General features: G+C 71.0%; 55 protein-coding genes (1 of these 55 cut by a window edge). 16 read left to right on the top strand and 39 right to left on the bottom strand.

Features of this window, described 5'->3' with window-relative positions:
• The 14 genes in view from VGR06_RS36255 to VGR06_RS36190 are tightly spaced (at most 28 nt apart) and all read right to left on the bottom strand, a layout consistent with a single transcriptional unit that may run on beyond the window.
• Positions 1-878, bottom strand: partial view of a hypothetical protein gene (locus VGR06_RS36255; RefSeq protein WP_327563734.1) — the 5' end (the start) only. Its footprint begins 1,756 nt before the window's first position; 878 of the gene's 2,634 nt are visible here — the first part of the coding sequence; the start codon lies at positions 876-878; its stop codon lies off the left edge, out of view.
• An 11-nt stretch (positions 879-889) separates the two neighbouring features.
• Positions 890-1,870, bottom strand: a complete 981-nt coding sequence (locus VGR06_RS36250) for a zinc ribbon domain-containing protein (protein ID WP_327563733.1) — start codon at positions 1,868-1,870, stop codon at positions 890-892.
• A complete protein-coding gene (locus VGR06_RS36245; RefSeq protein WP_327563732.1) occupies positions 1,867-2,415 on the bottom strand; it encodes a phage tail protein in 549 nt (182 codons plus the stop codon). The genes VGR06_RS36250 and VGR06_RS36245 overlap by 4 nt, the downstream gene beginning before the upstream one ends.
• A 4-nt stretch (positions 2,416-2,419) precedes the next feature.
• Positions 2,420-4,360 carry a putative baseplate assembly protein gene (locus VGR06_RS36240; RefSeq protein WP_327563731.1) on the bottom strand — a complete coding sequence of 647 codons (1,941 nt, stop codon included), beginning with the start codon at positions 4,358-4,360 and terminating at the stop codon, positions 2,420-2,422.
• Positions 4,360-4,788: a GPW/gp25 family protein gene (locus VGR06_RS36235; RefSeq protein WP_327563730.1), complete on the bottom strand. Its 429-nt coding sequence runs from the start codon at positions 4,786-4,788 to the stop codon at positions 4,360-4,362. The genes VGR06_RS36240 and VGR06_RS36235 overlap by 1 nt, the downstream gene beginning before the upstream one ends.
• A gap of 2 nt (positions 4,789-4,790) precedes the next feature.
• Positions 4,791-5,072 (bottom strand): PAAR domain-containing protein, encoded by a 282-nt coding sequence (locus tag VGR06_RS36230; protein ID WP_327563729.1) that lies wholly within the window; start codon positions 5,070-5,072, stop codon positions 4,791-4,793.
• 13 nt (positions 5,073-5,085) lie between these two features.
• On the bottom strand, positions 5,086-6,909 hold the full coding sequence (locus VGR06_RS36225) for a VgrG-related protein (RefSeq protein WP_327563728.1): 1,824 nt from the start codon (positions 6,907-6,909) through the stop codon (positions 5,086-5,088).
• The gene (locus VGR06_RS36220) at positions 6,899-7,669 is read right to left on the bottom strand and encodes a LysM peptidoglycan-binding domain-containing protein (RefSeq protein WP_327563727.1); all 771 of its coding nucleotides are present in this window, start codon (positions 7,667-7,669) and stop codon (positions 6,899-6,901) included. The genes VGR06_RS36225 and VGR06_RS36220 overlap by 11 nt, the downstream gene beginning before the upstream one ends.
• Before the next feature lie 12 nt (positions 7,670-7,681).
• On the bottom strand, positions 7,682-8,107 hold the full coding sequence (locus tag VGR06_RS36215) for a phage tail protein (protein WP_327563726.1): 426 nt from the start codon (positions 8,105-8,107) through the stop codon (positions 7,682-7,684).
• Positions 8,108-8,116: 9 nt separating this feature from the next.
• Positions 8,117-10,978, bottom strand: coding sequence for a hypothetical protein (locus tag VGR06_RS36210; protein ID WP_327563725.1), 2,862 nt, complete (start codon positions 10,976-10,978; stop codon positions 8,117-8,119).
• A gap of 7 nt (positions 10,979-10,985) precedes the next feature.
• Positions 10,986-11,144: a DUF6760 family protein gene (locus VGR06_RS36205; protein WP_327563724.1), complete on the bottom strand. Its 159-nt coding sequence runs from the start codon at positions 11,142-11,144 to the stop codon at positions 10,986-10,988.
• A complete protein-coding gene (locus VGR06_RS36200; RefSeq protein ID WP_327563723.1) occupies positions 11,141-11,590 on the bottom strand; it encodes a hypothetical protein in 450 nt (149 codons plus the stop codon). Before VGR06_RS36200 ends, VGR06_RS36205 begins: the two co-directional genes overlap by 4 nt.
• A 2-nt stretch (positions 11,591-11,592) precedes the next feature.
• Positions 11,593-12,036, bottom strand: coding sequence for a phage tail protein (locus VGR06_RS36195; protein ID WP_327563722.1), 444 nt, complete (start codon positions 12,034-12,036; stop codon positions 11,593-11,595).
• A 28-nt stretch (positions 12,037-12,064) separates the two neighbouring features.
• Entirely contained in the window at positions 12,065-13,600 is a 1,536-nt protein-coding gene (locus VGR06_RS36190) for a phage tail sheath family protein (protein ID WP_327563721.1), read from the bottom strand.
• Positions 13,601-13,897: 297 nt separating this feature from the next.
• On the opposite strand from VGR06_RS36190, the gene VGR06_RS36185 reads away from it, so the two are divergent.
• Entirely contained in the window at positions 13,898-15,775 is a 1,878-nt protein-coding gene (locus VGR06_RS36185) for a hypothetical protein (RefSeq protein ID WP_327563720.1), read from the top strand.
• Positions 15,772-17,280 (top strand): hypothetical protein, encoded by a 1,509-nt coding sequence (locus VGR06_RS36180; RefSeq protein ID WP_327563719.1) that lies wholly within the window; start codon positions 15,772-15,774, stop codon positions 17,278-17,280. The genes VGR06_RS36185 and VGR06_RS36180 overlap by 4 nt, the downstream gene beginning before the upstream one ends.
• 4 nt (positions 17,281-17,284) lie before the next feature.
• On the opposite strand, the gene VGR06_RS36175 is transcribed toward VGR06_RS36180, so the two are convergent.
• Positions 17,285-19,285: an ATP-binding protein gene (locus VGR06_RS36175; protein WP_327563718.1), complete on the bottom strand. Its 2,001-nt coding sequence runs from the start codon at positions 19,283-19,285 to the stop codon at positions 17,285-17,287.
• Positions 19,282-19,944, bottom strand: a complete 663-nt coding sequence (locus tag VGR06_RS36170) for a DUF4255 domain-containing protein (RefSeq protein WP_327563717.1) — start codon at positions 19,942-19,944, stop codon at positions 19,282-19,284. The genes VGR06_RS36175 and VGR06_RS36170 overlap by 4 nt, the downstream gene beginning before the upstream one ends.
• 385 nt (positions 19,945-20,329) lie before the next feature.
• Here VGR06_RS36170 and VGR06_RS36165 point away from each other — a divergent pair, with 385 nt between their 5' ends.
• Positions 20,330-20,722: a VOC family protein gene (locus tag VGR06_RS36165; RefSeq protein WP_327563716.1), complete on the top strand. Its 393-nt coding sequence runs from the start codon at positions 20,330-20,332 to the stop codon at positions 20,720-20,722.
• Here the strand turns inward: VGR06_RS36165 and VGR06_RS36160 are convergent.
• Complete coding sequence (locus VGR06_RS36160; protein ID WP_327563715.1) at positions 20,719-21,747, bottom strand: LacI family DNA-binding transcriptional regulator; 1,029 nt, start codon at positions 21,745-21,747, stop codon at positions 20,719-20,721. The genes VGR06_RS36165 and VGR06_RS36160 overlap by 4 nt on opposite strands.
• A gap of 146 nt (positions 21,748-21,893) precedes the next feature.
• On the opposite strand from VGR06_RS36160, the gene VGR06_RS36155 reads away from it, so the two are divergent.
• Genes VGR06_RS36155 through VGR06_RS36145 form a run of 3 tightly spaced genes read left to right on the top strand, consistent with a single transcriptional unit; the run spans position 21,894 to position 26,468 of the window.
• Entirely contained in the window at positions 21,894-24,317 is a 2,424-nt protein-coding gene (locus tag VGR06_RS36155) for a glycoside hydrolase family 2 protein (RefSeq protein WP_327563714.1), read from the top strand.
• On the top strand, positions 24,314-25,255 hold the full coding sequence (locus VGR06_RS36150) for an ROK family protein (protein WP_327563713.1): 942 nt from the start codon (positions 24,314-24,316) through the stop codon (positions 25,253-25,255). Before VGR06_RS36155 ends, VGR06_RS36150 begins: the two co-directional genes overlap by 4 nt.
• Positions 25,256-25,304: 49 nt before the next feature.
• Positions 25,305-26,468 carry an aminotransferase class I/II-fold pyridoxal phosphate-dependent enzyme gene (locus tag VGR06_RS36145; protein WP_327563712.1) on the top strand — a complete coding sequence of 388 codons (1,164 nt, stop codon included), beginning with the start codon at positions 25,305-25,307 and terminating at the stop codon, positions 26,466-26,468.
• A 14-nt stretch (positions 26,469-26,482) separates the two neighbouring features.
• Here VGR06_RS36145 and VGR06_RS36140 read toward each other — a convergent pair whose 3' ends face one another.
• Positions 26,483-27,793 carry a glycoside hydrolase family 18 protein gene (locus VGR06_RS36140; RefSeq protein WP_327563711.1) on the bottom strand — a complete coding sequence of 437 codons (1,311 nt, stop codon included), beginning with the start codon at positions 27,791-27,793 and terminating at the stop codon, positions 26,483-26,485.
• Between the two features lie 127 nt (positions 27,794-27,920).
• Between VGR06_RS36140 and VGR06_RS36135 the strand changes: the two genes are divergently transcribed.
• Together VGR06_RS36135 and VGR06_RS36130 are read left to right on the top strand one after the other, a co-directional pair.
• Positions 27,921-28,241 carry a metalloregulator ArsR/SmtB family transcription factor gene (locus VGR06_RS36135; protein ID WP_327563710.1) on the top strand — a complete coding sequence of 107 codons (321 nt, stop codon included), beginning with the start codon at positions 27,921-27,923 and terminating at the stop codon, positions 28,239-28,241.
• Positions 28,238-28,747, top strand: coding sequence for an SRPBCC domain-containing protein (locus VGR06_RS36130; RefSeq protein ID WP_327563709.1), 510 nt, complete (start codon positions 28,238-28,240; stop codon positions 28,745-28,747). Before VGR06_RS36135 ends, VGR06_RS36130 begins: the two co-directional genes overlap by 4 nt.
• 135 nt (positions 28,748-28,882) lie before the next feature.
• Here the strand turns inward: VGR06_RS36130 and VGR06_RS36125 are convergent, their stop codons facing one another.
• Positions 28,883-29,107, bottom strand: a complete 225-nt coding sequence (locus VGR06_RS36125; protein WP_327563708.1) for a carbohydrate-binding protein — start codon at positions 29,105-29,107, stop codon at positions 28,883-28,885.
• The gene (locus tag VGR06_RS36120) at positions 29,104-29,328 is read right to left on the bottom strand and encodes a hypothetical protein (protein ID WP_327563707.1); all 225 of its coding nucleotides are present in this window, start codon (positions 29,326-29,328) and stop codon (positions 29,104-29,106) included. Before VGR06_RS36120 ends, VGR06_RS36125 begins: the two co-directional genes overlap by 4 nt.
• A 327-nt stretch (positions 29,329-29,655) precedes the next feature.
• On the opposite strand from VGR06_RS36120, the gene VGR06_RS36115 reads away from it, so the two are divergent.
• The 3 genes from VGR06_RS36115 (at position 29,656) to VGR06_RS36105 (ending at position 32,234) form a co-directional block, all read left to right on the top strand.
• Positions 29,656-31,047 carry an RNA polymerase sigma factor gene (locus tag VGR06_RS36115; RefSeq protein ID WP_327563706.1) on the top strand — a complete coding sequence of 464 codons (1,392 nt, stop codon included), beginning with the start codon at positions 29,656-29,658 and terminating at the stop codon, positions 31,045-31,047.
• Between the two features lie 66 nt (positions 31,048-31,113).
• Positions 31,114-31,653 (top strand): hypothetical protein, encoded by a 540-nt coding sequence (locus VGR06_RS36110; protein WP_327563705.1) that lies wholly within the window; start codon positions 31,114-31,116, stop codon positions 31,651-31,653.
• 2 nt (positions 31,654-31,655) lie between these two features.
• Positions 31,656-32,234: a class F sortase gene (locus tag VGR06_RS36105; RefSeq protein ID WP_327563704.1), complete on the top strand. Its 579-nt coding sequence runs from the start codon at positions 31,656-31,658 to the stop codon at positions 32,232-32,234.
• Here the strand turns inward: VGR06_RS36105 and VGR06_RS36100 are convergent.
• Genes VGR06_RS36100 through VGR06_RS36090 form a run of 3 tightly spaced genes read right to left on the bottom strand, consistent with a single transcriptional unit; the run spans position 32,227 to position 34,326 of the window.
• A complete protein-coding gene (locus VGR06_RS36100; protein ID WP_327563703.1) occupies positions 32,227-33,126 on the bottom strand; it encodes a GlxA family transcriptional regulator in 900 nt (299 codons plus the stop codon). The two genes, VGR06_RS36105 and VGR06_RS36100, sit on opposite strands and share 8 nt — an antisense overlap.
• Before the next feature lie 7 nt (positions 33,127-33,133).
• On the bottom strand, positions 33,134-33,739 hold the full coding sequence (locus VGR06_RS36095; protein ID WP_327563702.1) for a cysteine hydrolase family protein: 606 nt from the start codon (positions 33,737-33,739) through the stop codon (positions 33,134-33,136).
• Complete coding sequence (locus tag VGR06_RS36090; RefSeq protein ID WP_327563701.1) at positions 33,736-34,326, bottom strand: hypothetical protein; 591 nt, start codon at positions 34,324-34,326, stop codon at positions 33,736-33,738. Before VGR06_RS36090 ends, VGR06_RS36095 begins: the two co-directional genes overlap by 4 nt.
• A 43-nt stretch (positions 34,327-34,369) precedes the next feature.
• Here VGR06_RS36090 and VGR06_RS36085 point away from each other — a divergent pair, with 43 nt between their 5' ends.
• Entirely contained in the window at positions 34,370-35,155 is a 786-nt protein-coding gene (locus VGR06_RS36085) for a TetR/AcrR family transcriptional regulator (RefSeq protein ID WP_327563700.1), read from the top strand.
• Here VGR06_RS36085 and VGR06_RS36080 read toward each other — a convergent pair.
• On the bottom strand, positions 35,046-35,711 hold the full coding sequence (locus VGR06_RS36080) for an oxidoreductase (RefSeq protein WP_327563699.1): 666 nt from the start codon (positions 35,709-35,711) through the stop codon (positions 35,046-35,048). The genes VGR06_RS36085 and VGR06_RS36080 overlap by 110 nt on opposite strands.
• Before the next feature lie 58 nt (positions 35,712-35,769).
• On the opposite strand from VGR06_RS36080, the gene VGR06_RS36075 reads away from it, so the two are divergent.
• Entirely contained in the window at positions 35,770-36,300 is a 531-nt protein-coding gene (locus tag VGR06_RS36075) for a GNAT family N-acetyltransferase (protein ID WP_327563698.1), read from the top strand.
• A gap of 166 nt (positions 36,301-36,466) precedes the next feature.
• Entirely contained in the window at positions 36,467-36,961 is a 495-nt protein-coding gene (locus tag VGR06_RS36070; protein ID WP_327563697.1) for a methylated-DNA--[protein]-cysteine S-methyltransferase, read from the top strand.
• 83 nt (positions 36,962-37,044) lie between these two features.
• Here the strand turns inward: VGR06_RS36070 and VGR06_RS36065 are convergent, their stop codons facing one another.
• The 8 genes from VGR06_RS36065 to VGR06_RS36030 all read right to left on the bottom strand — a co-directional run bounded on the left by VGR06_RS36065 (position 37,045) and on the right by VGR06_RS36030 (position 47,134).
• Positions 37,045-38,310 carry an SGNH/GDSL hydrolase family protein gene (locus VGR06_RS36065; protein ID WP_327563696.1) on the bottom strand — a complete coding sequence of 422 codons (1,266 nt, stop codon included), beginning with the start codon at positions 38,308-38,310 and terminating at the stop codon, positions 37,045-37,047.
• A 64-nt stretch (positions 38,311-38,374) separates the two neighbouring features.
• Entirely contained in the window at positions 38,375-39,289 is a 915-nt protein-coding gene (locus tag VGR06_RS36060) for a carbohydrate ABC transporter permease (protein WP_327563695.1), read from the bottom strand.
• A 1-nt stretch (position 39,290) separates the two neighbouring features.
• Positions 39,291-40,220: a sugar ABC transporter permease gene (locus VGR06_RS36055; protein WP_327563694.1), complete on the bottom strand. Its 930-nt coding sequence runs from the start codon at positions 40,218-40,220 to the stop codon at positions 39,291-39,293.
• A 2-nt stretch (positions 40,221-40,222) separates the two neighbouring features.
• Positions 40,223-41,680, bottom strand: a complete 1,458-nt coding sequence (gene ngcE, locus VGR06_RS36050) for an N-acetylglucosamine/diacetylchitobiose ABC transporter substrate-binding protein (RefSeq protein ID WP_327563693.1) — start codon at positions 41,678-41,680, stop codon at positions 40,223-40,225.
• 34 nt (positions 41,681-41,714) lie between these two features.
• Complete coding sequence (locus VGR06_RS36045) at positions 41,715-42,881, bottom strand: ROK family transcriptional regulator (RefSeq protein WP_327563692.1); 1,167 nt, start codon at positions 42,879-42,881, stop codon at positions 41,715-41,717.
• A 787-nt stretch (positions 42,882-43,668) separates the two neighbouring features.
• The gene (locus VGR06_RS36040) at positions 43,669-44,820 is read right to left on the bottom strand and encodes a hypothetical protein (protein WP_327563691.1); all 1,152 of its coding nucleotides are present in this window, start codon (positions 44,818-44,820) and stop codon (positions 43,669-43,671) included.
• Positions 44,814-46,076, bottom strand: coding sequence for an enolase C-terminal domain-like protein (locus VGR06_RS36035; RefSeq protein WP_327563690.1), 1,263 nt, complete (start codon positions 46,074-46,076; stop codon positions 44,814-44,816). Before VGR06_RS36035 ends, VGR06_RS36040 begins: the two co-directional genes overlap by 7 nt.
• 119 nt (positions 46,077-46,195) lie before the next feature.
• Positions 46,196-47,134: a 5-dehydro-4-deoxyglucarate dehydratase gene (locus VGR06_RS36030; protein ID WP_327563689.1), complete on the bottom strand. Its 939-nt coding sequence runs from the start codon at positions 47,132-47,134 to the stop codon at positions 46,196-46,198.
• A 114-nt stretch (positions 47,135-47,248) separates the two neighbouring features.
• Here VGR06_RS36030 and VGR06_RS36025 point away from each other — a divergent pair, with 114 nt between their 5' ends.
• Positions 47,249-48,067, top strand: a complete 819-nt coding sequence (locus tag VGR06_RS36025) for an IclR family transcriptional regulator (protein ID WP_327563688.1) — start codon at positions 47,249-47,251, stop codon at positions 48,065-48,067.
• Between the two features lie 4 nt (positions 48,068-48,071).
• Here VGR06_RS36025 and VGR06_RS36020 read toward each other — a convergent pair whose 3' ends face one another.
• The 3 genes from VGR06_RS36020 to VGR06_RS36010 are packed head-to-tail and all read right to left on the bottom strand — an operon-like array spanning position 48,072 to position 51,516.
• Positions 48,072-48,779 carry an SGNH/GDSL hydrolase family protein gene (locus tag VGR06_RS36020; RefSeq protein WP_327563687.1) on the bottom strand — a complete coding sequence of 236 codons (708 nt, stop codon included), beginning with the start codon at positions 48,777-48,779 and terminating at the stop codon, positions 48,072-48,074.
• A 38-nt stretch (positions 48,780-48,817) separates the two neighbouring features.
• The gene (locus VGR06_RS36015; protein ID WP_327563686.1) at positions 48,818-50,530 is read right to left on the bottom strand and encodes an IlvD/Edd family dehydratase; all 1,713 of its coding nucleotides are present in this window, start codon (positions 50,528-50,530) and stop codon (positions 48,818-48,820) included.
• A complete protein-coding gene (locus tag VGR06_RS36010; RefSeq protein WP_327563685.1) occupies positions 50,527-51,516 on the bottom strand; it encodes a zinc-dependent alcohol dehydrogenase in 990 nt (329 codons plus the stop codon). The genes VGR06_RS36015 and VGR06_RS36010 overlap by 4 nt, the downstream gene beginning before the upstream one ends.
• A gap of 68 nt (positions 51,517-51,584) precedes the next feature.
• Here VGR06_RS36010 and VGR06_RS36005 point away from each other — a divergent pair, with 68 nt between their 5' ends.
• On the top strand, positions 51,585-52,358 hold the full coding sequence (locus VGR06_RS36005; RefSeq protein ID WP_327563684.1) for a VOC family protein: 774 nt from the start codon (positions 51,585-51,587) through the stop codon (positions 52,356-52,358).
• Positions 52,359-52,644: 286 nt separating this feature from the next.
• Here the strand turns inward: VGR06_RS36005 and VGR06_RS36000 are convergent, their stop codons facing one another.
• The 4 genes from VGR06_RS36000 to VGR06_RS35985 form a co-directional block, all read right to left on the bottom strand.
• Positions 52,645-53,100 (bottom strand): carboxymuconolactone decarboxylase family protein, encoded by a 456-nt coding sequence (locus tag VGR06_RS36000; RefSeq protein ID WP_327563683.1) that lies wholly within the window; start codon positions 53,098-53,100, stop codon positions 52,645-52,647.
• A 162-nt stretch (positions 53,101-53,262) separates the two neighbouring features.
• On the bottom strand, positions 53,263-54,561 hold the full coding sequence (locus VGR06_RS35995; protein ID WP_327563682.1) for a hypothetical protein: 1,299 nt from the start codon (positions 54,559-54,561) through the stop codon (positions 53,263-53,265).
• An 11-nt stretch (positions 54,562-54,572) separates the two neighbouring features.
• Positions 54,573-56,060, bottom strand: a complete 1,488-nt coding sequence (locus tag VGR06_RS35990) for an aldehyde dehydrogenase (NADP(+)) (RefSeq protein WP_327563681.1) — start codon at positions 56,058-56,060, stop codon at positions 54,573-54,575.
• The coding region (locus VGR06_RS35985; protein WP_327563680.1) for an NAD(P)-dependent oxidoreductase at positions 56,057-56,743 on the bottom strand (687 nt) is incomplete at its 5' end. The genes VGR06_RS35990 and VGR06_RS35985, both read right to left, overlap by 4 nt.

Below are 56,743 nucleotides of genomic sequence, written 5' to 3'. Positions count from 1 at the left end.
GCGATCCGCTGCAGGGTGATGGCCCCCACGGCATTCGAGCCGCAGGTGTTCCCGGGTCCGATCGCGAACGTGTGGTAGATGACCCCGGCGGGCCGGTTGGTCAGCAGATCTTCGACCGGGGTGGAGGCGCCGTTCTGACCATCCGACATGAACACCACGATCCGGTGTGGATCGCCAGAAGTGCCGATCGCGGCGTTGGCCGCCTTGACACCCTCGGCAAAGCTGGTGCTGCCGCCCGCGGCCAGCGGCTGGAACAGGCCGACGCCGCCGGGCGGGCCGGGCCGGTCCGGGTCACGCGTCCGGTTGTACACCGATTCGAGCACCTCGTTCATGTCGCGGAGGCCGTTGTCGTTCCGGTCGGCACCCGGCTCCGTCAGCCGCTGACTCGGGTCCACGTAGTCATTAGGCGGAGGCAGATTCCCGGGCGGCACGACATCCGCGACCTTTCCCAGTGCACCGAAGACGGTGACGCCCACCTTGCTCACCGTGTGAGCGTCGACCGCCTGGTCGTTCAGCCGCCTGGCGGCGGCGATCTCGCAGTCGACGATGTCGTTGATCGGGTTCCCGTCGGCATCCCTGGCGTCGTCGTGGTTCTCGTCGACACTGCAGCCGGTGACCGCCGTTGTCGCCGTGCTGCCCGAGACGTCCAGTACGTAGTCGAGCGACGTGTCGGCGGTTGGAACCGCATCACCGATCTCGGCGCGGCCGGTGACTGTGACCGGGCCCGGCGGAAGAATCGCGCCGTCCGCGGGGGAATTGATGGTGACCGCGAGTCTGATGCCGCCGGGCAGCGTCTTCTCTGCTGCCGTCGCGGGGAAGGGAACGGCTGACGCGCCGAGCAGGATCAGGATCGGCACCAGGGCCAGAGGGCGTAACACCGGGACTCCTCTCACTTTTCTGGTTCGAAGAGTTCGATTTCGGAGATTGCCACGGTGTTGCCTTTTTCGGAGCGGTGGAGGGCGACGATGTGGATCTCGATGCTGGTGGTGCCGGCGCTTTCCCCGATGGTGACGGTCTGCGGGTCGGGGGTGTCGGCGAGGTTGACGTCGAACGTGTGGCCGGTGGTGTAGACCAGGTGGAGTTTGGCCGGGCGGTGCGTCGAGGAGAAGTCGGCGGCGTTGCCGCTGCGGACGATGGCCTGGCGGACGTCGACCGGTTTGTCGAAGGACAGCACCAGGACGGGCTCGGGAGTCGGTGGTACGGCCCAGAACGTGTTGCGCGCGTTGTCGGCGGCGAGGCCGGCGGCATGGTCCGGGACCGCGGCGGTGGCGGTCACCTTGGTGGGCCGGGCGGGGACGAGCTTGTTGGAGAACTGGCGGGTCACCCAGCTCTTGAACGTCCGGGCCTCGGTGTTGACGCCGGAGCGGAACGGCGGCACCGCGGCGTAGAGGATGCCGGCGAACGCCACCAGCACCAGGAACAGCCGGCTGACCACCCGGGCAGCGGTGCGCCAGGGACGGCCGCCACGGGCGCGGGGCCGGACGCCGAGCTGGCGCTTCGCGCGCCGGCGGCGGCCGAACAGCCAGGAGAACAGCCGGCGCCACCAGGACTGGCGCACGGTTTCCGCGTCCGCCAGGGAGTTCCCGCACCGGCGGCAGAACCGCCGGGTGGGTTCGTTGCCCGCGCCGCAGTTGCCGCAGATGAGGTCGCCGGGCAGGAGCGGGCGCGGTGGGGTGGTGACCGGCGCCGGGGCACGCAGCACGCGCTCGTCGGTCGGCTGCTGCACGGCGGGTTGCTCCGCACCCGGCGCCGCGGCCGCAGCCGCGACCGGGGCGGGCTCCTCGGCCCGCCAGTTCAGGAACGTGCCGCACCGGCCGCAGAACTCGGTGTCCGGCGGGTTGCCCTCGCCACAGTTGGCACACGTGATCATGTACCTGCCCCCTTCGGCAGAACTTCGACGGTGACCGCGACATGCGCGGGAACGGCCTCGGCGACGGCCGTACGAAGCGCCGCTTGGTCCACAGTGGACGGATCGGCGACGCGCACCCGGACCAGCACCCGGGCCGGGTCGGAGCCGGGCAGCGGGCCGTTGGGCCGGGGCGAGGACACGCAGCCGCCGCTGTCCTCGACCTCCACCTCGCCGCCGGACAGCAGCCGCACCTGGGTGGCGATCCCCCATCTGGTGCCCCGCCAGCGATGCAGACTCACCGCGTGCTTGACCAGCTCCCGCCGCTGGGCCGGCGTCCAGCCCTCGTCGACGTCGAGCGCCACCCAGCTGGTCAGCCAGTCCAGGAAGTCGGCCGGCGCCAGGTTCGGGTCGAGGTAGTCGGCGAACCCGTCGAGCACGGCGATCACCGGGGCGAGCACCTCGTCCAGCGCGGAGGTGAACCGCAGCGTGAACCCGTCGTCGAGGTAGATCGCCGGCAGCCGGTCCCCGATGGGATGCCGGACCGGCACGGTGGTCGCGGTGCGCACGCCGTCAGCTCCTCGTCACTCGAATCTGGTGCTCGAACGAGAACACCAGCGCGTTGGCCGGAAGATCGAGCCGGGGCACCGCGCGGCCGCGCTGGGAGGTGACCGGGTCGGCGCCGAACAGGCGCACGTCCTCGACCAAATCCACGCCGGGAATCCGCTGCAGCACCGCGAAGATCTCGCCCTGCTGCACGGGCCGGCCGAACGGCCAGCCGCCGCCGTCCGGGCCGCCGCGGACCGGGTCCAGGTACTCGTAGAGCGCCCGGGTCGCCCGCTCGCGCAACCGTTCCGGGGTCGTGCGGGGCCGGGCGATCAGCTGCGCGACCACCGTCACCCCTTGGTAGAACGGGGGTTCGACGGAGACCCGGGCGCCCACGCAGCGTCGCTCCTCAAGGGTGCGCTCGATGTCCTGGCGCATCCGGGGATCCAGCAGGAACGCCCCGAAGTCCGGCTCGGTGGTGACCGGAACGTCCGGCACCACCAGGACCCGGATCCCATTGGCGTCGCTGGTGTCCGGCACGCAGTGCACGCGGGCCGCCTGAGGTGCGGCGGCCCGGGCGAGCTGCTCGTAGTCCTCGGCGGTCACCGCGCGGTCCAGCGTGCGCAGCAGCAGCGGACCGCGGACGGCCGCGTCGTCCACGGACTCCGCGTCCACCCCCCCGCTGGCCGCCTTGCGGTTGGTCACCTCGCTCACGAACGGCACCGGATCCCGTTGCACGGTCAGCATTCCGCGGGCCACGTTGCCGCGCCGGCCGCCACCCGCCCGGTACTCGGGCACCCGGATGGTCGCGGCCTTCGGCGGAACCGCGCCGTAGAGCCGGAAGTCGCCGGCCGGTTGGCGGACCGCCGGGCCGAACACCACCTCGCCGGACACCCGGTCCAGCATCACGTGCCGGTCCCGCGGGCCGGACTGGGCGAACGAGGTGACCTCCCACCATTCCGCCCAGCCGTCCTCGCCGCCGACCTCGACCAGCAGCGGGCCGTCACCGGCCACCACCGGCCGATGAGCCAGCGGGAACCGTTGCCCGGCAACGCCTTCGGACACACCGATGATCTCGCCGTGCACGATGTCGGCGTGCACCGCGGTCGCCGTGCCGCCGATGGTGACCGCGCTGACGCCGTGCAGGATCGGCGACGCCCGGTAGAAGGGCCGCCCGGCGTCGGGCTCGACCGTGCGGCACCGCAGCCAGCCGGCCCGCGAGGTGGCGATCACCGACGCGGTATGCCCGGCCGGCACGTGCAGCTCCACGTCGCCGGAGGTGTTGAACCCACCGGTGGTGTCCCGCTCCACTTCGCACTTGGTCCAGGCCTCGCCGGTCCACGCCTCCCAGGCCAGCGGCGGGTGCCGCGGGTCGACGCCGACGCCCTCGACCGTGCATTCCATGCGCAGCAGCACGGTGCAGCTCGGCACCGCGTCGGACAGTCCGACGTAGACACAGTCGCCCGGCTCGGGGGCGGCGGCGAAGCAGGCCGCGCCGCGCCCGGCGTGCAGATCCTCGGTGTGGTCGAACGGTGTCTCGCTGCCCGCGGTGGCGGTGGCCAGCCGCGTCCACGAGCACGGCACGATGGTCAGCGGCTGCTCCACCGTGAAGATCACCGACTCCTCGGTCTCCGTGCGCACGCTCGCGACCTGCGTGTCGGCCGGCACCACCACGGGGTTGGGCTGCGCGGCGGCGAGCCGGAACGTGGCGTCGCAGCGCGCCGCCGACGGCGGGAACAGCGTCACCCCGATCAGGTCCAGGAAACGCAGGTAGTGCAGGTTGGGCACCCGGTTGAGCCGGTAGAGCAACTGGTCGACCATGAACGCGAACGTCTCGATCAGCGTCACGCCGGGGTCGGAGACGTTGTGATCAGTCCACTCCGGACACTTCTGCATCACCCGGCGCTTGGCCTCGTCCACGAGGTCCTGGAAGCCGCGGTCGTCAAGGTTGGGCATGGGCAGCGACATCAGGCACCCTCCGAGTCAGCTGCCGGGCCCTCGATCGACTCGTGCGGCGGGATGACGTAGAACGGGAACACCAGGTTCCGCGGATCGTTGCTGTTCCGCAGGGTGTAGCGGACGTCGATGAGCAGGACGCCGCGCTGCACGTCCTGGAAGCCGACCACCACGTCGGTCAGCTCGACGCGCGGCTCCCAGCGCTCCAGGGAAGTCCGGACCTCATAGGCGATCTGCCCGGCGGTGGCCGCGTCAGCGGGCGCGAACACCAGGTCGTGGATGGCGCAGCCGAACTCCGGACGCATCGGCCGCTCCCCCGGCGCCGTGCCGAGGATCAGCGTGATGCTCTCGATGATCTCCCGGTCGCCGCCGACCAGCGCGACAGCCCCGGTGGCGTCGGTGTGCACCGGAAACGCCCAGCCCCGGCCGATGAAGTCCATGCTCAGCCTCCGATGAGGACGGTCGGGCAGCCCATGACGATCGGCGCGCCGCAGCCGGACATGTCCCCCATGCGGGCCGCCGGCATTCCGCCGATCAGCACGGTCGGGCAGCCGGGCGGCACGATCGGCGTGGGTGGATGCGGGGGCGGGGGCGGAAACGAGCAGGCGTGCATGGTGCCGACGTTGGCGGCGGGCTGGCCGCCGATCAGCACCGTGGGCACGCCCGGACCGCTGACCACGCCGGGATGCCCGGTGGGGTCGCCGACTCTGGCCGCTGGTGGCATGACCGCCTCCCGTCTAGTTGATCCGCACCAGGGCGCCGCGCACAGTGACGTTGCCGCTCGCCGTGAGCTCCGCCTGGCCCTGCCCCGCCACGGACACCGTGGCGCCCTCGACCTTCACCCCGGAGGTGCCGGAGAGTTTCATCGAGGCGTTGGCCGTCACCTCGACGTCGGTCTGGGACTGCACGGTCACCTTCTGGCCCTTCATCTCCAGCGGTCCGCTGCCGGAGTCCACGCTGATCCCGTTCTCCGCCTTGATCTTGATACCCTTGCCGCTGGTGACCTCGATCATCTGGTTCTTCTGGTCCAGCTTGATCACGAGCTTTCCGTCGCCGCTGGCCACGGTGATGCCGTCGGCCTCGACGAACTCCAGCTTGTGACCCTTGCGCGAGACGTAACCGCGCACGGCGATCTCCCCGCTGCCGGAGTCCACCGGCTCGGCGGCGAACTTCGGCAGCGTGTCCTTGCCGTTGTGCAGCCCGCCGAGCACGAAGGGCGCGTCGAACTCGCCGTGCTCGAAGCCGGCCAGCACCTCGTCGCCCACCTCGGGCAGCACCAGGAAGCCCCGCTCCTTCCCGGCCCCGGGCTGCACCACCCGGGCCCAGTTGCTGGTGAAGTCCTTGTTCAGCCAGGGGAACGTCAGCTTCAGCCGGCCCAGCTTGAGCGGGTCCTTGGCGTCGCTGACGATGGCCGGCACGAGTCCGTTGTAGACTTTCGCGGATCCGCCGTTGCCCCCGGTGGTCAGGCCGTAGAGGGACCGCTCCTGGCGGCCGGACACGGTGAACTCGGTGGCGTAGCCGACCTCCGGGTTGAACATGTGGCGGGTGCTGGTGAGCGTGTACTTGCCGGCGAAGGGGTCGCCCACGTTGGTCAGCGCCACCGCGGTGCCGGCGCGGAGCTTCGGGTTTCCCCTGGCCACCCCGTCGAGCTCCACGCACGCGCTCCCGAGTTGCGCGGCGAGGGCCTTGGCGGTCGCCTGGGCCGCGGCCTGGGTACGCCGGCCGGGCGCGGCCAGCAGCGGCGGGCTGCCGAACTTGCCCGCCATGGCAACGGGATCCGCGCCGGCCACCTCCATGCCGGCGAGCCCGGGCTTGGCCGTGGCACTGATCTCCTTCTTCGCCTCGACGTCCCAGCCGCGCACCTCCACCTCGGGCACCTGCTCGGCGGCGCTCATGCTGGCGCGCAACGCGATCAGCGTGCGGTGCGCCTCGAGCACCAGCGGATCGGTGTGCGCCTTGGCCTTCGTGTCGGGCGCGCCGCTGGGCTGCTCGGGCAGCCGGAAGTTCAGCTTCCCTTCGAGCACCGCGATCTGTGCGCCCACCGCGTTCGCCAGGCGGCACAGGAACTCCCAGTCGCTCACGTTGTCCTGGCTGAACTGGGTGTGCGGCGCCCCACCGAAACCGCGGACGTCGTCGATCGTGCCGACGCCGATCCCGGCCCGCTGGGTCACCTTGCGGACGACGTCGGACACGGTCATGTTCGGGTACACCGCGACCCGCCGGCCCCGGAACAGCCGGTGCGCGTGGTCGTAGCCGCGCACCTCGGTGAACGTCCCGAGCCGGTCGATGTCCAGCCCCACCGCGGTGATCTCGCCGCTCATCAGCGACTGCGGGCCGCCCGGGTCGGCGGTCTGGACCTTCAGGTCGATCTTCTCGCCGACCTTGAACCCGCCCTTGCCCAGCACGACCCCGCCCGGATCGCGGAACCGCAGCACGAACGTGTCCGGGAGGTTGCGGCTGTCGTCCACGTAGGCATAGGTGAGCAACGTCTTGACGTCGTCCGGGATCGGGCGCCCGCCGACCTCGACGACCAGGGTGTTGGCGAAGCTCTCATTGACCATTCGACCGGCCCCTGATCTCCTCGATCGCGGGCACCAGCAGGCGGGTGCCGGGGCGCAGCCGCATCGGGTCGTCCACCTCGTTGGCGGCGGCGATCGCCCGCCACAGCTCGGCGTTGCCGTAGCTGCGGTACGCCACCGACTGCAGGGTGTCGCCGGCCACGAGCAGGTGCGTGTCGCGCGCGGCGAGCGCTCCGGAGGTGGGGTTCTGCCCGGACTGCTCGCCGGAGATCTCCTCCAGGTTGACCGTGCAGACCGCGCGGACCGGCAGGCCGCCGGGCGTGAAGAGGGTGTACTTCGCGGTCACACTGGCCACATAGGACGGAAAGCCGACCATGCCGCCCCACTTGAAGATCACCCAGGGCGGCGAGGCCTTGGTCTTGCGGCTCTCCTCGGTGGCAACGCACAGGGAGAACAGCCGCTCGACGGTCTTCACCACGCGGTCGTCCATCCCGTCGGTGGCGTCGATGAACATCTCGAGGGCGAGCTTGGACGGGTCGGAGCCCTTGAACTCCGGTGTCCCGCTCCCCTTGGCGTTCTGCTGGGACTCCCGCTTCCACTTGGCGTTCTTGGTCAGCGAGAGTTCCTTGGGGTTGAACTGGAAGTCGATGTCGTACAGGTGCCCGCCGGGCTTGGACGTGGTACCCGCCTGCGGTGGATTGTGGACGGACAGCTTCGCCGGCTGCTTGTTGGTCGGCGGGCCGGCGGAGTAGCTCGCCGGCGGCGGCGAGCCGGCCGAGGTGAACATGACGGGCGTGGCCATGGCGCGCTTCTCCTAGTCCCGGCCGAGGAAGCCGTGGTGGGCGAGCTCGAGCGTCTCGGTGGCGACCTTCGGCGAGTCCGCGTTGAGCTGCGGTCCGGTCCACCGCACCGGCACCACGCCGACCATGGACCAGCGGGCGATCACGGTGCCCTCCAGCGTTCTCGCCTCGATGGTGGCGGTCTTCCGCTGGACACCGCCGGCCATCCCGGCGATCCACCGGGTGATCTTCGCGCTGTCCGCGGTGACCGGGCGGGACAGCTTGATGTTGGAGTACTTGATCCGGGTCGGCAGCTGCCAGACGAACCCGTTGTTGCCGCCCTCCTCGCGCTGCTCCATGACGAACTCGCAGCCGAGCCCGTCGCAGCCGCTGAACGCGCCGAGGCTCTCGTCGTCGATCTTGACGACGTAGCAGACGGCGACGGCCTCGGCGTCGGGCATGGCTCCTCCTCAGTGCGTCAGGTCGGTCAGCCGGCCGTGCCGCTCGCGGTCGAGCCGGAGCTCGGTCTTGAGCCTGCGCAGCAACGGATCGAACAGCTTCTTCACCAGTTCCTCCGGATCCCCGCCACCCGCGGCCGCTGGGGCGGGTACCGGTGGCGCCGCCGCTTCCGGTGCCGCGGCGGGCGCGGGTTCGGCCGGGGGCGGGGGTTCCGCTGCTGGTGCCTCGTCGACCCGTTGGACCGCAACAGAAATCGGTGACACCGCGGCGGGGGCCGACATCACGAGCGGCTGCGGTGACGGCACGGGGGGACGCATCGGTGCCGCCGGCTCGGCAACCGCGAGCCGGGAGACCGCGGTGCCGGGTGGTCCGCGCATCGGGACGGGCATGCCGGCCGGAGCGGCCAGAGCGAGCACCGTCAGGCCGGGCTCCGCGCCGAGGGTCGGGGATGTGGGGCCGGGCATGGTCACCGGCCCGGCGGTTGAAGTCCCGGCGGACCGGAACTCGGCGGGCCCGGCGCTGGCCACTGCTGAGGGAGTCGCGATCGGGTAGGCCACTCGTTGAACTGTCCCGCCGGGCGGGGCGGCCGGGTCGCGGGCGGGGACCGGCCAAGCCTGCTGAGGCCGGGCGCCGAGGGTCTGGACCACTTGACGAGGCGCCAGAGCCGGACCGACCCCCGGGCCGGGGACCGTCGGGCCGGGCATCGGAGGCGCCGGCTCCGGTCCGGCCACCGGCGGCCCACTGTCCGTAATGGACAGTGGTGGATCCGTGGCCCGCAGGCCGAAGTCCGGCTCGACACCCAGGGTCTGGACCGTGGGGCCGGGCTCGCCGCCGATGGCCGGAAGCGGCGCCGCGGCTGGTTCGGGCTCGGCCCGGGTGGTCTGGACCGTCGGGCGCGATCCGGTGCCCGCCACCGGAAGTGCGGTCGGGCTCGGCACGGCCGGCCCCGGTTCGGTGCGCCACGCCTGCACCGGTTCGGCGCCCGCCACAGGATGCGGGGCCGGGCCGGTCACAGTGGCCGGGCCCGACCCTCGCTCCGGAGCCGATCCGATACCCGGGGGAACTGAGTGGGGACCCGGCTCCGCACCCAAGGTCTGGACGGTGGGGTGCGGTTCGGCGACCGCCGGGGGAAGCGGGGTAGGAACAGCGGGCCCGGTGCTCGTCGTCTGAACCGTGCGGCGCGACTCGGCGCTCACCACCGGAAGCGGGCCCGCGGTGTCGCCGCCGGGTGCGGAAGGCGTTGGTTCGTGGGCCGGAGAAGGCGGTTCGCCCGCCTGCTCGGCACCCAGGGTCCGCACGGCCGGCACCGGTTCACCGGCGGGCCGGGGGGTTACCGGAGTCGCGGCCGACTCGTTGCCGAAGGTCTGGACAACCGGGTCACCGTGCCCGGCCAGGGGGGTCGGGTCCACCGATGGGTCATCCGGCACCGTCTGCACGACCGGGCCCGTCACCGGTCCACCGCGCGCCACCGGCGGCATCGGGATCACCGGCGGTTCGTTTGTCACGGGTCCGCCAATCACCGCCGGCAGCGCCGGATCCGCCGGCGGTTCAACCCCGAGTGTCCGGGCAACCGGGCTCGCCACCGGTTCGGGGCGCGGCACCGGATCCGCCGGCACCGTCTGCACGACCGGAGCCGGCGACGGTCCGCCGCGCACCGCCAGGTCCAGCGGCGCTTGAGCCTCCGGCGTCCGCACGACCGACCCCGCCACCGGTTCGGCGCGCACCGCCAGATCCGCCAGCGGCTCAATCCCCAACGTCTGCACGACCGGACTCGCCACCGGTTCGGCGTGCACCGCTGGCGGCTCCGCCGGCACCGTCTGGACGACCGGGGCCGTTACCGGTTCGGTGTGCGACTCGGGCGTCGGCGGTTCGCCGTGGGATGTCTGCACCACCGGGGCCGGCCCGGCGGCCGCCAGGGGCAGTGGGCCCGGAGAGGGGTCGCCGTCAAGGGCCGGCGGCGGGGATGCCGGCTCCGTCCCGGGCCCGCCGGCCACGTGCGGTTCGGGCTCGGCGCCAAGGGTCGGCGTCACGTCACCGGTGCGCGTGGCTACGGAATCCGGCCCGGCGCTCACCTCGGGCGGCGGCGCCGGGCCAGTCCCAGCCTCGGTGCCACGCACCGGGACCGGCCCGAAACCCGGCCCGGGCCGGGGCCCGTCCCCGCCGGTGCTGACACTGCGCTGCACCGGAGCGGGCGGCGCGCCCTGCGGTCGCGTATGGACAGTTGGCGGGATGATGGGCTCCCCCAGCCCCAGCCGTCGCGGGATTGACAGCTGGGGCTGGGGAAGCGGTGGTGCCGGCGGATCCTCGGCCCGCGCCGGCGGATCCGGCGGCTCGGGCGCCGCGATCGTGGGCACGGTGTCCACATCGGCCTGTTCGGCTGCGGGCCCGGCCGGGCGATCCGGTGTGGTGACGACCGGGAGCTCGAGCACGGGATGCTCGACCGGTGGCGCGACGGTCGGGCCCGGTCCGTCCACAGCGGACAGCGGCACCGGCGGAGGTTCGTCATCCGCCACCGGGCTGACGTATGGCTCAGCAGCCACGGCCCGCTGGACCGTCGACCGCCTCGACCCCGTGACCTCCCGGGGCGGGCGGGCGAGCGGCATGTCGATGCCCGGAGCGGCCGGTAGGGCGAGGTCGGCGACCCCGGACGGCTCGGCCGGGCCGATCCGGTGCCCGAGCGGCTCCAGGAACGACGGGTTTTGCCAGGAGGTCAACGAGTCCGAGAACCGCTGCACCGGGTTGATCAGGGGGTGCTCCGGCACGACCCGCGGGACCGGCGGCAGCTCCCGCCAGTCCGCCCGCACGACCGGGGCCGGCTCCGGGGCTTCGCTCGCCGGCTCGGCTCGCCGTCGTTGCAGCCATTTCGGCCACATGATCTGCTCACCGCCCCTGTGAGATCCGCGTGTTCATCTTGGCGATCTCGGCCACGTACCGGTGCCGGTCGGTGTGCTCCAGATCGAGGATGTCGTCGAGCGGCCAGTGGAAGTGGTACGCCACGTACGCAACCTCCTCGTGCAGCCGGTCGGCCGCGTACGTCACGATTCCCCCAGGCGGCCACCGGCCACGTCGACCACGAACTTCCGGCCACAGTCCGGACAGGACACTCCGGCCCGGGTGTGCCCCTCGCTGTTGATCCGGCGGTAGAGGTCCTGCAGGAACGCCAGATCCGAGGCGAACAGGTTCTCGATCACGCCGGCGTGGATGTCGGTCACGTCTCCGATGCGGGTGACCACCCGGGCGAGCAGCACCACCGTGAGGTACGCCGGGTTCTCCCGAACCCGGTCGTCCCGCAGCGGCACCAGCTCGTCCCGCGCCGTCGCCAGGCGCATCGTTCCCGAATAGTGCGTGACCCCGGAGTCGTCGACGTAGCCCCGCGGCAGCTCGAAGGCGAACTCGGTGCGGAGCTTCTCCCGCTGCGGCCGGGAAACCGGGACCGCAGCGGGAGCGTCATCGGCGGCCGGGGCGACGGCCATGGTCCTTCGCATCGCTACTGAGGCTCGCAGCCCTCGTGCACGACCACCAGCTTCTCGGTGAGCACGCTGGTGTCGCCCGCCTTCAGCGAACCGATCTCCAGGCTCTTCGGCCAGCAGTTGGCCAGCTTGTAGCGCTTGAGCTCGGTTCCCTCGTAGTCATAGACGATGATCGACCCGCCCTTGCGCGCATCGCCCATCTTGCCGAAGTGCGAGTCCTTGATCCACTTCTCGAAGTTGGTGTCCTCGGTGAGGCCGCGGGTGAGCGTGACCTCCCCCGCCTTCGGCCGGCCGGGCAGCTTCTTGTTGATGTACTTGCCGTCCGCGGTGTTCTGCTTGAGCTCGATGACGTCCTGCTCCATCTTGAGGCCGGACACCTCGGAGATCTGCTTGATCTGCACGCCGTCGATCTCCAGCCCGAAAGAGTGTCCGACCGCCTTGTCCAGCTCGGGAAGTCCCATGTTCTACCGTCCTAATGTCCGAAGTGGATTACTCGTTGACCAGGCTGGTGCCGCCGGACAGCTGGGACAGCCTGAAGATCACGAACTCGGCCGGTTTCACCGGCGCGACGCCGACCTCGCAGATGACCTGGCCGGCGTCGATGCTCTCCGCCGGGTTGGTCTCCCGGTCGCACTTGACGTAGAACGCCTCGTCCGGGGTGAGCCCGAACAGCGCGCCCTTGCGCCATTCCATGACCAGGAAGGCGCTGATCGTGCGCCGGATGCGGGCCCACAGCGCGTCGTCGTTCGGCTCGAACACCACCCACTGGGTGCCGTTGAGAATGGACTCCTCGAGATAGTTGAACAGGCGGCGCACGTTGAGGTAGCGCCAGTCCGAGTCGCTGGACAGCGTCCGCGCGCCCCACACCCGGATGCCTCGGCCCGGGAAGGCGCGGATGCAGTTGACGCCCTCCGGGTTCAGCACGGACTGCTCGGCCTTGGTGAGCCTGGTCTCCAGCTCCACCACGCCGCGCATCACCTCGTTGGCCGGGGCCTTGTGCACGCCGCGGGTGCCGTCCGTGCGTGCCCAGACGCCGGCCATGTGGCCGCTCGGCGGGACGAACGTGTTGGTGCCGGTGGCCTGGTCGAAGACCTTGATCCACGGGTAGTAGATCGCGGCGTACCTCGAGTCGTACCCGGCCGTGTCCACCCGCCAGTCCCGGACCTGCTGCGGCGACATCCCCCGCGGCGGGTCGAGGATCGCCATCCGGTTACCCATCAGCTCGGCGTGCGCGATCATGGCGAGCTGGACGGACTGCAGCTCCTCGAGCGTGATCTGCTCCCGCTCGTACAGGCCCGCCAGGTCCGGCACCGCGATCATCGTGACGTCGTCGATCACCTCGAGCCCGCCGAATCCGGTGCGGTCGCGGACATCGCCGACGAACGCCTCCGGGCGGACCGGCTCGGGCGGCGCGGCCGGCGCCGGGGCGGGCGCGCGCAACGCCACGGTTCCCTTGTCCGGCTTGGCCATCGCGCCGGTGGTGATTTCCTCCAGGGTGATCAGGTTCGACTTCTCCCGGACGACCGTGACCACGTTCTCCTTGCCACGCCTGGTGGTCACGTGGTGCGTCTCGACGACCTTGCCGGCTTGCTTGACCAGCAGCGTGAACCGGTCGTCGCCCGCGGCATCCTCCGGCGGGTCGGCCACCTCGACGCTGATGTCGTCGCTCTTCGCGCCGTCCGGCAGGCCCTTGATGGTCAACCGGTACCCACCGAGCTGCGCCTGCGGCAGTTCGGGCAGCTCGGGCTTGGCGCCGTTGCCGTTCTGTCCAATGCGGACGACGTAGCAGGTGGAGCCGCCGTTGAGGAAGTACCCGAACACCGCCTGCGGCAGGTAGGCACCCTCGGCGAACCCGCCGAAGGCCTGGGTGTACTGGCTCCAGCTGGTCACCAGGGTCGGCTCGTCGTACGGTCCGTCCGCGGTGAAACCGACGAACGCGGCCATCGCGGTGCCCACGCCCTCGATCGGCCGTGAACCCGACTCGACCTCCTCGACGTACACGCCCGGCGACAGGTAAGTGGGCATTCTGCGTGCCTCCCAGTCAAATTCGGCTCGGCGCTGTGTGTACTAGCGATACTGGAGCCCACTGGTGATTCCCGAAAAGACCGCGCGACGGAGCCCGAGGGAACGGCTGATTGCCCGAAGAGGCAACGGCGTCCAGGCGCTTCCCCGCCGATCAAGGCTTGACTGTGGCGACCGGTGCCGGTTAGGTCACTGCTTGAGCATGGGCCGTTCCGGCACGGCAGAGGGTGGGCCTGTCAGGTGACAGAGGTTACCGGCTTACGGGGCCGGTCTGATGTGCTTCGGTTGTTCAGAGAGTGCGTGTCACGACCCAAACCACGCCGGACGCATCGCCGGCTGCCGGTTGTCGTGCTGCTCGGCATGCCCGGCAGCGGCAAGACCGCACTGCTCGAAGGGCTCGGTCAGTTGTGGGATCAGGTGATCCCCGTTGCCCGGCTCGATCTCGGCGCACCGGATCAGGCCGACCTGCCGCCGCGGGAGATCGTGGTGCAGCTCGCCTTCCAACTGGCCAAACACCGTCCACAGTTCGGCCGAATGCCGTTCCGCCTGCTGATGTTGTGCCTGCTCATCGCCGGTGCGGACATCAATCCGAAAAATCGGGATCGCGCCCTGGACGACGTCCGCAAGGCCGTCATCTCGGACACGGTGAGACCGGAACGCGAGCAAGCGATCAACAAAGCGGTGGATGCCTTCATCCAGACACGGCTGGTGCCTTCCTGGTCCCGGATGGTGGCCGGTGTGTTGCTGCGCGGCGCCGAAACGATGTTGTGGCGCCAGCGGTTGCGGCACGTCTCCGGGCTGTGGCCGCGCCGGGGCAACACCCGGCATGCCGTCAATCCCCGCGAATTGCTGGTCGATCTCGGCACCGGCGCCAGGGACGTCGTGGACGAGGTGTTCTGCCAGGCTCTTCTCGCCGACCTGCGGACCGCGTACCAACGCGGAATACGTGCCCATGGGCGCACCGCCAACTGCGCGGTGCTGCTGGACAATGTCGACTCGGTCGCCGGCAGCCGGTTCCTCCAGGTTCTCGCGGACTGCCGAACGGAGGCGCCGGGCGATCCGCTGGTGGTGTTTGCGGCCAGCCGCACCTGGCTGCCCGCTTGGAGTCCATTGTGGACGATGCCGGGCGCGACCCGTGACGGCGTGGGCAGGCAGCAGGTCCGCCGGCCGAAGGATGCCAGCTTCACCGACTGGACCGACCGGGTAGCCGGCACCGCGTCCGACTCCTGGCGGTATCTGGTTGAGTTGCCGCATCTCACCGCGCAGGAGGTGGTGGACCTCGACGCCGCGGGGACTCATCCGGTGGGATCACGGCCGGCGCGGTTCGTGCACCGGCTGACCACCGGGCACCCGATGGCGGTCCGCATGGTCCTCGACCGGTTCGGTGGCCCGGCCACCACCGCGGCCATGCGCGGGGTTCTGGACACCGAGCACTCCGCCGGCGGCGCCACGGACTCCATGGCGCGGACCATCATGCACCGGCTACTGGGTGACCAGGACGAGGTCGACGAGGACGCCTGGGCCACCCTGACCGGCTTCGCCGTCGCTGACGACTTCGAGGTGGGTGCCCAGTTGGCCGGCCGGGCCGGGGACCAGGAGGCCAAGGGCAAGGCGGATGTGCTGCGGACGTTGCGCACCCGGCTGCTGGTCACCACCCGCGATGGCCGGCCGGCGCTCGATCCGTGGTTGCGCAGGCTGGTACTGCACGAGCTCGCCAAGCATCTCGAGGATCCGGGCAACTGGTGGGCGACGCACACCCGGCACCGCAACTTCCACAGCGCCAAGGGCAACCGTATCCGGGCGCTCTACCACGGGCTGGCCATCGGTGAGATCCAAGCCGTGATCGACCACCTGGCGGGCCGCCTCGGTGAGCTGAAGTCAGAGGAGGACGCCCGGCTGTGGATCGGGCAGCTGAACACGATCACCTCCGCGCCCAACCGGCTGACCGTTGATCGCACACCAGCCGACCAGGTCGAGCAGCTGGTGTCCGGATTGGACAACGTGACGCTGGCCAGGCTTGTGGTGGCCAAATGGCTGCTGTCCGACCCGCTGGCCGATCCCGAGGAGTCGCTGCGCGCCAGCGTGCGGCGCGGGCTCGAACGGCTGGCCGACGATACGCCACCGGGTTATCTCGTCTTCATCGACGAGGCGGACAAATATATCGAGGGGCCGAATTGAACCAGCGAGCCACGTCGCCGGCAGGTTCGGCTTCGATACCACCGCACCCGCTGTGGAAGTGGGCCAAGATCGCGGCGGTGGTCCTGGTGCTCGCGCTGATCGCGGGCGCCGTGGCGGTCATCGTTATCCAACGCTCGCGATGCGCCGACGGCGTGTCGAAGGAGGGTCCGCGGAACGAATGCGTCGGTGTGACCGACGGCTCGTACGTCTTCGCCGAGGAGCTGCACCAGGCGGAGGAGAAGATCCGGATCGAGAACCAGTGGGTGCTGGACCAGGGCAAGGAGTACGTGAACATCGCGTATTTCGAGCCGATGACGCTCATCGACAACGACGTGACCACCTATACCGCGGTACGGCACGGTCTGGAGGGCGCCTACCTCTCCCAGCGGCGGGCCAACCGGACCAATGAATGGAACGGGGACAAACCGCTGTTCCGGTTGCTCCTGGCCAACCCGGGCAGCCAGGCCCGGCAATGGAAGCCCGTGGTCGAGCAGATCATCAACGGAACCGGCCCCACCGACAGGATTGCCGCGGTCGCCGGTCTCGGGCAGAGCATCGGCGGCACCCCGGACGCCGTGAAACAGCTGTCCGAACACAGCATGATCATGGTCGGCTCGGTGATCACGGCCGACCTCTTCAGCGACATCGACAACCTGGCCCGGGTGGTCCCGACCAACACCAACGAGGTCAGCGCGATCGTGGAGCACCTCAAGGCGGACACAAAGCGCGCCATGCTGGTGACGGACACCAACAAAGCGGACCCGTTCGCCACGAACCTCGGCGACCTCTTCCGGAACATGTACCCGGGAGACGGCCGGGTGCTCGTCGAACCGACCGAGGAGTACCAGTCCTCGGACGCGGGTCCGAGCAGCTTCAGCGGGATCGCCCCGGAGATTTGTTTCGCCAAGCCGGACGTGATCTTCTTCGCCGGTCGCTTCCGTGACCTGAAGCGGCTGCTCGACGCGCTCGCGCTTCGACCGTGCCCCACTACCCGGATGCGGATCATCACCGGAGACACGGTCGTCGACCTGAGCACCGACGAGCAGGTACGCCGGAACCTGGCCAAGAACATTCAGCTCGAGCACCTGCACCTGGCCGACTGGCACGCCTGGACCGGAACCGCCCAGGGTTTCTTCATCAGCCGGTCCACCGAGTATTTCACCGAGCAGAGTGGCGAGGGTTACTTTCTCAGCGAATTTCCCGGCGAGTCCAGGGATGACGGCCTCGCCATTCTGGCTTTCGACGCGGTGGGCACCGCGATGAGCGCGGTCCGGAGAAACCGGGATTTCACCCGCCTGCACGGCCAGTCCGCGGTTCCCGGGGCCAGCGGCTATGTCTCGCTGGACAGCGGCGATCCCGAGCGCAAGGCGATGTCCGTGCTGACTCTGACCGCGGCGCCGGGCGACTCGACGACGACCGTCGGACGCCAGGTCATCTCGTGCGCGGGCACGCCCTTCCTCCCCCGGAAGGAAACCGACCCCGACCCGCCGGTGTGTCCCGGTTAGCCGGTCAGAAACCGGCAACCTCGGCGTGGTAGGGGCCGAACTCGCGCTCCAGGCAGAGCCGGCCGAGCTTGCGGTACTCGCGGGCGACGGCGCCGACCAGGTGGGTCATGGCGACCGGCTGGCCGGCCTCGGCGGCGAGGTAACCGGCGGTGACCGCGGCCGAGCGGATGTGCCCGCCGGCCAGGTCGAACGCGGCGGCCAGGAAGTCCAGGTCGATGTCGCCGGCGCGGGGCGGGCCGGCGCCGAGGCAGCGGTCCCACAGCCGGCGGCGGCGTTCCTCGTCGGGCAAGGGGAAATCCACGATGACGTCGAGCCTCCGGGTGAACGCCTCGTCCAGGTTCGCCCGCAGGTTCGTGGCCAGCAGCGCGAACCCGTCGAAGGTCTCCATGCGCTGCAACAGGAACGCGCTCTCGATGTTGGCGTAGCGGTCGTGCGCGTCGCGCACCTCCGAGCGTTTCCCGAAGATCGCGTCCGCCTCGTCGAACAGCAGCACGCCGTTGACCCCGGCCGCCTCGCTGAAGATCCGCTCGAGGTTCTTCTCCGTCTCCCCCACGTACTTGTCCACCACCGTGGCCAGGTTGACCGTGTACAGGTCCATGCCCAGTGACGCCGCGATCACCTCGGCCGACATGGTCTTCCCGGTGCCGGAGTCGCCGGCGAACAACCCGGTCACGCCACGCCCACGGCCGCCGCCGGGACGCATCCGCCACTCGTCCAGCACCCGGTCGCGGTACCGGGCGCGGGTGGCTAATTCCCGGAGCTGCGCCAGAACGTTCGCCGGCAGCACCAGGTCGTCCCAGCCCACCGCGGGCTCGATCCGGCGGGCCAGGCGCTGCAGCCCGGCCGCGTTCTGGCTGCGTGCCCCGTACCGGACGTGGCCGGCGTCCACCGGCCGGCCGTCGGCGAACGCGGACATCGCGGCGGCCTCGGCAGCCCGCCGGATCTGGTCCGGACCCAGCACGAAGTGCCTGGTCGCTTCGGCCGGATCCAGGCCCGCGGCGAGCCGCCCGTTGAGGCTGGACCGCCAGATGTCCGCGCGGCTGGCCACCGCGAGCGGCGCGACGTCGTGCTGCAGCGGCGGTGTCGCGCTCCATCGCGGGTCCCACACCGAGGTGCCGTAGGTGAGCACCGGCACCGCCGCATGCGTCAGAACGCCCAGCGGCGGCGGGGATCCGTCCAGCGGGCCGAGCACGATGCCGGCGCCGCGCAGCAGCGCCTCCCGCAGCAGGGCGCGGGTGGTACCCGTCCGGTCGGGGGCGGCGGCGAGCGCAGCGGTGTCCACCAGCAGCGTGCCGAACCCGGCCAGCGACAGCGCCGTGCTCGCCAACTCCCTTGCGCCGCAACCGGGTCGCTCACGCAGGTAGACCAGGCGCACGCCGCCGCCGACCACCCGGGCCAGCAGGTCGTCACCGGGCAGGTGCACGGTTTCCCTTGCCGGCGCGACGATGTCGGCGAGCATCGGGTCCAGCCGGGTGTCGCCGAGCAGGTGGCTCACCACGCGGTCGGGGACCCGCAGCGACCGGGACAGGAACGGGCGGTCCAGGTCGTCCACGGCGAGCAGCCCCGAGGTGATCAGCGGCGCGTCCGCGTCGAGCCGGGCGCGACCGACCGCCGACGCCTCGGGGACACCGCACAGCCGCAGCGCCAGGCCCGCGCTCGCCCGCCGGCGCGTCACGTCGTCGTTGAGGTAGCCGTAGAACTGCTCGAACCGGCTGTCCACATCGGGCGCGACGGCGATCAGCAGCAGCTCGACGTCCAGCTCGGTCAGCGGCACCGTCGCGGCGAGCCGGGCCAGCACCCCGTCCGGAACCGCTTCGACGAAGGGGGCGAAGGGATCCCGGCGGTCGTCGAACAACGCGTTGATCGCCTCGTCGGACAGGTACAGGCCGCGGAACGGGTCCTCGGGATGCGGGTCGACGCTGCGCCGCAGGGCGACCGCGTCGCGGATCCTGCGCTCCAGCCCGGCCAGCCGGTCGAACAGCTGGACCGGGCTCGCGTCCGTCACGGCCGGAGACCCTTGCGGTGCGGGCGAACCATGGCGATGCGGCGCTCCCCGGTGTCCTCGTCGGGTGGCCCGACGGAATGCGCCACCAGGTCGTCGCCGAGGATCTCGAGCCGGACGCCCTCCACCACCGGCGGCCCGGCGGGGAACATCCGGCCGGTGTCGGTCGGCGCGGACACGACGATGTCCAGCGACGGCTTGAGTTCACCGCCGAGCGCGGTCCACACGTCGGCGAACGCGCGGTCCTCGGGCGGCGGCAGCGCGGTCGTCATCGGCACCGGAAGGCCAAGGGCGGCAAGGGATCCGGTGAGCATGGCCGGCGGAAGCGCCTCGTACCTCAGGAATCCGGCGAGCAGCGCGGAGAGCAGCCGGTGCTCGTCCTCCGGCCGCTGCGTCCACGCGGTGACCAGGTACGACAACTTGTAGTGCCGGGGCGGCAGGTGGCGCGCGGCCACCCGATCGCCGTTGTACTCGTTGAGCAATCCGCGCTGCCGGCGGCGGAGATCCTCGCGGACGTCGTAGAGGTACACGTTGACGGTCGGCGCGTTCCGCCGCGCCGCCCACTCCTTGGTCGGCGCGTCGAAGGCGACCTCCACCTCGGACCCGCGCAACGCCTCGTCCTTCACCAGCGTCCTCAGCGCCTGATCAACCTCATGAATCACCGCGCCGCTCCTGTCATAGGCACCGCTGGACCAGACCATCGCAGTCCGCGTCCGATGCCCGAAAGTCATGCCCTGACAGACCTTCGGGAACACGCGCATGCCCATACGGGCAACATGCCATGTTTGCGCATGACGTCGGCATGTTGGCCCGACACGTCGCCGTGTTGGCTTCTCACGTCGTCATGCTGGCCGCAGGCGCGCAGGAATGACCGGTCCCGGCCCCGTTCGGAACACGCCGACTCCGATCCCAAGGTGGCGCCGAACCCGCCAGCAGCCAACACACCAACGCCACAGGCCAACACGGCATCGTCAGGCGCCAACACACCGACCAGCGGTGTCCGATTCGTTCAAGACCGGGCGGCTGGGGCGTCCTAGGTTTGGCGCCATGACCATTACAGCAGCGAAACTTGATGTGGTCGGGCTGATCGTCGAGGACATGGCCCGGTCGCTGGCGTTCTACCGGGCGCTGGGCCTGGACGTCCCCGCGGAGGCGGACACGGAGCCGCACGTCGACTTCACCCTGCCGGGCGGGATGCGGATCACCTGGGACACCGTCGACACGGTTCGATCGTTCGACCCGGGCTGGCAGGCGCCGTCCGGCTCGCCGCGGATGGGCCTGGCGTTCCTGGTGGACACCCCGGCCGGGCTGGACGAGTCGCTGGTCGCGGCGGGGTACGAGGGGCACAAGAAGCCGTGGGACGCGTTCTGGGGTCAGCGGTACGCGATGATGCACGACCCGGACGGGAACGGCGTCGACCTGTTCAGCCCGATCGCTTAACCGGATAAGCTCGGCGGTGCGGTGCTGCCCCGCGGGGTCAGCCGGGAGTGCGAGACCTCCACCCCGAGGGCCTTGCCGGTGGTGCCGGCGATCACGTCCAGCAGGAGCTCGGCGGCGCGGGCGCCGTAGGCCGGGATGTCCCTGGTCATCGCCGTGAGCGGGGGCCGGACCACCTGGCACAGCGGCGAGTCGTCCCAGCCGACGATGGACAGGTCGCGCGGCACCACCAGGCCCATCTCGTGGGCCACGGACAGGCCCGCGACCGCCATGATGTCGTTGTCGTAGATGATCGCGGTCGGCCGGGCGGCGGTGCTGAGCATGGCGCGGGTGGCGTGCGCGCCCTCGTCGCCGGTGTAGTCGGTGGAGATCACCAGCGAGGTGTCCACCGCATAGGTGGTGCCGGCCGCGCGGAAGGCCGCGTCCCGGTGCCGGGTGTGCAGCAGGTCGGGCAGCCCGGCGACCCGGCCGATCCGCTTGTGCCCCAACGCCACCAGGTAGCCGACGGTCTCGGTGACGGTGACCGCGTCGTCGGCCCAGACGTGCGGCAGCGAGCCGACGCCGGTCGGGCCGCCCACGATCACCGCGGGCAGGGCGAGCTGCTCGAGCAGCCCGACCCGTGGGTCCTCGGCGCGCAGGTCGGTCACGATCGCGCCGTCGATGCGCCGCTCCGCCCACCACCGCCGGTACAGCGCGAGCTCGGTCTCGGCGTCGGCGACCACCTGCAGCATCAGCGCGGAGCCGGCCGCGGAGAGCACCGCCTCCATGCCGCTGACCAGCTCCATGAAGAACGGCTCGATGCCGAGGATGCGGGCCGGGCGGTGGATGGCCAGGCCGATCGCGTTCGCCGCGGCGCCGGACAGCGCCCGCGCCGCGCTGTTCGGCCGCCAGCCGATCTCCTCGGCGATGGCCAGGATCCGCTGCCGGGTGTGCGGCGACACGCCGGGCCGGTCGTTGAGGGCGTAGGACACCGCGCCCTTGGAGACGCCGGCCCTGCGGGCGATGTCGGCGATCGTCGGGCGTCTCATGCGCGTCCTCCACCCTCACGGCCCCTGCCGCCGTGACGGCCGCAAGGATAGCTGAACCGCTTGCAACGCCGTTGACACCGGGCGGGGCGTAACCCTAGCGTGAATGGCAACTTTCTCGGTTAAGTTCCCTTTGTTAGGAGTCCGGCGTGGACGGCTACCGCGCGTTGCACGACGGCTGGACCCTCACCTCGGCGGGCATGGCCCGGCTGCCCGCCACGGTTCCCGGCGCGGTGCACACCGATCTCCTTGCCGCCGGCGCGATCCCGGATCCGTACCTGGGCACCAACGAGGATCTGGTGGGCTGGATCGGCCGCGCGGACTGGGCCTACGAGCTGGGGTTCGACTGGACAGACGGCGGCACCGACCGGGTCGACCTGGTGTGCGCCGGGCTGGACACGGTGGCCCGGATCGCGGTCAACGGGGTGGAGATCGCCCGCACGGCGAACATGCACCGGTCGTACCGGTTCGGGGTGCACTCACTGCTGCGGCCCGGACGGAACTCTTTGCTGATCCGGTTCAGTTCGCCGTACCGGTACGCCGAGGAGCTCCGCACCCGGCTGGGCGACCGGCCGAGCGCCTACCCGGAGCCGTACAACTTCATCCGCAAGATGGCCTGCAACTTCGGCTGGGACTGGGGTCCGCGGCTGGTCACCGCCGGCATCTGGCAGCCGATCGGGCTGCACGGCTGGCGCACCGCACGGCTGGACCGGGTCCGCCCGCTGGTCACCGTGGACGGCGCGGACGGCCACGTTGAGCTCCACATCGGACTGGAGCGGGCCGCCGAGGCACCGGTGACGATCACCGCGACGGTGGCCGGGCAGCGGACCAGCGTGCGGGTGCCGGCCGAACGCCGTGTCGAAACGCTTCGACTGACCGTCCCGGGGGTGGAGCGCTGGTGGCCGCGGGGACACGGCCACCAGCGCCGGTACGACCTCGACGTCACGCTCACCGACGCCGCGGGCGCCGTGCTGGACCGCTGGCAGCGGCGGATCGGGTTCCGCTCGGTGCGGCTGGACACCGCGCCGGACGCCGCCGGCACCCCGTTCACCGTGGTGGTCAATGGGCATCCCATCTCGGCCCGCGGGTTCAACTGGATTCCGGACGACTGCTTCCCGCACCGGGTCGACCGGGCCCGCTACGCCGAGCGCCTGCGGCAGGCCGCCGAGTCCGGCGCGAACTTCCTGCGGGTGTGGGGCGGCGGGCGCTACGAGAGCGAGGACTTCTACGACCTGGCCGACGAGCTGGGACTGCTGGTGCAGCAGGACTTCCTGTTCGCCTGCGCGGCCTACCCGGAGGAGGAGCCGATCGCCGGCGAGGTCGCGGCCGAGGCCCGCGAGCAGGTCGTCCGGCTCGCCTCCCACCCCAGCCTGGTGCTGTGGACCGGGAACAACGAGAACATCTGGGGCCACGCCGACTGGGGTTGGTCCGGCGCTCTCAACGGCCACACCTGGGGCGCCGGCTACTACTTCGACATGCTCCCGCGCATCGTCGCCGAGCTGGACCCGACCCGCCCGTACTGGCCGGGCAGCCCCTACTCCGGCCGCCCCGACCGGCACCCGAACGACCCCGCGCACGGCAGCATGCACATCTGGGACGTGTGGAACACCCACGACTACACGCACTACGCCAGCTACCGGCCGCGGTTCGTGGCCGAGTTCGGGTTCCAGGGCCCGGCGGCGTACGCCACGCTGCGCGAGGCGGTCGGGGAGCCGCTGGCGGACCCCGACTCCCCCGCGCTGGCGCACCGGCAGAAGGCGGTGGAGGGTCAGCAGAAGCTGCTCCGCGGGCTGGCCGGGCACCTGCCGGTGTCGAAGCGCTTCGACGACTGGCACTGGGCCACCCAGCTCAACCAGGCCCGGGCCATGCGGTTCGGCGTCGAGCACCTGCGCTCGCTGCACCCGCTGTGCACCGGCGCGCTGGTCTGGCAGCTCAACGACTGCTGGCCGGTGATCTCCTGGTCCGCTGTGGACGGAGCCGGCCGGCGCAAACCCCTCTGGTACGCACTGCGCCGGGCGTTCGCCGAGCGGCTGCTGACCGTCCAACCGTCCGCCGATGGTCTGGACCTCGTGGCGGTGAACGACACCGGCGCCGAGTGGCGCACGCAGGTCGCGGTCGCCCGGATCGGCTTCGCCGGCGACCCGCTGGCCAAGGCCCTGCTGGATCTCGTTGTGCCCCAACGGGATGCCGTCCGCGTGCCGCTGCCGCCCGAAGTGACCACCCCGGACGACCCGACCGCCGAGGTGCTCACCATTGCCGAAGGTGGAAACCGAAGCTGCCACTTCTTCGCCGAGGACGTTGCCCTCGCTCTCCCCGAGCCGCGCTTCGAGGTGCGCACCGCCGCGGCCCCGGACGGGCTCGACGTCACGGTCACCGCCGGCACGCTCCTGCGCGACCTCGCCCTGTTCCCCGACCGCCTCGACCCCGCGTCCACAGTGGACGACATGCTGATCACGTTGCTACCCGGGGAATCCAGCACCTTCCGGGTGCGCACCGAGACGCTCCTCGACGAGTCCGCGCTGGCTGCCCCGCCGGTCCTCCGCTGCGTCAACGACCTCGGCACGCGGCCGTGATCAGCTACGCTCTCGCCCTCGATGTCGGCGGCACCACGATCGCCGCCGCGGTGATCGACTCGGCCGGCCAGATCCTGACCTGCGACGAGGTCGTCACGCCCCCGGCCGACGCGGCCACCATCGCCGCGGCCGTCCGCGGCGTGGCCGCGAGCGTCCTCGCCGCCGCCCCACCCGGCGCACTGGCCGGCGTCGGAATCGGCTCGGCCGGCCCGCTCGATCCGGTCGCCGGCACCGTCAGCCCGGTCAACATCACGGTCTGGCGCGACTTCCCGCTCGTCGCCGAGGTCCGCCCGATCGCCGCCGGCACCCCGGTCAGCCTGGCCGGCGACGCCATCTGCATGGCCCTCGGCGAGCACTGGCGCGGCGGCCACGGCGGCCGCACGCTCCTCGGCATCGTCGTCTCCACCGGCGTCGGCAGCGGCCTGATCATCAACGGCACTGCGTTCCAGGGCCCGACCGGCAACGCCGGCCACTTCGGACACACCGTCGTCCAGCTGGACGGCCCCGCCTGCCCCTGCGGCGCCCGCGGCTGCGTCGAAGCGCTGTCCTCCGGCCCCGCCATGACCACCTGGGCCCTCACCCACGGCTGGCGCCCCACCGCCCCACCCGACGCCCGCACCCTCGCCACCGCCGCCCGCTCCGGCGACCCCATCGCCCTGCGTGCCTTCGACCGCGGCGCCCGCGCCCTCGCCGCCGGCATCGCCAGCGCAGCCGCCATGGTCGACCTCGACACGGTCGTCATCGGCGGCGGCGTAGCCGCAGCCGGCCCCGTCCTCTTCAACCCCATCCACACCGCCCTCACCGACTACGCCGCCCTCCCCTTCATCCGCCGCGTCCACATCGCCCCATCACCCCTGGGCCGCCGCGCCGGCCTCTACGGCGCCGCCGCCCTCGCCTTCACCACCGCCGCCCAACCTCACCTCGTGACCCAGCCGTAGCCTCAGACGCCAGCTTTACCGCCGGCACCGACTCGGGCACGGTGGGGGTATGCCTACCAGCGACGACATCCGACTTGACACGCTTGCGGTGCACGGTGGGGAGCGCCGGCCCGGGCCCGAGGGGTCCATGGTGTTCCCGATCTACCAGGGCACGGTGTTCTCGGTCGAACCGGGCACCGGTTACCACGACATCCGCTACATCCGGCTGAACTCCACGCCCTCCCAGGTGTACCTGCACGACAAGCTGGCCGCGCTGGAGAGCGCCGAGGCGGCGCTCGCCACGGCGTCGGGCATGGCGGCGTTGACCACGGTGCTGCACACCGTGCTCAAGGCCGGTGATCACCTGCTGGCCAGCGACTGCCTTTACGGTGGCACGCACGACTTTCTCACCCAGCACGCGGAGAACCTCGGCTGGACGTACACGTTCGTCGACCCGCAGCGCCCGGAGAGCTGGGCGGCGGCCAGAACCCCCAGCACCAAGGTGTTCCTGGTCGAGACCATCGCGAACCCGCTGGTGCGGGTGGCGAAGCTGCGCGACGTCGTGGCGTTCGCCCGGCAGGAGGGGCTGACCACGGTCGTCGACAACACGTTCGCGAGCCCGGTCAACTTCCGGCCGCTGTCGATCGGGTTCGACATCGTGTTCGAGAGTGCCACGAAGTACCTCAACGGCCACAACGATCTGGTGGCCGGGGTGGTCGCCGGGAGCGCCGAGCTGATCGAACGGGTCCGCCACACGGCCAACCTCTACGGTGGCAGCCTGGACCCGCACGCCGGGTTCCTGCTGGCCCGCGGGTTGAAGACGCTGGCCGTCCGGGTGCGCGCGCAGAACCACAACGCCATGGCGCTGGCCGAGTTCCTCGCCGGGCACCCCAAGATCGCGGAGGTGAACTACCCGGGCCTGGCCGGCCATCCCGACCACGGGCACGCGGCGCAACTGCTCTCCGGGTTCGGCGGGATGCTGAGCCTGCGCCCGGCCGGCGGCCTCGACGCGGCGGAGGCGCTCATCGAAGCGCTTCGAATCCCGTATGTGGCGCCGAGTCTCGGCGGCGTCGAATCGCTGATCACCCGCCCGGCGGCCACCTCGCACGCCGGGATGAGCGCCGAGGACCGCGAGCGCATCGGCGTCACCGACGAGCTGATCCGGATCAGCACCGGCATCGAGGACGTCGCCGACCTGATCGCCGACTTCGAGCAGGCGCTGCAGAAGGTCTGAGTGGATGCGGTGAGCTACCTGGACAGTTCCCTGTGCAGGGCGGCAATCAGCTCACCGCTGGTGGTATCGGCGTCCAGCGACCAGATCATCACGCCGCCGAGGTGGCGGTCGTTGACGTAGCGCGCCTTCCGGGTCATCTCCACCGGGTCGTCCCAGGTCCAGAACGTCGTCCCGTCGAAGAGCCAGGCGAACCCGGCCCGGTTGTCCCGGTACACCGTGAACCGGGACAGCTGCGCCTTGAGCACCTTGTAGTCCTCGGTGCCGGCCTCGAACGTGGCCGGCGCGGGACCGGTGGACGGCTGGAACAGCCCGAAGTTGGCCGGGTTGACCCCGGTCCAGCCGTGGCTGTAGAACGGCACGCCCATGACCAGCCGGTTCCGCGGCGCGCCCCGGGAGATGAGGGCGTCGAGCGCCACCTGGGAGCTGAACTTCGGGCTGGTCGGGTCCGCCGCAGGGGTGCGCAGCGCGGACTGCTGGTTGGTGGTGGACTCCCAGGCGCCGTGGTAGTCGTAGCCCTGGGTGGTGGCGAAGGTCAGGTAGCGGAAGATGTTCCGCACCTCGAACCCGCTGTCGATCTTGGCCGGGTCGGCCGGCAGGAACGCGGTCAGGTCGTAGTGCCGGTGCGTGGTCCGGCGCAGCGCGTCGAGCTGGTCGCGGAACTCCTTGAGCAGCTTGGTGAAGTTCTGCTTGTCCTCGGGGCGGATGCCGTTGCCCGGGTTGCCCTCACTGGCCGGCCACTCCCAGTCGAGGTCGAACCCGTCGAAGATCCCGGCCGCGGCCCCCGGGGCGGCGCCGGGCAGGTTTCCCTTGAGCCACATGTCGATGCAGGAGCTCACCAGGGCCGCGCGGGACTCCGGGGTGAGCACGGCGTCGGAGAAGAACTTCGACCCGGTCCAGCCGCCGAGCGAGATGTTGATCCGCAGGTTCGGGAAGAGCTGTTTGAGCTGGCGGAACTGGTTGAGGTTGCCGAACAGGGCCTGGCCGGCCTCGTCGGCGCGGCCGTTCACCGCCTGCTCGGCCGGGAACGGGCGCTGGTAGTCGGCCCACGGGTCCGCGCTCACGCACTTTCCTTGCGCATCAAGGAAACCGAACGCGTAGTTGAGGTGGGTCAGCTTGGCCGCGGTGCCGTTGGCGACCAGGTCGCGCACCACGAAGTTGCGGGCGTAGATGCCCCACTGGATGTAGTAGCCGACCGTGCGGGCGTGGTTGCCGTGCCCGGCGGTGTCGGCTGAGTCCTCGCTGGCCTGCGCTCCGGGCACGGCCGCGAGCAGCGAGAGGGTCAGGGCGCCGGCCGCCATGGCCGCACCCCAGCTCCGCATCGACATGGGTCACCTCACGACGAAGTCAGTGGTCCAGGCCACCCTAGGGCTGAGGTCTAGACCATTTCTACGTCCGAACGGCCCTACCGCGACGGGCTTGACATGTGACCATTTGGTCACCTATTTTTCTGGGGTGACCGACGACGACCGCGTGTTCAAGGCGCTCGCGGATCCGACTCGCCGCTTTCTGCTCGACCTGCTCTTCGCCCGGGACGGCCGAACCCTGACCGAACTGGAGTCCGAGCTGGCGATGACCCGCTTCGGCGTCATGAAGCACCTCAGGGTGCTCGAGGAGGCGGATCTCGTGGTCACGCGCCGGTCCGGCCGGGAGAAGCTGCACTTCCTGAACCCGGTGCCGATCCGGCTGATCCACGACCGGTGGATCGACAAGTACACCGAGCGTCAGGTGTCGGCGCTCGTGGAGCTCAAGCACGAGTTGGAGGAGGAATCATGACCAGCACGACGACTCAGGTCCACCGGGTCTACATCAAGGCCAAGCCGCAGGCGATCTGGGACGCCATCACCCAGCCCGAGTGGACACGCCGGTACGGCTACGGCGGCAGCTTCGAAGAGGAGCTGCGGACCGGCAAGCCGTACCGGATCCTCACCACCGACGAGATGAAGAAGTCCGGAGCCGAGATGGGCTTCGAAGTCCCGGATGTGGCGGTCGACGGCGAGGTGGTCGAGGTCGACCCGCCGCGCAAGCTGGTGCTCACCTGGCGCATGGCCATGGACCCGACCGCGGCGGCCGAGGGCTTCACCAAGCTCACCTACGAGATCGACGAGGTCGCCGGTGGCTACGCCAAGCTCACCGTGATCCACGACCTCGAGGGCGCCCCGAGCGTCGCCGCGATGACCGCGGGCGACGGTCAGGCCGATCAGGGTGGCGGCGGCTGGCCGTGGATTCTCAGCGACCTCAAGTCCCTGCTGGAGACCGGCGAGCCGCTCGCCGCGGGGTAACCCGTCGGCGTGTTGGCCCGCCACGTCGTTGTGTTGGCGTGCCACGTCGTTGTGTTGGCCGGTCGCGGGAGGGAGCCGGCCAACACAGCGACGCCAGGCGCCAACACGGCGACGTGAGCGGCCAACACGCCGGCGTCAGCCCACCACGATGTTGTCGAGGTTGGGGCCGCCGTTCACGGTGGTGGCGGTGACCCGGATGGTGTTGACCCCTGAGTTGAGGTCCACGGTTGTGGACGCGGTCTGCCAGGTCGTCCACGCGCCAGTCGGCTGGAAGGCGAGCTCGCCGGCGGCCAGCGTGCCGTTGACGAAGATGTCCGCCGGCCGGTTGGCTGTCGTCCCGTTGGCGAACCGCAGCCTCACCGCGGCCGGCCCGGCAGCGCCCAGCAGTCGTCGATGTTGACGTACTGGTAGCCGACGTCGCGCAGGCCGCGGGAGACGAAGAGGTCCGCGATTCCCTTGATCATCGTCTCGTTGAAGTCGGCCCGGCACTGCGTGGAGTTCCAGTTGTTGAAGCCCATCGGCGGGGTCCGGGCCAGCCCGTTGGCCCGCGCCCGCGCCGGCACCTGGAGGACGACCGCCATCCCGACGGCGGCGATGGCGGCGACGACCTTGCGCGGCAGGGATCTTTGCCCGGCACACTCCTCTGGGCCCGGCGAAAGATAGGAGGTCTGTACCAATACGATGTAGGCCCACCCGCATCCAGAGTCAAGGTCGAAACCGCTCAGGCATCGAATGACGCGCCAGCCAACGGCATACCGGACCTAGATCCAACGGCGGCCCGTGAGGCGGACACAGATCGGATCTTTTCCGGATGCCGTAGCAATGATCGGTTTTCCGGCGAGATAGTCGTAAGGTACCTCCCACCTCGGAACTCTCAACGGGTACGAGCCGTGGTCGATGGAGTGCTGATGAGGACGGATGCCGAGCTCGTCGCCGGTGTGCTGGCCGGCGACCGGGAGGCGTTCGCGGCCGTCTACGACCGGTACGCCGACCGGTTGTACGACTTCTGCGCGTCGGTCCTGCGCGACCGGCACGAGGCCGAGGACGCCGTGCAGGACACGTTCGTGCTCGCGGCCCAGCGGCTCACCCAACTGAACGACCCGGAGCGGCTGCGGCCGTGGCTCTACGCGGTGGCCCGCAGTGTGGCGCTGCGCAAAGCCCGGACGCGCAAGCGGGTCGTGCTGGACACCGAGGTGGGCGACATGGTCGATCCGGACGCCGGGCCGCAGCGCAAGGCGGAGCTGTCCGCCCTGCGCGACCTGGTGTGGAGCGCCGCGGCCGGACTGTCCGAACGCGACCGTGCGCTGCTCGACCTGCACCTGCGCCAGGGCCTCGACGGCGCGGAGCTCGGCGAGGCGATGGGCGTCAGCGCCGGGCACGCCTACGTGCTGCTGTCCCGGCTGCGCGATCAGGTCGAGCGCTCGCTCGGCGCCTTCCTGATCGCCCGGCTCGGCCGGGACGACTGCGCCGGGCTGAACGGCCTGCTGTCCGGTTGGGACGGCCGGTTCTCCCCGGTCATGCGCAAGCGGGTGGCCCGGCACGTGGACGGCTGCGCGGTGTGCGAGGACCGGCGCCGCTCGATGGTCAGCCCGCTGGCCCTGCTCGCCGCCGTGCCGCTGCTGACCGCGCCGCTGTACCTGCGCGAGCGGGTCATGGACCAGGTCGAGCTGGTCGCCTACCGACGCACGACGACCACGCCGCGGCCGTCCCGCGTGCCGATGGCCGCGGCCGCCGCCACCCTCCTCCTCGCCCTGGGCATCGCCGCTATCTGGGGCCGCACCAACGCATTGCCCGGTCTCCCGCTCGCCCAGGAACTCGCACCCAGCACCACCTCGGCCTCGGGCTCCCCCACCACCGAGCCTCCGGCCGGCACCTCGGCGCCCACGACATCGGCACCGACGACCACGACGGCGCCGCGCACCACCACGACCCGACCCACCACGACCACGCCGACGACAACGACGACCACCGCGCCACCACCCCCGCCGGACACGGTTCCCCCGCAGATCACCAAACAGTCGGCGACGCCTCGGATCTGCGCCGGCACCAGCAACACGATCCAGGCGACGGTGACCGACAACGTCGGGGTCGCCACAGTGACGGTCAGCTGGACATCGAAGAACAACGGCTCGGGCTCGAAGGACCTGACGTTGCAGCCCAGCGGCGTGTGGCAGGCGACCATCGGACCGTTCCCCACCACCGGCGACACGATCACCTGGCAGCTCACCGCAACCGACGCGGCCCGCAACTCCACCAAAGGCACGACGGCCACGTTCACCACCTTCACCTGCATCGGATAAAAGTTGTAAGGCCTTGTAGCGGTCACTGCTCCTACCCGGCGACACCACCGTCACCGAGGAGGAACCGTGAACCGCTCCCGAGACTTCAGCTGGCTCGTCCGGCCGGTCGCCGTCGCCGGCCTGGTCCTGTTCGGCGCGCTGCTGCTCGGCGTCCAGCCGAGCACCGCCGCGCCCACCGCGCCGGTCGGCCCGACCGGGTTCGCCCCGCCCACCGTGCAGACGTTGCCGCCGAAGCCGGAGCCGTGCGTGAAGAAGTGCCTGCCGCCCACACTCGAACCGTGCTTCGCCCTGCCCGGTCACCCCTGCACGCAGCCGCCCACGATCGCCCCGTGCACGATCAACCCGGACGCCTGCAAGCCGCCGACGACCACGACGACGCCCACCACCCCGACCGTCATCACCAGCACCAACCCGCCGGTCACCCCCAAGCACCCCGGCACGCCGTCGGACCCGCCGGTCCCCACGCCGAACCGCATCGACACCGGCGGCGGCCCCGCGGAGTCCGCGCCCACCGCGCTGTTCTGGGTGATCCCCGCGCTCGCCGTGCTGATCCTGGTCGCCGGCGCGGGTGGCTTCTGGCTGGCCCGGTCCGAGCGCCGGCGATGAGCATGGGACGCCTGCTCGGAATCGCGGCGGCCGCCGTGGTCGCGGCCGCCGTGGCGATCACCATCGCGATCCAGCTCGACCGGTCCGCCACCGCGGGTTCGGCCGGCGCGGCCACCACCACCACCCCACCGGCCGAGCTCGGCGCGCCGACCCGGGTGACCATCCCGGCCATCGGCGTGGACGCGCCCCTGGTCGGAGTCGGCCTGAAGCCGGACGGCGCCATGCAGACCCCGGACTTCGGCGTCGCGGCCTGGTACGACAAGGGTCCCAAACCCGGCCAGCCCGGCCCCGCCGTCGTGCTGGCCCACGTCGACTCCAAGGCGCACGGCCCGGACGTGTTCCACCGGCTCCGCGAGCTCAAGCCCGGCGACCGGGTGAGTGTCCACTATGCCGACCGCACCACCACGTTCACCGTCACCGGCAAGGAGCAGACCGCCAAGACCGCCCTGCCGACCAGCAAGATCTGGAGCGACACGAAAACCCCGGTGCTGCGCTTGATCACCTGCGGCGGCGCGTTCGACCGCAAGGCCGGCAGCTACCTCGACAACATCATCGTGTACGCGGATGAACTCGTCACCTAGCCCGCAGCCGGCGCAGCATCCGGGCGTCCTCGAAACCCACGGCGCGCGCCGCGGTCTCCACCGTGGCGCCGTGGCCGATCAGGTGCGCGGCCCGCTCCAGGCGCAGGATGTGCTGGTAGCGCAACGGAGTCAGGCCGGTGGCCCGGCCGAACAGCCGGGTCACGGTCCGCTCGCTGACCCCGGACGCGGCGGCCAGGTCGGCGAGCTTGAGCCGGTCGGTGAACCGCGCCTCGATCACGTCCTGGATCCGGTGCACCGCCTCGTTGAGGTGCGACCGGTGCCGCAGCAGCGCGCTGGCCTGCGGCTCGTCGCCGTTGCGCCGGGCGTAGACGACCAGGTCGCGGGCCACCCGGCCGGCCGCGCCCGGCCCGTGCCGGGTGGCGATCAGGTGCAGCGCCAGGTCGATCCCGCTGGCGATGCCGGCCGAGGTCACCACCCGGTCGTCCACTGTGTACAGCACGTCGCGCACCACCTTCGCCCGCGGGTACCGCAGCGCCAGCTCGTCCTGCAGCGCGTGGTGCGTGGTGCAACGCCGGCCGTCGAGGAGCCCCGCCCGGCCCAGCGCCTCCGCGCCGGCGCACACGCTGGCCACCGTCCCGCCGGCGGCGTGGTGCTCGTACAGCCGCCGCAGGATGTCCGGACCCACCGGCGTGGTCGCGAACGCCGTCCCGCGCCACCCCGGGACCAGGATCAGGTCGGCCGCGGTCAGCTCCGGCCACTCGACCTCGGTGCGCACCGGAAGTCCTTGCGTGGTCAGCACTTCCGGCGTCTCGGCGACGTAGCTGAGCCGGTAGCGGTAGCCGGCGTCGTCGGCCGAGGAGAACGCCTGGGCCGGCCCGGCGAGGTCGAGCAGGTGCACGCCGGGAACCAGCACGAGGACGACGTGGATCACGATCGGGTCAGCCTACCCCCACGGCGGCGACGGACCCGGTCAGCTCGTCCACGGTGCGGATCGTGGCGAACCGCCCGGCCAGCGCGTACTCGGTCCTGGCCAGGATCTCGGAAACCTGCAGTGTCCGCGGATCGGCCATCAGCTCCTCCGGGGTGAGGTGCGCCGGCGCGTCGCGGTGCGCGATCGGGGTCGTCGCGGTGGCGTCGGTGACGAACGTGACCCGGTAGCCGAGGTCGGCGGCGAGCCGGGCGGTCGTCTCGCAGCACTGCTCGGTGCGGATGCCGCAGATGGTCAGGTCGCGAATCCCCTTGGTGGTGAGCAGCAGCTGCAGATTCGTTGTGGTGAAAGCGTTGTGCGCGCGTTTGGTGATCATCGGCTCGTCCGCGCGCTGGTGCAGCCCGTCGATCAGGCGGACGTGCCCGAGGGCCGGGTCGAACAGCGTGTTGCTGCCCGGCTCCGCGTGCGTCACCCAGATCACCGGGTCACCGTTCGCGCGGGCGTGCTCGACGAGCCGGCTCACCTTGCGCACGATGTCAGGGTTCGAGGTGAGCCGCCAGACCGGATGCTGCCGGAACGACTCCTGGACGTCGATGACGATCAGCGCCGTGGTCATACCGAGGAGTCTGGCCGCCGGCGACCTGCTTCGACAGGCACGATCGGGGCTTCCTGCGGACGGATCCGGTCACGCATCAGCAGCACGCCGAAGGTGCCGAGCCAGGCCAACCAGAGCAGCCACCCGGCGAACCCGACGAGGGAGACGCCCGCGGGGCCACCGCCGGAGGTGAACGCGCCGAGGACGGTCGACCCAAAAATCAATGCCGCGCTGACCAGACCCAGCGCGGCGTGCCAGGGGCGCAGGAGCGCGGTTCGGGCGCCACCGACGGAGAAGCCGACCAGGGTGACGACGAGCGAGACGTTGTTGACGGTGAAGAACGCGTTGTGCAGGTGCCACAGGGTCGCGGTCGAGGGGTCACCTGCGGCGAGCGCGATCCGGGTGGCGGTCACCGCGCCAAACATGACGTTGAGCATCGCGATGCCGATGACGCCGACCGTGGACCATGCCTCGCCCCGTTCCCGCTCGGCCGGACCGATCGCTGCATACGCGCCAGCTCCGAAGATGGCGATCAGCAGCCAGGCCAGTGCCGCGAGCGCGGATCCCGTCTGCACGGTGGCGGCGTTCGCAACGAAGTACGCCGCCACATCCGTGGACGGCGCCCCGGCATCTGGCAGAGCGAGAAGTGAATTGGCAACGGCCGAAGGGGAATCCGAGCCGCGCCGGCCGTACGACGCGCCGCGCCGCCGCGAACAGGCGATCCAGACCCGTGCCGAGATCGCCGCCGCCGCCCGGCACCTGTTCACCAGCCGGGGCTGGGGCCAGACCACCGTGCGCGACATCGCCAAGGCGGCCCGGGTCTCCGAACCCACGGTGTACAAGGCCTACGGCGGCAAGGCCGGCCTCGCCGGCGCGCTCGTCGACGCCGTGGACCTGGCCGCCGACGTCGCCCGGCAGCTCGCCGAACTCGAGGCCGCGCAAGGAGATCCACCGGCCCAGCTCGCGGCCATGGTCGCCTTCGACCGCCGCCTGTTCGAGCGCGGCGCGGATGTGATCCGCCTCCTCCGCGAGGCCGCGCGCACCGAGCCCGACCTCGCCGCCGCCTACCAGGACGGCCGCGACCGCGGCGAGACCCTACGCCGCCAGGTGTTCTCCTCCTGGCCCGCCAAGGCTTTCCGGTCCGGCGTCGACGTGAGCCTGGCCTGCGACACCTACGCCGCGCTGTGCACAGTGGACACCTACGCCACGCTCACCGGTGGACGCCGGAGCGGGTCGAGCAGTGGTGGCTCAGGACACTGCGCACCCTGCTCATCCGATAGGGCGACGAAGGCGTCCTTTCTCTCGCTGGGAGTGAGGAAGGCCGCCTTCATCGCACCCCGGCCTCGAGGATTCCGCAGGCGATGGCGATCGCATGGTCACGGCCGGGGCAGGCGTGCGGGCCGGCACCGAACGGCAACCCGCCGAGGTCGACGGTGACCGGTTCGCCGTCGCGGACCCGCCTCGTCACCCGCACCGGTGGATCGTCGCGCAACGTGCCGGCCACCGCCGTGTCCACGTCCCCGGTGCGCCGCCGCGCGTTGCCGACCAGCGCGGCCGTGGCGTCACAGGCCTGCACGAGCAGCCCGATCCGCGCGGCTGTGGCCTCGTCCCACGTTCCGCCGCACGCCTCGACCAGCGTGGTGACCGCCGCGTCGGTGTCCGGCGCGGCGTCCAGGTGCGGGTGGTAGGCCCGGCCAACCGTGATCACCGCGTCGGCCGGCACGGCCAGGCCCAGCGCCTCGGCCAACACCTCGACGGTGACGGCGCGAGCCACGTCCGCCGAGCGTCCGGCCGCCAGCTCCGCCGCCCGCTTGCGCAGCACGCCGGGGTCGACCGGGTCCAGGATTGCTGTGACCAGCGCCCTCCGGCGGGCATGGTCGGTGCCCCGGCTGAACCGGGCGACGTAGGCCCGCAGCCAGGCGATCCCGCGCGGCGCGTCCGGTACGGGTGGGACCTCGAAGGCGGGGTCGGACAGCGTCGTGATCGGGTCCATGCGGCCACCGTAGGGCCGCGACGCTTCGGCCCCGGCTGACACGACGTACCGTGGACGCATGGACCCGCTGACCACCGAGCGGCTGATCATCCGGCCGTGGACGGTCGATGACGCCGAGGCCGCGCTCGCGATCTACGGAGCCGGCGAGGTGACCCGCTGGCTCACGCCCGCCATGGGCCAGGTCGACGACCTGTCCGCGATGCGATCGGTGCTCGAGGCCTGGGTCTCCGACCAGCCGAACATGATCCCGCCGCGCGGGCGCTGGGCGGTGCAGCACAAGGAAAGCGGCCGGGCCATCGGCGGCCTCGCGATCCGGTTGCTGCCGCCGTTCGAGGAGGACCTCGAGCTGAGCTGGCAGCTGCGCCCCGAGGAATGGGGTCACGGCTACGCCTCCGAGGCCGCGCGCGGGCTGGCCCGCTGGGCGTTCACCCAGGACATCGACGAGCTGTTCGCCGTCGCCCGCCCCAACAACACCCGCGCCATCGGCACCGCCAAGCGGGTCGGCATGGAATGGGTCGGCGAGACCACCAAGTACTACGACCTGCGCCTCCAGGTCTTCCGGATCCGCCCCAGCGACCTCCTCGACTAGCGTGCCGGACGAATTTCTGGGTAGCCCCCTGCCAACCGCACCTCAGGGGAACGTGACGGCGGCCAGCCACAATCAAACCTGCCAACCGCAGCATCCGCTGGTAGGCAACCACATCAAAAATTCCGGAGAGGCGGGACTGCGAGGCGGATCAGTCGCGCTCGGCAGCGTGCCGACCGAGGTGGGTGACGTGCTGGTCGCCGTCACCGAGGTCGGCGTGGCCGCGACCAGCTTCGCCGACACGCCGCGGAACCGCGCCTGGATCACCGGCCGCCTCCGCCTCCCCGTGGTCGACGCTCCGTCCCGCATCGCCCCGGCCCTGACCGAGCTGGCCGCCTACTTCGCCGGCACCCGCCGCGAGTTCACCGTCCCCGTGGACTGGCGCCTGATGTCCGAGGCGCAGCAACAGGTTCTCGGCACCCTCTACCACACCGTCCGCTACGGACAGGTCATCACCTACGGCGAGCTCGCCCGCCGCAGCGCCACCCGGATCCCACCCCGCGGCATCGGCACCATCATGGGCAGCAACCCCATCCCGATCATCGTCCCCTGCCACCGCGTGGTCGCCGGCGACGGCCTCGGCGGCTTCAGCGGCGGCGAAGGCGTCGAGTCCAAACGCCGCCTCCTCACCCTCGAAGGCCACCTCCCACCCACCCTCTTCTAAACCACCGCGAGTCCCCGTTTCCAGCACGCGAGTTCGCGGTTCGGAACCGCGAACTCGCGTGCCTGAACCAGGGACTCGCCGGGTTAGAGGGTGTTGAGGTTGATGGCGGCGGCCATGGCGTGATAGCCGGCGTCGTTGGGGTGGATCTTGTCGCCGCTGTCGAGGTCGGCGCGGAGGAGGTCCGGGTCGGCCGGGTCGCTGACGGCGGCGGAGAAGTCGACGACCGCGTCGTACTCGTGGCTGGTCAGGATCCAGTGGTTGAGGGTGTGGCGGATGGCTTCGCCCTGCGCGGTGTCCACGCCGTAGGGGTTGTCCTTGAAGGGGGTCACGGTGCCGCCGATGATCCGGATGCCGCGGGCGTGAGCGGCGCGGATCAGGGTGCGGTGACCTTCGATCAGCTGCTCGGCCGTCAGGTCGGGGTTGGGGGCGTTGCAATTGGGGCCGAACGGGATGCCGGCGATGTCGAAGATGTCGTTGAGCGCCTCCATGACGATCACCGTGCGCACCCCGGGCCGGTCGAGCACGTCGCGCTGGAACCGGTGCAGCGCGCTCTCCCCGAAGCACGGCGAGTCACGCAGCACCCGGTTGCCGCTGATGCCCTCGTTGAGCACGGTCAGCGGCCGGCCCGCGGCGACCAGCCGCTCGGCCAGCTCGTCCGGGTAGCGGTTGTTCGCGTCCGGCGTGGACAGCGCCCCCTCGGTGACCGAGTCGCCGAACGCCACCACCGCGCCCCGCGGCGCGCGGCCGGTCACGTCGATTCCGGTGAGGTAGTAGAAGGACTGGGTGGTCTCGGTGAACGCCGTACCGTCCGCGCTGAACCGCTGGTCACCCGCGGCCCGGTAGCTGGTGGCCTCGGCGTTGCCGTGGAACGTCGTCGGGCCGGTCGGCTCGGCGAAGTACAGCGACACGGTGAGCCGCGCAAGCGGCGCCACCCCGAGCACCGCCGGGTCGCTGACCAGCTCCCGCCCGGCCGGCACCACGGCGCCGCGGGCGTGCCGGAAAGTCAGCGGGCGCAACGTTCCCGGACGCACCGACGCCCCGGCACCGGCCTCGGCGATGGCCGCGCCGGCGAGCCGCAGCGGCACCGATCCGTACACATTGGACAGTCGGACCCTGGCGACCGAACCGCCGGCGCTGACCCGGACGACCTGGCGCACGGTCTGATTGGCGAACCCGGTGGCCGACCAGTTCGCCCCGAAGATCTCGGTCGGCTCCTGCTGGGCCGACGCCCAGGTGCCCACCCAGCCCGGCGATGACTCCGCGGCCGGTGCGGCGAAGACGGTACTGACAACCAGCACGGCCGCCGCCAGCGCACCGCGACGGCCGAACTTCCCCAAGTAAGTCATCATGCGACCGACCCTAGCCGGGCGCACCGACATCCGGTGATGCGTTGCGCGCATGACGTTGATGCGCCTACTTGAGCGCCCCCGCGGTGAGGCCCGATTGAATCTGCCGCTGGAAGATCACGTATACGATGATCATCGGGATGATCGCCAGGCTCAGCGCCGCGAACAACCCCGGCCAGTCCGCCTCGTACCCGGCGCTCGTGTTGATGTTCGCGATGCCCTGGGTGAGCACCCACTTGTTCTGCACGCCGCCGGACAGCAGCACGACCGGCAGGAGGTACTGGTTCCACTGCCCGAGCACGTTGAAGATCGTGATACTGATCAGCCCGGGTTTGGCCATCGGCACCATGATCTGGAAGAACGTCCGGGTGTGCGACGCGCCGTCGATCATCGCCTGCTCGGCCACCGAGGTCGGCAGGGTGCGGAAGAAGGCCGCCATGAAGAACACCGTGAACGGCAGCGAGTACGCGATGTAGACCAGGACCAGGCCGGTGTGCGTGTTCAGCAGGCCGAGGTTCTTCACCACCAGGAACAGCGGCACCAGCGCCAGGAACACCGGGAACACCAGGCCCGACACGAAGATGTAGTAGATCAGCCGATTGCCGAAGAACTGGTACCGCGCCAGCACGTAGGCGGCCATCGAGCCGAGCAGCATCGTGCCCGCCGTGCCGAACGCCACCACGATCACCGTGTTCAGCATGTACTGCCCGATGTGCGCCGTGGTGAACGCCCGGCCCCAGGCGTCGAGCCGGAACTGCCCGGGCAACGCGAGCGGATCGCCGAAGATCTCGGTGTTGGACTTGAACGCGCCCAGGAACGTCCACAGGATCGGCAGGATCACGGTGATCGCCCAGACCACCAGGGCCACATGCGACAGTCGGGTGAAGACGGTGCGATCCGGCGGCACGTAACGGGATCGCGCCGGTGTGGTGCGGACCGGCGGGCGCGCCGTGGTGGTTGTGTCCACAGTGGAAATTGCCATGTCAGAACTCGATCCGCTCGCGCCGGCTGACCCGCAGAGCGAGCACGGCGAACGTGAGGGTCAGGAAGAACAGTGCGACACCCATCGCCGTGGCGTAGCCGACGTGGCTCTGGTAGAACGCCTGCTGCCAGATCTCCAGCGGCAGCACCGTGGTTGCCTTGTCCGGTCCGCCCTCGTTGGTTGACATGACCTGCACCAGCACGAACCCGTCGAACGCGGCGATACCGAGGTAGACCCAAGCCACCTGCAGCGTGTCCCACAGCAGCGGCAGGGTGATCCGGAAGAACAAGCGGAACCGCCCGCACCCGTCCAGCGCCGCCGACTCGTAGATCTCCGCCGGGATCGAGGACATCCCGGCGGAGAACAGCACCACGTAGAACCCGACGGCCTGCCAGACCATCACGCTGAGGATCGTCGCGAACGCCAGGTTGAACTGCGGCCACGGCTGCGTGATGGTCAGCCAGCGGATCGGGTCGATGCCGATCGTGCCGAGCAGGCTGTTCACCACGCCGGTCCCGTCCGGCCGGTAGATCTGCAGGAACAGCACGCCGACGATGGCGACGGCCAGCACCTGCGGGAAGAAGAACACCACGCGGTAGAACTTCGAACCCCAGATGCCGGACATGCCGCCGCCCCGGCTGCCGCCCGCGACGTTGAGCAGGAAGGCCAGGAACAGGGCGATGCCCAGGGTGATCAGCGGCAGGGCAAGCAGCAGCACGACGTGATGGCTGACCGCCTTCCAGAAGACGTCATCGTGGAACAACCGCTCGAAGTTGTCGAACCCGATGAACGTCGCGTTGGCGGACACACCGCGCCAGTTGGTCATCGCGATATAGAAGGCCTGCAGGTACGGGCCGATCACGAAGACCGCGTAGATGATCACTGGCGCGGCCAGGAAGCCGATGATGAACGGATACTTGCCCTGCCGCATGACTACTTGTCCCGGTGCTGCTTGGTGATGGACGAGTCGGCCTTGGTCGCGTCCGCCTTCTTCTGCATGTTCTCGCAGAACTGCTCCGCGCTCTGGCGGCCGAACATCAGGGCGTTGGTCTGGCTGCGCAGCTCCTTCTCGAGCTCCTTGTACCAGTCCTCGAGCCGGTTGTCGGTGACCACGTTGTCGCCGGCCGCGACCTGCGCGGCGGCCACGCTCTTGTTGCCCGGGGAGAGCGTCAGGCCCTCCGTGGCGCCCTTGACCACGGTGATGTTGCCGGACTTCTCGGTGAAGCCCTTCGCGCCCTCCTTGGACAGCATGATGCGAAGGTACTCCAGCCCACCGGCGGTGTTCTTCCCCTTGGCGGACACGAAATACACCTCACCGGCGGCCGCCCGGATCGCCGCGAACGGCATCTTGTCGGCGGCGGTGACGCTGGGCGTCGGGGTCATGGCGTACTCGAAGCTGGACGGTGTGTCCTTCTTCTGCTCGTTCTCCAGCCACGAGCCGGACGGGTAGAGGCCGACCTTGCCCTGGTTCTGCTGCAGCTGCACCTCGGTGTGCTTGAGCCCCTCGTGGCTCTTGTCCATGTACAGCTTGCCGATCTCCGCCCAGGCCTGCGCCGACTTGAGGACCGGGTCGCTCTTCCAGACGCCGTCGGCCAGGTTGTCCACGTCGACCAGCACCTGGTTGCCGCCGATCTTCGCGGCCGAGATGAGGATCATCCAGTACTGGTAGTACGAGGCGTTGCTGCCGGCGTACCCGTACGGGACGAGCCCGGCGGACTTCATCTTGTCGCACAGCGCCTTGAACTCGTCGAACGTCTTCGGCGCCGTCCAGCTGTTCTTGGCGAACAGGTTCTTGTCGTACCACAGGCCGTAGGCGGTGTAGACGTACTTGAGCAGGAACGGCTTGCCGGCCAGGATTCCGGCATCGTAGGCGCCGGGCACCAAGGTGTCCTTGACCTTCTTGCTCGGGTCGTCGATGGACGCCGCGTCGAACAGCGGGGTCAGGTCGAGCAGCTGGCCCTCGGTCTGCAGCGCCGAGTTGTCCATCAGGTCGCTGCCCGAGTTGGCCACCACGTCCGGCACGTCGCCGCTGGCGAACCGCGGCTGCAGCGTCTGCGCGATCTTCTGCGTCGCCACGTGCTTGACGTCGGCCTTGGGGAACTTCTTCTTGTACGCCGGCTCGTGCACGTCGGTGGCGTAGGAGTCGCCGAGGCCGCCCTTGAAGATGACCACCTCGAGCGGGGCGTCTTCCTTGACTCCGAACGGGTTGGCCGCGCTGCCCGTGTTCGCGGGGGCCTGCCCGGAGCTGTTGTCGCTGCCGCCGCCGGTGGCGCAGGCCGAGAGCACTCCCGCACCGGGAACCGCGATCATGGCGGTGAGGCCAATCCCGCGCAGCATGTTCCGCCGGGAGAGGTCCGCGATACCAGGCACGGACTCGCTGGGTTCGGACATTTCTTTCTCTTCTCCTTCGTTGGGACGCGAGGGATCAGGGCACTGTGGAGGTGAACAGCTCGTCCTGCGCCTGCCGCAGCGCGAGTACGAGGGCGCCCTCGAGCACCGGTTCGGCCGACAGCCGAGACAGCCGAACCGGTGGCCGGGGCAGGGACAGGGCGTGCAGCTCGTGCTCGACGCGCGACCGAAGCGGCTCGCCGCCGGCAAGGGCGACGAGTCCGGTGAGCACGACGAGCCCGGGGTCGACGACGGCGACGATGGCCGCGAGGCCCATCGCCACCCGGGCGGCCACCTCGCTGAGCGCGACGTGGGCCCGTTGCCGACGGTCGCCGGCACCCCCCTCGGTGAGGGCGCGCCGGGCGACCTGCACGGCGGCCGCCGGATCGTGTCCGCGGAAGCCGTGCGAACGCATGATCTTGTGCACCGCAGGCCCGCCGGCGAACGCCTGCATGCCGTGGTTGGCGGTGCGCCCGAGCTCGCGCGCGGTCGGTGCGCCCGGCACCGGCATGTAGCCGACCTCGCCCGCGCCGCCGGTCCACCCCCGGTACAGCCGGCCGTCGATGATCAGCGCCATGCCGATGCCGTTGCCCACCCACACCACGGCGAAGCTGTCCACGTTGGTGGCCAGCCCGTACGCCTGCTCGGCCTGCGCCACCAGGTTGACGTCGTTCTCCACCGCCACCCGCACGCCGAGGCCGGCGGTGATGGTCTGGACCAGCCGCGGCACGTGCCAGCCCGACATGTGCGGCGCGTAGCCGAGTCTTCCCGTGGCCGGGTTGACCGCCCCCGGAATGCCGACGACCACGCGCCCCAACTCGGAGACGTCGAGGCCGGCCTGGTCGCAGGCCCCAGCGATGGCCGAGCGGAGCCGGTCGACGACCTCGCCGCCGGACCGTCCCGGCGTGAGCAGGCGGTGCTCGCCGATCACCTCGCCGGTGATCTCGGCGACGCGTACCGCGATGTGGCCGGGGCTGACGTCCACCCCCGCCACCGAGGCCGCCTTGGGGTTCACCCGGTACAGCTCGGCGGTGCGCCCCGGGAGGCCCTCGCGGATGCCGTCCCGCACGACCAGCCCCGACTCCTGCAGGCGCGACAGGAGCTGGGAGGCGGTCGGCTTCGAGATGCCCGTGATCGACGCCAGCTGCGATCGCGTCAGCGGTCCGCGCTCCAGCAGCACCTCGAGCGCCGCCCTGTCGTTCATGGCGCGAAGCAAGCTGGGCGTCCCGGGCATACGGTGGTTCAGACCTCTCAGTCGAGTTAGGAAACTTTCCTAACTCGGGGAGGCTAGGAAGTGTCGGCGGTCACGTCAATGGTCTGGACCATACCGTTACCGCGCCGCGATCGCCAACCCGGCCCGCCGAACACGATTCGGAGTCAGCGGGCTACTGGTTTAGACCATTGGATGGCGCGTGCGCGGCTACCGGCAGGGTCCCCGCACCGGGGCGTCGGTGCCGGTGTTGACCATGACATCCGGGACGGGCGGTGCAGTAGATGGACACGGCCGCGAGGCGGACCTGGTAGGTGCACGTGGAGCCGCCGAGCCCGATCAGCAGCGACAGATCCGACAAGGACGCGGGCTTCTCCGACGGCGTGTTTGGGAAAGTACGTCGGTTGTGGCCCTGGGGTGCGGTGGGCGGCCGTGCCCGGTTGGTGGGTGGCGGTTGGTGGGGTGTCGGATCTCAGGAAGGCAGGGACGGGGCGGTGGTGGACCTGCGGTGCCCGGGCGACGGGGCGAGAACCAAGACTGCCGGACCGCTTCGCGGCCCGGGTAGGGCTGGTGGGGCCACCGTGGCACGAGTGGGTGACAGCAATGTTCATGCCGGCAAGGAACCCCACGGCTCCCAGCCAACCCCGCCAACGCGACCGGACCAACCCGGCGGGGCCCTGCGCCCTCACTCGCCCAAATCCACACCCACGCACAACCCACCGCTTCTGAACTCGCCGGGCGGGGCCGGCCGATCACCTGTTCGCTCACCGCAATCGAGTTGTTACGGGACCTCGGCGGTGGCCGCCAGCTCGACGATGCGCGACAGCAGCGGCTGCCGCTGGCTCGGTGCGAGGCCCAGGTGGTAGAGGCTCAGGCCGCGGGCGCCGGCGGTGATCAGGCGGGTGACGTGGGCGGGCAGTGCGTCCGGGTTGGCCGGGGGGAGGACGGTGACATAGGCGTCGACGCGGGCGCCGCGGCCGGTGGCGGCGGCGATGTCCTCGGCGGTGCCGGAAGCGGTGGGCCAGGCGGGCACCAGGATGGCGTCGACCTGGGCGGGAGCGGCGGCGGTGAGGCCGGGCGAGGCGCCGGTGGCCCAGGGATCGGGGTGGGCGTGCAGGGTGACCGGGACGCCCGAGGCCTGGTCCCGGAGGCGATCCAGTATCTCGGCACGGAGCAGGTCGGTGGACCGGTGCCGGGTGGCGAGCAGCTCGTCCGCGAGTGTGTCCGGGAGCTCGCCGGTGAGACCGCGTCCTTCAGCGTGGACGGCGGCCCGCAGGCTGTCGATCACCTCGGGCGGGTCGAGGCCGCGGGCGATCCAGGCGGCGCGGCAGGCGGTGCAGCAGCAGACCGAGAGCAGCCGGTTCGCCGCCGGGGTCCAGGCGCCGTCGGTCTTCTCGTGGTGGCTGTTGTGCGACAGGCCGAGCTGGCCGCAGGCCTCCAGGGACACGCCGTCGACGGGCACGCCGGAGACCGATTCGGCGGCCAGGGTCGCGGCGTATTCGCGCACCTCGGCGTGGGCCGGGCACAGCGCGTAGGAGTAGCGGTCGCCGAAGCAGTTGGTGACCGTGACCTCGCCGAACTCGGAGCCGAGCCGGGTGTTGTGGGTGAGCACGATCCACGCGGACACCCGCAACCCGGCCGGTCGAAGCGCTTCGACGGCCAGGCCGAAGGGGTCGGCCTCGGTCATCCAGGTCGGCGGCAGCGGGCGCAGCCGCCGGGCGCCCCAGGTCTCAGCGTTCAGCGGCCGGTACAGCGCGGCGTGCGGCGCTTCGACGACCTGGTGCCGGGGGTGCAGCGGACTCGCCGCCCGGGTCGAGTGGTAGGCGGCGGCGAGCGTCACCTCGGTCAGCCCGTGCCCGAGCACGCGGTCGGCGAAGGCCGGGTCACCGAGCACGTCCCACGGGTAGGCGTGCCCGGCCACCGGGATCACCACCGGGTCTGCTTCCGCTCGTAGGTCGGCTGCACGGACCGCAGATAGCCGGTGTCGTCGCGCTCTCGGATGCCACAGCGCAGGTAGTCGGCGTTCATCCGGGCCAGCGCGTCCCGGTCCAGCTCGACCCCGAGCCCCGGCCGGGTGGGCACCTCGATCGCGCCGTCCACGAACCGCAACGGGTTGCGCAACACGTCCACGCCGCACTGCCAGGGGGTGTGCGTGTCGACCGCGTACGTCAGGTTCGGCGCCGCCGCGGCCAGGTGGGTCATCGCGGCCAGGCTGATCCCGAGGTGGCTGTTGGAGTGCATGGAAAGCCCCAGGCCCCAGGTCCGGCAGATCGCCGCCAGCTCCAGACCCGCGCGCAGCCCGCCCCAGTAGTGGTGGTCGGCCAGGATCACGCCAACCGCGTTACGCGCGATCCCCTCGGGCAGATCCGCGAACTGGATCACGCACATGTTGGTGGCCAGCGGCATCGGCGCCTGCCGGGCCACCTCGGCCATGCCGGCGATGCCGTGCGTCGGGTCCTCAAGGTACTCAAGCAGACCGTCGGTCTCCGTGGCCACCTTGACCGACGTCGCGACCGACCACACGGCGTTGGGGTCCAGCCGCAGCGGATGGTCGGGGAACGCCGCGCGCAGTGCCCGGACCGCCTCGATCTCCTCCTCCGGCGGGAACACCCCGCCCTTGAGCTTGATCGAGGAGAACCCGTACTCCCGCACCATCTTCTCCGCCTGGGCGACGATGCCGGCCGGGTCGAGCGCCGGGCCCCACTCGTCCGGCTCGGCCCCCGGGTGCCCGGCCCACTTGTAGAACAGGTAGGCGGAGAACGGAACCCGGTCCCGGGCGCGTCCGCCGAGCAGGTCGTACACCGGGCGGTCGGTGAGTTTCCCTTGCAGGTCAAGGCAAGCGACCTCGAACGGGGCGGTCACCCTGGCCAGGGTCTTGGCCGGGCTGGACGCACCGGTGAGGCCGTGCCGGTCGGCGACGTCGAGGCCGGAGTCGATCGCGCCGGCCACCCGCCGGCGCAGGTCGGCGAGGTCGAACGGGTCGAGCCCGACCATCGCGGCCGCGGCCCGGTGCAGCAGAGCCAGAAACGGCTCGTCGCCGTAGCTCTCCCCCAGCCCGACCAGCTCACCGCCCAACCTCAGCTCGATGATCGACCGCAACGCCCACGGCTGGTGCACCCCGTTCGAGTTCAGCAACGGCGGGTCGGGAAACGCGATCGGCGTGACGATGGCGCCGAGCACTGTGTTCAATCGGCTCGCTCCGCTCGCGTGAGCGGGCCTTGACGCGGTGTCTTCCTTCCTGCGCTGCTCGGTCGCTCGTTCCTCGCTCCCTGCGCTGCTCGTCAGTCCAGACACCGCCGGCCCGCTCATCATGCCACCGCCCGGATCGCCGCCAGCGCAGCTCGGCCGCGCTCAATGATCTCCTTCAGCTGAGCCAGATGCTCGGGGGTCACCTCGCGCAGCGGCGGGCGGACCGGTCCGACGGGCGTCCCGGTCAGCCGGGCGCCGGCCTTGACCAGGGACACCGCGTAGCCCGGCGTGGTGTCCCGCAGCGCGGCGAACGGGTGGTAGAACTCGGTCAGCAGGGTGCGCACGGTCTCCTCGTCCTCGCGCTGGACCGCAGCGTAGAACGCGGTCGCGATCTCCGGCAGGAAACACAGTACCGCCGACGAGTACCCGTCGACGCCGAGTTCCCGATAGGCGGGCACCGCCACCTCCGCGGTCGGCAACCCGTTGAGGAAAACGAATTCCTCGGCCCGCGGGTGCCCGCTGCCACGCACCGCGGAGATCAGCGAGCGCAGCCGCTCGAGGTCGCCCTCGCCGTCCTTGATCCCGATCACGGTGGGCACGTCCAGCAGGGCCCGGGCCGCCGCCGGGTCGAGGATCGCGTTGGCCCGCTGGTACACCACGACCGGCAGGTCGGCCACAGTGGACACGTAGCGGACGTGGTCCACGATGCCCGCGGGCGGCGCGGCGACCAGGTACGGCGGCAGCAGCAGCACACCGTCCACTCCGGACTCCGCGGCAGCGGACAGGAACTCCCTGGCCACCCGCGGCCCGCCACCGACTCCGGCGAACACCGGCATCCGCCCGGCCACCACGCGCAGCGCCGTGGTCAGCACCTGACGGTACTCCACAACGGACAGCGCGGTGAACTCGCCGGTGCCGCAGGCCACGAACATCGCGGTGGGTTTCGCGGCGACGTGGGCCGCCACGTGGTCGGCGAGCACCCCGGTGTCCACTGTGTCGTCCGCGGTGAACGGGGTCAGCGGGAAGGAGATCAGTCCGGAGACTTGTCCCTGAGCCACAATGCTGATCCTTGTCTACATATGTGGACATCATCTGAGGATGTGACCGCACCGACAAGCTATGCCTCGGTTAACCTGAGGGTCAACTGCCGACCGGTCGAATTGAGGCTCCCGATGGTCCAGCCCCGCCAGCAGGCGGCCGACATCGCCCCGGACCCGGTCCCCCTCGGCGACGTGCCCTCGGTCAAGTCCGCCGAGCGGACCGTGCGCATCCTCGAGACCCTGGCCGCCTCCCCCACCAAGCTGACCCTCGGCGAGCTGCAGGAACGCGTGGGCTACCCGCGATCGTCGCTGCACGCCCTGGTCCGCACGCTGCGCGAGCTGAAATGGGTGGAGGCCGACGCCACCGGCTCGGCCTTCGGCGTCGGCCCGCACGCCCTGCTGTCCGGCACCGCCTACCTGGACCGCGACCCCGCCCTCCCCTACGCCTGCGAGGCGCTGGAGGACCTGCGCGCCGAGGTCGGCCACACCACCCACTACGCCCGCCGCGACGGCGCGCACGTGCTCTACCTGGCCAGCCGCGAGCGCCGCGACTCGGTGCGCATGTTCTCCCGGGTCGGCCGCCGGCTGCCCACCCACCTCACCGCGCTCGGCCAGGCCCTGCTCGCCGCCCTCACCTTTGACGAGGTGGATCAGATCCTCCCGGCCACACTCGAGGCCTTCACCACCAACACGATCACCTCGGGCGCGGCGCTGTTCCGGGAGCTGGACAATGTCCGCGAACGTGGCTGGGCCTTCGAATACGAGCAGGGCACCCTCGGTGTCGCCTGTGTTGCCGCCGCCGTCGACTACCGCATCCCCGCCACCGACGCGATCAGCGTCTCCATACCCGCCGACGACGCCTCCGACCGGGCGGTCCACCGCATCGCCAAGGCCGTCGTCGCCACCACCCGGGACCTCGCCACCACCCTCCGCCGCGCCGGCATCCGCTGAAGCCCTACCCGTCGACCACTCGCGCGGCGGCCAGGACTCCCCACCAGGCGGCGCGGATCTCCGACGCACCCCACGCGTTCGGCTCGATGGTCCCGGAGTACCAGAGGTTCCGGTCGGCCGGCCGCGCCTCGAACGCGGACGCGTCGCCGGCGCCGTACCCATGCCCGAGAAACCGCTCGTGCACATCGGCAAGGAGCGTGCGGTGCCCGGCCGCCAGCCGTCGCAGCTCCTCGTTGAGGGCCGCCAGGCTGACCAACCCCTCCGGCCACGGAGGCAGACCGCTCCCCGGAAGCTCGCCGGCGCCGTCGCTCGGGTCGTAGACGGTGGTCAGCATGATCTTCGGCGTCTCCCCGAACCGCTCCCGCAGCCGGGTCAGGGCCGTCTCGACGTTGCGGATCGCATCGAGCACGGCCGCCCGGCCGGCGGGGCCATTCCCATAGGCGAGGAGAAGATCGTTGCCACCGATCGTCAACGTGATCAAGTCCGGCCGGCGCGGGATAAGGCCGAGCTGCCAGTCGATTGTCCCCGACGTCGCGCCGTCGACGGCGAGCATGGCGAGCTCATAGCCCGCGGCGGCCAGATCTCGGCCGGCCCACTCCGGGAAGTCGTCGTCCCGGTTGCGGTGCAGCAGGCTGGCCGCCCCGCGTGCAGGCCCGCCCGCGTACTCGTCGATGGACATCGAGTCGCCCAGGGCGACGTAGAGCGGACTCATCGAACTCCCCTCAGATTCCGCTTGTGCGCCAAGTACGTTCAGTGCGAGTGGCGGGGTACCGCGTCACCGCTGCGACCGGCGAGGAAGTCCAGGTCCGCGCCCTCGTCGGCCTGAAGCACGTGGTCGATGTAGAGGCGGACCCAACCGCGATCGCTGGCGGGGGGCGGCGCGGTCCACTGGGCGCGGCGGGCGGCGAGCTCGGCGTCGTCCACAAGGAGATCCAGGCGCCGGGCGGGGGCGTCGAGGTCGATCCAGTCGCCCGTGCGGACCAGGGCGAGCGGGCCGCCGATCGCTGACTCGGGTGTGACATGGAGGATGCAGGTGCCGTAGCCGGTGCCGCTCATCCGGGCGTCGGAGATCCGCACCATGTCCTCGACGCCGCGCTCGAGCAGGACCCGCGGCATCGGGAAGTTGCCCACCTCGGGGAAACCGGGGTACCCGCGCGGGCCGGCGTTGCGCACGATCAGCACCGTGGCGGCGTCCACCGGGAGGTCCGGGTCCTCGCACACCGCGGTGTACTCCTCGATCGTGTCGAACACCAGCGCCCGGCCGCGGTGGCGCAGCAGGTCCAGGGACGCCGCGGAGATCTTCAGGACGGCCCCGCGCGGGCAGAGACTTCCGCGCAGCACCACGGTTCCCGAGCCGGCGGGCTGGAACGGCTCGGCGACGGTGCGGATCACCTCGGTGTTCCAGCACTGCGCTGCGCGTACGTTGTCCACAATGGACTTCCCGGTCACCGTCGGCAGGTCGCCGTGCAGCAGCGGGCCGAGCTCCCGCATCACCACCGGAAGCCCACCGGCGTAGTAGAAATCCTCCATCAGGAACCGGCCGGACGGCATCAGGTCCACCAGCACCGGGACGTCGCGGGCGAGCCGGTCGAAGTCGTCGAGAGACAGCTCGACGCCGACCCGGCGGGCCAGCGCCAGCAGGTGCACCACGGCGTTGGTGGAACCGCCGAGCGCGGCGTTGACCCGGATCGCGTTCTCGAACGCCGGGCGGGTCAGGATGGCCGACGGGCGCACGTCCTCCTTGACCAGCTCCACGATCCGCCGCCCGGTGGCCGCCGCCAGCGCGGAGCGCCGGGCGTCGACCGCGGGGATCGCCGCCGAACCGGTGAGCTGCATACCGAGCGCCTCGACCAGGCAGGCCATGGTGGACGCCGTGCCCATCGTCATGCAGTGCCCGCGGCTGCGCGACATGCACGTCTCGGCCTCGGCGAGGTCGGCCGCGGTCATCCGGCCCACCCGCGCCTCCTCGGTGAGCCGCCAGACATCCGTGCCGGAGCCGATGTCGCGCCCGCGGAACTTCCCGTTGAGCATCGGGCCGCCGGTGACCATGATCGTCGGCAGGTCCACGCTGGCCGCGCCCATCAGCTGCGCGGGCGTGGTCTTGTCACAACCGGTCAGCAGCACGACGCCGTCCAGCGGGTTGGCCCGGATCGACTCCTCGACCTCCATGGCCATGAGGTTGCGGAACAGCATGGTGGTCGGGCGCATCAGCGGCTCGCCGAGCGACATCGTCGGGAACTCCACCGGAAACCCGCCGGCCTGCCAGACTCCCCGTTTCACCGCGGCGGCGACCTCGTGCAGGTGCGCGTTGCACGGGGTGAGCTCCGAGGCGCTGTTGGCGATCCCGATCACCGGCCGGCCGTCGAACACCTCGTCGCCGAAACCCTGGTTGCGCATCCAGGACCGGTGGATGAAGCCCTGCCGTCCGGCTGGTCCGAACCAGTGCGCGCTGCGTGTGGTCACCCGTCACCTCCGTGCACCCGAACGAGGATCTTCGTATGCTCGGCGCCGCCGGGACCGGCGAGCACGTCCAGACCCCGCGTCACGGTGTCCTCCAGCGGAATGCGCGCGGTCACGAGCGTCGCCGCCTCGTCCTCGTGCGCCGCGAGAAAGTCCAGCGCCGGCGCCAGATCCTCGGCGGCGAGGTGCGACATGCTGCCGATCACCCGGATCTCCCGCAGCACCACGACGCTGAAGTCGACCGTGCTCGGGGTTTCCGACAGTCCCACGAGGACGACCAACCCACCCGGCTCGGCCCGGGCGAACGCCGTCGCGGGTGCGTCCGGCGCACCCGCGCACTCGAACACGACCGGCGCCGGATCGCCCCCATCCGTGCCGAAGCCCAGCTCGGCTGCCCGGCGCAACCGCGTCCCGGCGACATCGGTCACGGTGACCGCGTTGCCGTCCGCCCGCAGCAGCATCGCCACGGCCAGGCCGATGGTGCCGGCGCCGACCACCACACAATTCGTCCTTTGTGGACAATCTGCCTGCCGGATGCCGTGCATGGCCACGGCGAACGGCTCGCCCAGGGCGGCGACGGCACTGTCCATACCGGCCGGTGCCGGCACCGCCATCGCCGCCGGCACGGTGACCAGGTCGGCCAGGCCGCCGGCCGCGGTGAACCCGACGTGGCCGAAGGTCAGGCACAGGTGGTAGGCCCCTCGCCGGCAGTGCACGCAGGTTCCGCACGGCAGCAACCCGTTCAGCCCCACCAGCGCGCCCTCGGCCAGGCCGCGCACGTCCGCCCCGGCGGCGTCGACCCAGCCGGCGATCTCGTGTCCGATGATCATGGGCGCGCCGGAGGTGTAGAACGGCCCGGACCGGTACTCGTGGACGTCGGTCCCGCACAGGCCGCACCAGGCGACCCGGACCCGCACCTCGCCCGGGCCGGGAGCCGGCGCCCCGGCCACCTCTTCCACCCGGACGTCGCCACGGCCATGCCACCGCACCGCTCGCACCCGGCCAGTCAACCACGCCATCGTTGACAACGCGGGGTCGGCTGAACCAGATTCGCGGCATGCCAGCACATCGCGGAATGGCCTTCGTCGAGCTCGGCGTCTCCGAGCTGGACCGGTCCCTGGATCTCTACTCCGGCCAGCTCGGCTTCGCGCCCGGCGCGACCACAGTGGACTCCGCCGGTCACCGGGTGGCGGTGCTCGGCTCCGGCCCGGCCGTGCTCCGGCTGGTAGAGGTCGGCCCGGACGGCCGTCCAACCGGCTGGACGCCGGACAACCGGCAGTGCGGCATCCGCCATTTCGGCATGAAGGTCGCCGACACCGACGCCTGGGCCGCCCGCCTCGCCGGCTCCGGCGTGCCGTTCGACATGCCGCCGACCGACGCGGTCGGCGGCGTCCGCATCGCGTTCTTCCGCGACCCCGACGGCGCCTGCCTCGAGTTCGTGCACGGCTACGTCCAGCACCACAACCTCTGGTCCGCCGAGCTTGCCCGCGAGGAGATCGACGCCGACCGCGACTGGGACGGCACGCCCCGCTTCGATCACGTCGCCATCACCGTCCCCGACCTCGACGACGCCCTCGCGCGCTACGCCACCCGACTCGGCTTCGGCGCCGTCGGCCAGGTCGTCCGCCCCGGCGACGAGCACGGGTTCCTCATCACCAACCTGCGCGCCGGCACCGCGACCCTGGAGATCTTCAGCTTCACCGACCCGCTTCCCGGCGAGGCAACCGCCGGCGAACCGGATCTCCTTGGCCTGCGAGCGATCGGCCTGCACGGCCTGCGGGCACCCGAAGTGGCCCCCGGCCACATCCAGCTGAACCCAGGATCCAGCTGACTCGGGACATGCGCCGACCGTAGAACACGATCGGCGGTCCCACATCGGTATCGAATGCCTAGATCCGCTGGCATCGCTGTGTTGGCCGCTGGCGTTGGCGTGTTGGCCGCTGGCGGGAATGTGGACGGTTTCTGGTTCCGCGTGTGGCCGGGCGTCACGTGCTGCCCTCGTGATCGGCCAACACGCCGACGTGAGCCGCCAATACAGCGACGCAGCGCGCCAACACGCCGACGTGAGGCGCCAACACGTCACGAAGTGCTGCCGTACTACTAGCCGTTCCGGGCGGTCAGGCGGCTTTTCGGTGGGAACCGGCGACGAGGCGAAGCGTGACGCCGTAGCGGTTCCAGGCGTTGATCGTGGCGATGGCCACCACGAGCGCGGCGAGGGCGGGCTCGTCGAAGTGCTTCGCGGCCTGGTGCCATATCTCGTCGGACACACCTTCGGGGCCAAGCCGGGTGGCTTCCTCGGCGAGGGCCAGCGCGGCACGCTCCTGCTCGGTGAAGTACGGCGCCTCGCGCCAGGCGACCACGGCGAACAGGCGCTCGTCGGTCTCACCGGCGTGCTTGAGGTCGTGGCTGTGCATGTCCACGCAGTACGCGCAGCCGTTGACCTGGCTCACCCGCAGCTTCACCAGCTCCTTGATCGTCTTCGGCAGCGGGCTGCGCTCCAGGAACTGCTCGAGCCCGAGCATGTGCTGGTACGCCTCGGGGGCGAGCTTCGCGAGGTTCATCCTCGGTTCCATCGATCCTCCACATCCATCGACGCAGTGCGGTTCGGCCGCGCCCGCGTGAACCTCTGTTCCGCGGTCACACCCGTGGGACGGCAACGGCGTACTCGGACGTGACAACCGGCGCGTGTCGCTCAGATCACGTCGCAGGGAACGACGAAGAACCAGCCCGCCGGCTCATGGACGAGCCTGGCTTCCGGCTCCCCATTCGTGCACTGCTGCCTGGCCTCGGTGACGCTGGTCCCCCACGGAACGCCGTTCAGCCGGCCGGCACCCGTCCATATATGCAGACCGATGCTCACCGACAGGACCACGCCCACAATCACGCGGCTCGTCACCACCGTGGCGCGGTGCCGGTGGGCCAGATCCAGTCCAGCCGCCACCGCGGTGAGCAGGAACAGGCACGGCGCGACGCTGTAGCGCTGCGCGGCCAGCACCACACCCGGCTGCTGCACCTGCAACGCCACACTCCAGTTGGCGACCAGCACGATCACGATGATCAGCCCGCCGTAGCCGGCGCCGAGCCACGCCAGGGAACCGCCGCGTGCCGTCGCCGCGGACGACCGCCAGCGCGATCGGCACCAGCGCCAGCACCACCGCGGCCAGCACCGGCCAGTTACCGAACCTCGGGTACACCCGCGCCACCTGCTCCGACCCGGTGAACGCCACCACCGGACCCCGCAGCAGGCTCGCCAGCAACACCTGGACCGGATCCACGGCATCGTTCGAGTACGGCGCCCGCGTCCCCAGCAGGACCGCGACCACCTGCCCCACCAACGCCACCCCGAAGGCCAGTGCGCTCAACCGCTCCCGCCACGCCGGCAGCGCCAGCCGGAGCAACGCCAGCGGAGCCAGCAGAAAGACGAGCGGGCTGGACAACCCGGCCAGCAACACCACGGCCGCGGCCAGCACGTTCAGGCCGAGCGAGGCCGGCCGCCACAGCACCGCCCAGAACGCGCCATACAGCAGAAACCAGTGCAGGTTCGCCAGGTTGCCGAGCGTCTCGGAGTTCCCCGCCGGCAACACGATCACCAGTGCCGCCAACCCGATCCGCACCGGCACCGCGCGCAGGTACCCCCCGGACGCCGCGAACACCAGCAGCGCCACACCGGTTCGCAGCAGGGCGACGGCGATGGCGATCGCCACCGCGGCCCACGACAGCGGCAGCACCGACACCAGCTCCGCGACCAGCCGCGGCACCGTGTGCAGGTATCCCCCGTACGGCGCCACCAGGTTGGCCGCCAACGGCTCCCGCAACGCGTCCACCAGGAACCGAGCCCCATCCTCGGCCCAGACATGGTTCAGATGCGTCAACCCGGCCGGCGTGAACAGCTGAAAGCCAACCGCGCCAACCGAAGCCGCCAGGTATCCCGGCAACCGCCCGGCCCCGGCCGAGCGCGGCAGCACCCCATCGACCCGCCGCCGCCACGCCCCCGGCTCCGCCGACTCCGCCACATCCTCCCGCACCGCGACCATGACGCGGGAGGTTACTGGGTCAGCCGGGGGATCCCGAGGGGGTTGTCGTCGCGGAGCTCGGGGGGCAGGAGGGCTTGCGGCCAGTTCTGGTAGGCGATCGGGACCTGCCAGCGGTGCAGGGCGGTGCCGCCGACGGAGGTGTGCGTGGGCGCGGTGCTGGCGGGCCAGGGGCCGCCGTGGTGCATGGCCCAGCAGACGGCGACGCCGGTGGGCCAGCCGTTGTAGATCAGGCGGCCTACCAAGGGTTTCAGCGCGGCGGCGACGGCGGCCGCGGCGTCGGGTTCGTCGTCGGTGGCGTGGACGGAGGCGGTGAGGCTGCCAACCAGGCGGGACAGGGTGGGGAGCAGCTCGCCGACGCTCGAGTAGGTGATCACCAGGCCGGCGGGGCCGAAGATCTCCTCGGTGAAGCGGTCCAGTTCGGCGGTGAAGGACTCGAGGTCGACGCTCCAGGTTCGGGGGGTGACCGACCAGGCGCCGTCGGCCGGGGTGCCTTCGGCGAGGGGGTTCAGGTCCACGCTGCCGGTCGTGTCCACATAGGAGTTTCGGATGCGTTCGTTGAGCATCGGGCCGGTGCTGGTGCCGGCGATGGCCCGGGCGAGCTCGGTGAGCAGCGCCGTGTCGTCGGGGACGAACAGCAGGCCGGGGTTGGTGCAGAACTGACCAGCGCCGAGGGTGAGCGAGCCGGCGTACTCGGTGGCGATGGCCGCGGCGCGGGCGTGGGCGGCGCCGGGCAGCACGACGACCGGGTTGACGCTGCCGAGCTCACCGTAGAACGGGATCGGGTCGGGCCGGGCCGAGGCGATGTCGAACAGCGCCCGGCCGCCGCGAAGTGAGCCGGTGAAGCCGACGGCCCGGATGGCCGGGTGCCGGACGAGCACCCCACCGGCCTCGAATCCGTGGACCAGGCCGAGAACGTCCGCGGGCAGGCCCGCTTCGCCGAGCACCGCGCGCAGCGTGTCGGCTACCAGGACCGAGGTGCGCGGGTGGCCTTCGTGCGCCTTGACCACCACGGTGCAGCCGGCGGCGAGCGCGGATGCGGTGTCACCCCCGGCGACCGAGAACGCGAGCGGGAAGTTGCTGGCGGAGAACACCGCGACCGGTCCGATCGGGCCCTGCATCCGGCGGACGTCCGGGCGGGCGGCGGCCGGGTCGGCCGGGCTGATGATCGCGTCGACGTGCTGGCCGCGGCGGATCAGGTCGGCGAACATCCGGAGCTGGCCGGTGGTGCGCGCGGTCTCGCCGCGCAGCCGGGTCTCGCCGAGCGCGGTCTCGGCGTCGGCGGCCGCGACCAGCTCGTCGGTGATCGCGTCCAGGGCGTCGGCCATCGCCTCGAGCACGGCGGCCCGGTCCGCGGCGGCCAGCGCGGCCCAGGCGGGGAAGGCCTCCGCGGCGGCGCGGGCGGCGCGGTCCACCTCCTCGGCGGAGCTGGCGGGCACCGGCTCGCCCACCGGGGCGCCGGTGCGCGGGTCGTAACCCTGCACATCGAGCAGACTCGTCATACATCGACCTCCGCGTCCAGATCCGGTGAGCAGAACTCCCCGCCGACGAACTTACGGGCGAAGCCGGTGGACTGCTCGACCTCCCCGGCGAAGATCTCGGAGTCGTCCCGGGGTTCGTAGCCGAGCGCACGGGCCTCGTCGAGGGAGAAGATGCCGCGGGTGTTGGCCGAGGCACCCCAGACCAGGCGGAAACCGGGGCTGGGCACGGAGATCGCGGCCTCGAGCAGGCGTCCGGCGTCGTCCGGGGACAGCCAGATGGTGAGCATCCGGGTGTCCTTGGGGCGCTCGAAGCAGGACCCGATCCGGATGGCGATCACGTCGAGGCCGTACCGGTCGTGGTAGAGGCTGCCGAGCGCCTCCATGGTCACCTTGCTCACCCCGTAGTAGGTGTCCGGCTGGGGGAACAGGTGATCGGGGACGAGACCGCCGTCAAGGGGATGGAAGCCGACCGCGTGGTTGCTGCTGGCCAGGATGACGCGCGGGACGCCGGCGGCCCGGGCCGCCTCCAGGACGGCGTAGGTTCCGTGGATGTTGATCTCGAGGATGTCCGGCCACGGTCCCTCGACGGAGATGCCGCCCAGATGGATGATGACGTCCACATCCGTGGACGCCGCCCGCATGGCCGCGAGGTCGGTGACCGACGCGGTGACGAGCTCGACCTGCTCGCCATCCGCGGCGGCCGG

It is taken from the genome of Actinophytocola sp. (assembly GCF_036002505.1).
In the GTDB taxonomy this organism is placed as follows: domain Bacteria; phylum Actinomycetota; class Actinomycetes; order Mycobacteriales; family Pseudonocardiaceae; genus DASYTH01.
The sequence above is the reverse complement of the archived record's forward strand: the minus strand, read 5'-3'. Positions and strand labels throughout refer to the sequence as shown.

Excerpts from the sequence above, each read along its gene's own strand:
- VGR06_RS36025 (WP_327563688.1), top strand. The coding sequence starts at position 47,249 with ATGGTCCAGCCCCGCCAGCAGGCGGCCGACATCGCCCCGGACCCGGTC.
- VGR06_RS36120 (WP_327563707.1), bottom strand. The coding sequence starts at position 29,328 with ATGGCGGTCGTCCTCCAGGTGCCGGCGCGGGCGCGGGCCAACGGGCTG.
- VGR06_RS35990 (WP_327563681.1), bottom strand. The coding sequence starts at position 56,060 with ATGACGAGTCTGCTCGATGTGCAGGGTTACGACCCGCGCACCGGCGCC.
- VGR06_RS36060 (WP_327563695.1), bottom strand. The coding sequence starts at position 39,289 with ATGGCAATTTCCACTGTGGACACAACCACCACGGCGCGCCCGCCGGTC.
- VGR06_RS36105 (WP_327563704.1), top strand. The coding sequence starts at position 31,656 with ATGGGACGCCTGCTCGGAATCGCGGCGGCCGCCGTGGTCGCGGCCGCC.
- VGR06_RS36165 (WP_327563716.1), top strand. The coding sequence starts at position 20,330 with ATGACCATTACAGCAGCGAAACTTGATGTGGTCGGGCTGATCGTCGAG.
- VGR06_RS36225 (WP_327563728.1), bottom strand. The coding sequence starts at position 6,909 with ATGGTCAATGAGAGCTTCGCCAACACCCTGGTCGTCGAGGTCGGCGGG.
- VGR06_RS35995 (WP_327563682.1), bottom strand. The coding sequence starts at position 54,561 with ATGGTCGCGGTGCGGGAGGATGTGGCGGAGTCGGCGGAGCCGGGGGCG.
- VGR06_RS36020 (WP_327563687.1), bottom strand. The coding sequence starts at position 48,779 with ATGAGTCCGCTCTACGTCGCCCTGGGCGACTCGATGTCCATCGACGAG.
- VGR06_RS36055 (WP_327563694.1), bottom strand. The coding sequence starts at position 40,220 with ATGCGGCAGGGCAAGTATCCGTTCATCATCGGCTTCCTGGCCGCGCCA.
- VGR06_RS36235 (WP_327563730.1), bottom strand. The coding sequence starts at position 4,788 with ATGGACTTCATCGGCCGGGGCTGGGCGTTTCCGGTGCACACCGACGCC.
- VGR06_RS36065 (WP_327563696.1), bottom strand. The coding sequence starts at position 38,310 with ATGATGACTTACTTGGGGAAGTTCGGCCGTCGCGGTGCGCTGGCGGCG.
- VGR06_RS36045 (WP_327563692.1), bottom strand. The coding sequence starts at position 42,881 with ATGAACGACAGGGCGGCGCTCGAGGTGCTGCTGGAGCGCGGACCGCTG.
- VGR06_RS36190 (WP_327563721.1), bottom strand. The coding sequence starts at position 13,600 with ATGCCCACTTACCTGTCGCCGGGCGTGTACGTCGAGGAGGTCGAGTCG.
- VGR06_RS36230 (WP_327563729.1), bottom strand. The coding sequence starts at position 5,072 with ATGCCACCAGCGGCCAGAGTCGGCGACCCCACCGGGCATCCCGGCGTG.
- VGR06_RS36160 (WP_327563715.1), bottom strand. The coding sequence starts at position 21,747 with ATGAGACGCCCGACGATCGCCGACATCGCCCGCAGGGCCGGCGTCTCC.
- VGR06_RS36000 (WP_327563683.1), bottom strand. The coding sequence starts at position 53,100 with ATGGAACCGAGGATGAACCTCGCGAAGCTCGCCCCCGAGGCGTACCAG.
- VGR06_RS36130 (WP_327563709.1), top strand. The coding sequence starts at position 28,238 with ATGACCAGCACGACGACTCAGGTCCACCGGGTCTACATCAAGGCCAAG.
- VGR06_RS36200 (WP_327563723.1), bottom strand. The coding sequence starts at position 11,590 with ATGCGAAGGACCATGGCCGTCGCCCCGGCCGCCGATGACGCTCCCGCT.
- VGR06_RS36195 (WP_327563722.1), bottom strand. The coding sequence starts at position 12,036 with ATGGGACTTCCCGAGCTGGACAAGGCGGTCGGACACTCTTTCGGGCTG.
- VGR06_RS36220 (WP_327563727.1), bottom strand. The coding sequence starts at position 7,669 with ATGGCCACGCCCGTCATGTTCACCTCGGCCGGCTCGCCGCCGCCGGCG.
- VGR06_RS36210 (WP_327563725.1), bottom strand. The coding sequence starts at position 10,978 with ATGTGGCCGAAATGGCTGCAACGACGGCGAGCCGAGCCGGCGAGCGAA.
- VGR06_RS36215 (WP_327563726.1), bottom strand. The coding sequence starts at position 8,107 with ATGCCCGACGCCGAGGCCGTCGCCGTCTGCTACGTCGTCAAGATCGAC.
- ngcE (WP_327563693.1), bottom strand. The coding sequence starts at position 41,680 with ATGTCCGAACCCAGCGAGTCCGTGCCTGGTATCGCGGACCTCTCCCGG.
- VGR06_RS36145 (WP_327563712.1), top strand. The coding sequence starts at position 25,305 with ATGCCTACCAGCGACGACATCCGACTTGACACGCTTGCGGTGCACGGT.
- VGR06_RS36095 (WP_327563702.1), bottom strand. The coding sequence starts at position 33,739 with ATGACCACGGCGCTGATCGTCATCGACGTCCAGGAGTCGTTCCGGCAG.
- VGR06_RS36240 (WP_327563731.1), bottom strand. The coding sequence starts at position 4,360 with ATGTCGCTGCCCATGCCCAACCTTGACGACCGCGGCTTCCAGGACCTC.
- VGR06_RS36250 (WP_327563733.1), bottom strand. The coding sequence starts at position 1,870 with ATGATCACGTGTGCCAACTGTGGCGAGGGCAACCCGCCGGACACCGAG.
- VGR06_RS36075 (WP_327563698.1), top strand. The coding sequence starts at position 35,770 with ATGGACCCGCTGACCACCGAGCGGCTGATCATCCGGCCGTGGACGGTC.
- VGR06_RS36080 (WP_327563699.1), bottom strand. The coding sequence starts at position 35,711 with ATGGACCCGATCACGACGCTGTCCGACCCCGCCTTCGAGGTCCCACCC.
- VGR06_RS36140 (WP_327563711.1), bottom strand. The coding sequence starts at position 27,793 with ATGTCGATGCGGAGCTGGGGTGCGGCCATGGCGGCCGGCGCCCTGACC.
- VGR06_RS36005 (WP_327563684.1), top strand. The coding sequence starts at position 51,585 with ATGCCAGCACATCGCGGAATGGCCTTCGTCGAGCTCGGCGTCTCCGAG.
- VGR06_RS36115 (WP_327563706.1), top strand. The coding sequence starts at position 29,656 with ATGAGGACGGATGCCGAGCTCGTCGCCGGTGTGCTGGCCGGCGACCGG.